Origin of the sequence: Micromonospora sp. NPDC049679, assembly GCF_040659735.1 — a bacterium.
Lineage (GTDB): Bacteria > Actinomycetota > Actinomycetes > Mycobacteriales > Micromonosporaceae > Micromonospora_I.
Genome location: NZ_JBFANZ010000015.1, coordinates 1 through 57,380, shown reverse-complemented (window position 1 = coordinate 57,380; position 57,380 = coordinate 1). Strand labels below are relative to the sequence as shown.

Here is a 57,380-nt window from a genome sequence, read left to right as displayed (position 1 = left end):
ATCACGCCGGTCCGGCCGGTCCCGCCGGGCACCCGGCGCAGCAGCGCCAACGCCCCCTCGGCGAGGTCGACGACGAGCCGGCCGGCGAGCGTGCGTACGGGCGCCCCGGCGTCGATCCCGCGGGTCAGCAGATGGTGTGCGGCTGCCAGACCGGCCTCGAAGTGGGCACGCCGCTGGGCCGGAACGAGTTTGGCGACGTATTCCTCACCGTCGACGGCGACCAGCCAGGTAAGTGACGTCAGGCCGCGGGCGAGGGGCGCGATGCGGTCGGGAACGCAGTGCCACCCGGTGCGGAGCGCCCTGCGGAGCGCATCGTCGTACGCCACTGCGGAATTATCCCTCACGCGGCTCTCCGTGGCGATAATGCAAAAGCTCCGTTTTAGCGGTGATAAGTGGCGACCGGCCGGAGAGAAGCTGATTTCAACGCCTCTCCGGCCGGCCCGGCATCCCCGCGGCCCCGACCCGCCGAGCCCCCGTACGGCCCCCACCCACCGGCGGATCTGAAAGAAGTCTGCCGGGGCACGATGCACAGGACTGTCACAGAAATGATTCCGGGGGTGTACAGCACGCGACAGGCCCGCCATGATCTATGTTGATATCGCTCAACGAGTGGTATCTGCTGTTAGTTCGCCTGCTTCCGGGCGACACGAATTGTCCGGAGCAGGACTGTGGTCCTTACCGGGGAGGGGTTGGACCGTGGAGGTTCGCCTGCCGGATCCCGGTGATGCGCTCACCGGCGTCGAGATGTTCGCTGGTCTCGAGCCCGAGGTGCGTCAACGGGTGATCGCCGCGGCGGTGCCCCGCACCTACCGCAAAGGCCAGTTGCTGTTCGTCGAGAACGACCCCGGCGAATCCCTCATCGTGCTCAAGCGCGGCGCCGTGGCGGTGTTCCGCACCGCGCCGACCGGCGAGCGCGCGGTGCTGTCGGTGATCCGCCCTCCGGACGTGCTCGGCGAAGTCTCGCTGCTGGACGCCTCCACCCGCTCGGCGTCGGCGGAGGCGATCGAGGACTGCACGGCTCTCGCGCTCTCCCGGGGCGCCTTCATGGACCTGGTGCACTCCAACCCGCGCATCCTCGACGCGGTGATGCGCTCGCTCGGCGGGCTGATCCGCCGGCTCACCGAGCAGAACGCCGATCACGTCTTCCTCGACCTGCCCGGTCGGGTCGCCAAGACGCTGGTCCGGCTGGCCGGGGAGAGCCAGGCGCCGATGATCACGATCGAGCTCAACCAGAGTCAGTTGGCCGAGATGGCCGGCGGCTCGCGGCAGAGCGTCAACCAGGCGATCGGCTCGTTCGCCAGCCGGGGCTGGCTGCGTACCGAGGGGCGGCGGATCGTGGTCACGGACGTGTCGGCGCTGCGCCGCCGGGCGGGCATGGCCGACCGCTAGGACGTCAGACGTGGTTCGGGGCGGGACGCCGACGGCGTGCCCGCCCCGCATTCGATCCGGTCGCGTCAGGGGCGGTCGCTGGTCGGCCCGGCCCAGGCCTGCGGGTCGGTGGTCGGCCCCGCCCAGGTGATTCCTTCCTTGCCCCCGGTCGGATTGTCGCCCGTCGGGCCGGCCCAGTTGGTGCCGTCGCTGTGCACGATGCCCTTGGACTCGAGATCGGCCAGGGTCGCCGCATCCACGTCCACCATCTCCCCCGCGGCGTGGCTAACGCCTCCGCCATCGGTCCACTCCGCGTCAAGCCGGACGTAAACCATCGACGTATCTCCCTCTTTAGTGGTGACCAACGGCTGCCCGACTGTAGCCCGCACCACCCTGGACGGGCACTGTCCATTAACCAACAGCCGGGTTCACGACAGAGCGTCCGCCCGCGATACTCGGCACTGGCGGCCCGACGGTCGCCGTGCGCGATCCCGACCGACCGAGACATGCCAGGAGGCCGGCATTCCCGCCCCATGCGCCCGGTGTGGCCGGACCGCTGCCGACGAGGACCGTTTCTGCGGTGGCTGCGGTGCGGAGTTGGCGTCCGCCTGCCAACACTGCGGCCACCCGCTCCCCTCGGACGCCGCCTTCTGCACGTCCTGCGGCGCCCCGGTGGCGGACGGGGCGCGACCGGCCTCGGGCACCCTGGAGGACCGGCGTCGGGTGAGTGTCCTCTTTGTCGATCTCATCGACTTCACCCCCTACGTCGAGCAGTCCGATCCGGAGCTGGTCCGGGCCATGCAGACCGGCTTCTTCTCCGCCGCCCGGCGCGTGGTCGGGCAGTACGGCGGCGTGGTGGAGAAGTACATCGGCGACGCGGTGATGGCGCTCTTCGGCGCCCCGGTCGCCACCGAGACCGACGCGCTGCGGTGCGTACGGGCCGGTTTGGAGCTGCAGCGGGTACTCGCCCGGTTCGCTCCCGCGCAGGACGCCCGGCCGGCCGGACAGCAGCGCGGGGGCGCACGGGCCAGCCTGCGGTTCCGGGTCGGCGTGGCCACCGGCGAGGCGCTCGTCGACGTGGCCGCGGCGCGTGACGGGGGGCAGGCGATCGTCGCCGGCGACGTGGTCAACACCGCCTCGCGGATACAGTCGGTGGCGCCGCCCGGCGGGGTACTGGTCTGCGGCAACAGCTACGCGCTGACCAAGACCGGGATCCAGTACGAGGAGCAGCCGGCCGTCACGCTCCGCGGGCGCTCCTCCCCCACCGAGGTGTGGCTGGCGCTCGCGCCTGTGCAGCGCCAGCAGCCCGACCGCGAGCCCGACGTCACCCCGCTGGTCGACCGCGAACACGAGCTGGGGTTGCTGGTCAACGCGCTGCACCGGTCGATGCGTGATCAGCTGCCGCAGGTGGTGACGCTGCTGGGCCGGGCCGGGATCGGCAAGAGCCGCCTGGTGCGTGAGCTGTTCCGGCACGCGGAGCGGCTCATCGACGAGCCGTTGACCTGGCGCACCGGGCGCTGCCCTCCGTTCGGGGAGAACGTCACGTTCGCCGCGCTCGCCGACATCGTCAAGGCCGAGGCGGGCATTCTCGACACCGACACCGCCGGCTCGGCCGCCCAACGGCTCGAGTCGGCGGTCGCCGAACTGGTCGATCCCCTGGAGGCCGACCGGCTGACCGACGCGCTGCGCCCGCTGGTCGGGCTCTCCGGTCCGAAGCTCCCCGCCGAGGAGACCGAGTCCGCGTGGCGGCGGTTCCTCGTCGCGCTCGCCGCCCGCAAGCCGACCGTGCTGGTCTTCGAGGACCTGCACTGGGCCGACGACACGATGTTGCGCTTCATCGACCTGCTCGGCGGCTCCGCGCGGGACGTGCCGTTGCTGCTGCTCTGCACCGCCCGGCCGGAGCTGGTCGACCGGGATCCGAGCTGGGCGGGGTCGATCGCCGGTTCGCTGACGATCACCCTGCCGCCGCTGCGCAACACCGGCATCGCCTCGCTCTACGCGCACATGTTCGGCCAGGCCGCGTTCTCCGCCGATCTGCTCAGCCCGCTCGTCGAGGTCGCCGACGGCAACCCGCTCTACGCCCACGAATACGTCCGGATGCTCATCGAGCAGGGGGCACTGCAGCAGTCCGGGCGGGGATGGTCGCTGGAGAAGAGCCAGAACCTGCCGATGCCGGACAGCGTCCACGCCGTCATCGCCAACCGGGTCGACCTGCTCGACGCGCAGGACCGTACGGTTCTGCTGGCCGCCTCCGTGGTCGGCATGCAGTTCTGGCCCGGGGCGGTCGCCGCCGCCCTCGGCCGGCCCGTCGAGACGGTCGAACGCGCACTGCGGCGGCTGGAGCAGCGCGACTTCGTGCACGAGCAGCCCACGTCCACCATGGCCGGGCAGTCCGAGCTGCGCTTCCGCCACGTCCTGGTCCGCGACGTCTGTTACCAACGGCTCCCCCGCACCGAGCGGGTGGCCCGGCACGAGCGGACCGCCGACTGGCTCGACGGGCTCTCCCGCACCCGGGACACCGACCTGGCGGAGGTGCTCGCCCACCACCGGTGGGCCGCACACGAGATCGCCCGCACGTTGGGGGTCGACACCGACCGGTACGCCCCGGCGGCGCGCGAAGCGCTGCACCGGGCGGCGCGCCGGGCGTACTCGTTGCACGTGCTGGACGCCGCGGCCAGTCACGCCGGTCGCGCCCTTGCGCTCGCCGACGACACCGACCCGGTCGGCCGGCTTCAGCTTGAGCTGCTCAGCACGGAGATCTCGTTCTACCGGGACGGCACCGGCTTCCTCTCCGGTGGCGGCACCGAGCAGTTGACCGCGCTCGCCGACCGTCTCCACGCCCTCGGCGACCGGGCGTGTGCCGCCCGCGCCTGGACCCTGCTCGGCAAGGCCGCCTGGCTGCGCGCCGACCGGGACGCCGCGCTGTCGTGCCTGGACCGGGCGGTCGCCCTCTTCGAGGCGCTGCCGGACACGGCGGAGAAGGCCGACGCCTACGCCGAACTGGGCCGGCTGCACATGCTCAACTACGAGCGCGACGCGGCGATCAACGCGGCCGGCATCGCCGCGGACATCGCCGAGCGGCTGGGGCTGATCGAGGCGCGCACCAACGCGCGGATCACGATGGCGGCGGCGCGTTACCAGGCCGGCGACCGGGTGGGGCTGGACGAGCTGCACTCCGCCACCGAGTTCTGCCGCCGCCACCAACTGCTCGCGCTGCCCCGCGCGATCCAGAACCTGGCGTACGCGATCCGCGAGGAAGGCGACTGGCTCCGCTCGGACCAGCTGCTGACGGACGGCTCCGACAGCGTCCACGGTGGACATACCTTGGCGACCGGATACTCCGGGGAGGCGATGCGGGCCTACTTCGCCGGCGAGTTCGACAAGCTGCTCACCGCCGCCGACGCCTTCGTCGACACCCCGACCGGGCGCTGGGACATGCAGGTCCGCGGCCTGCGCTCCTGCCTGCGGGTGCTGCGGGGCGAGCCGGTACCGGGCGGGAAGGAGGCGGTCACGCCCTCCGGCGCGGGCCTGCCGCGGCCGCTCTCCGAGCCGGTGGACGCCCCCGGCGACGACGTCACCGACGCGCTCGAAACCGCCCGGCGCAGCGGCTTCCACCGCCTGCACTGGACCACCCTCGGCCTGGGCGCGCTGTGCCGCGCGCTGCAGGGGCGGCACAAGGACGCGACCGAGCTTCTCGACGAGCTGGCCGGGACATGGTCGGCGGTGCCGGCGCTCGCCAGCGGAGAGTGGATCGCCGCGGCCGCGTACGCCGCCGCACTCGCCGGACGGGACGCGGCCGGGCAGGTGCGCGGGATGCTCGACGGGGTCGGCCACCGCACGCCCTGGGCGGAGGCGGCGCTACGGACGGTCAGCGCGGCCGTCGTGGCCGCCGAGGGGGACCACGCGCGGGCCGGGCAGCTCCATCTGGCCGCCGCGGAGATCTACGCCCAGATTCCGGACACCACGGACCGGATGCTGGCGCTGGCGCTGGCGGCGGGCGAGCTGGAACGGGCGGACGACCGGAGCGCGGCGGAGGTGGCGTTGGCGGAGGTCCGCACCTTCGCGCTGCGCAACCAGGCCCCCGGCCTGCTGCTGCTGACCGATCCCCCCGGCACAGCGAATCCCGGAGCCGACTGGTCCCCCACCCTCGCCTCCTGACCCCCGGTCGGCCCTCCTTGATCGACGGGGGCGGGGGTCAGGCTGCGACGCTCTCGCGGGGCTCGGCCTGCGCGGGGACCACCGCCTGCGCCTTCGCCTTCTGGGCGTACATGTCCACGTATTCCCGCCCGGAGAGCTCCATCAGGTCGTACATGATCTCGTCGGTGACCGCCCGCTCGACGAAGCGGTCACCGGACATCCCGGCGTAGCGGGAGAAGTCCAGCGGAGCACCGAAGCGGATCTTCACCCGCTTGATCTTCGGGATGAGCGCGCCGGGCGGCTGGATCTCGTCGGCGTTGAGCATCACCACCGGAATGACCGGGGCGCCGCTCTCCAACGCCAGCCGGGCCACGCCCGTCTTGCCGCGGTAGAGCCGCCCGTCCGGCGAGCGGGTGCCTTCCGGATAGATGCCGGCGAGGTTGCCGCCGCGCAGCACCCGCAGCTGCGTGTCGAGCGCTGCCTGCGCCGCCCGGCCGCCGGAACGGTCCACCGGAATCGTGCCGGTGCCGACGAAGAACTGCTTGATGAGCCAGCCTTTGATCCCCTTGCCGGTGAAGTACTCCGCCTTTGCGACGAAGGTCACCTTTCGCTTCACCATGAGCGGCATGAAGATCGAGTCGGAGAAGGAGAGGTGGTTGCTGGCGAGGATGGCCGGACCCGAATCCGGGACGTGCTCCCTCCCCTCAACCTGCGGTCGAAAGATCAACTTCAGCGCAGGGCCGAGGATGATGTACTTGAGCAGCCAGTACAGCACCGGTGTCCTTTCCGAGATGTTCCGCGCTTCCCCACGTCGGTCGCGTACGCGGAACTGTCGGCAATGAGCCTACGAAGCAGGTACGCCGCGCCACAACGCACTCCCGCAACCAGCGGCCGCCGTGTCACGATTCAGTGCACGGCGCGCGCACCTGGGGACGCGTCGCCGGATCGGGATCGGGCGCTCGGGCGCGCCGGTGAGGAGTGTGTCGGGTGTCAGCGGGCGGCGCACGTCGGGGTCGGCGCGACAACGGCCTCGACGCGAGCGAGTACGCCGTCGTGGGCGACGTAGACCCGCGCGTCGGCGAGCATCTGCTGGATGTCCTCGCCGCCGGTGGCATCGCCGCGTATCTGCAGCCCTCCGCCGATCTCAACCCGATCACCCGTACGACGACGGTGCCGTCCCGACCGGTGGACCGGCTCTTCGTCGACCGCGCCCACCTCGAGACCGCCCGCGGCTACCTGTCGCAGTTGACCGAGGACGAATCCTCCCTTCCCACCGAGCCGACGCGCGAGCCCGACGTCGATGCGGCGTGGGCCAGCATCGTCGCGGGCTACCACGCCCGGGTCGATCCCACGGCGGTCCCGTGGCCCGCCTCGGAGAACCTCCCGGCCACCAACGGTGCCGGCGATCGGGGCGACCTCGATCCGGCGGGCACCGCCACGGAGACCCCCCGGGTGGACGAACCGGGACCGGACCGACCGGCCGCCGATGGCGGCGAGGGTACGGGAGTACGCACGCCAGAGCGGAAAACCGACGTACCGGGCGAGCCGCACCGACTCCCGTACGCGGGCGACATCTCCGGCATCTCCGTCGGCCGTCGCCGTGACGAGCCGTCGCTTCTGGACGGTCTGGACACCTTCGGCGCGGATCTGCCGGACGACGACGAGGGCTACACCCCGCCTCCGCCCCCGCCGCTGCCCAGCGTGTCGAAGTACGCCGCCGTGGGCGTGCTCGGCATCGTCGCGGGCTTCGTGCTCTTCTTCTTCCCCGACCTGCTGCCGGTCGATCGCGGCCTGGTCATTCTGATCGGCTTCGTCAGCGTGCTGGCCGGCTTCGTGACGCTGATCTGGCGGCTCCGTCCCGACAAGGACGACGACTACGACCCGGACGACGGCGCGGTCGTATAGGCGAGTTACATACTGCGCACCACATCAGCATTGAGATATGTGGGCACTCTGCAACGCTCGCGTAACGTGCCGTCAGTAGGAATACTTCTAGTAGGCCATTCCCCCTCACGGACCCGCGATCGCTCGTCGGACGCGGTTGTCGCCTCGCCGAAACGAGGTGCCCGGATGCGACAGAGTTCTCTCGTGGTGGTGGCCAACCGTCTGCCGGTCGACGACAGCGTGGCGCCCGACGGCGCCTGCGAATGGCGTCGCAGCCCGGGCGGTCTGGTCGGCGCCCTGCACCCGATCCTCCAGCAGACGCCCGCGACCTGGGTGGGCTGGACCGGCGACGCCGGTGACGCCCCCACCCTCCCGGACGTCGACGGCGTACGGATGCATGCCGTCGCGCTCTCCGCCGAGGACATCCGCGACCACTACGAGGGCTTCGCCAACGCCACCCTCTGGCCGCTCTACCACGACTCCGTGGAGCACCCGACCTACCACCGTCGGTGGTGGGAGGCGTACCAGCGGGTCAACCAGCGGTTCGCCGACGCGGCGGCGGAGACCGCCGAGCCGGGCGCGCTGGTCTGGGTGCAGGACTACCACCTCCAGCTGGTGCCCGGCATGCTGCGGGCGCTCCGCCCCGACCTGCTCATCGGGTTCTTCCTGCACGTGCCGTTCCCGCCACCGGAGCTGTTCATGCAGCTCCCCCGCCGCGCCGAGCTGCTGCTCGGCATGCTCGGCGCCGACCTGGTGGGCTTCCAGCGGGTGCAGGCCGCGCACAACTTCGCCCAGCTCGCCGCCAAGGTGCTCAAGGTGCCGGCCACCGACCGGCGGATCGCGGTCGAGGGGCGGGTGGTACGTGTCGGCGCGTTCCCGGTCTCCATCGACATGGCGGAGATGGAGGCACTCAGCGCCCGTCCGGACGTGGCGGCCCGGGCCGTACAGCTCCGCGCCGACCTCGGCGACCCGCAGCACGTCATCCTCAGCGTCGACCGGATGGACTACACCAAGGGCATCGAACATCGGCTGCAGGCCTTCAGCGAGCTGATCGCCGAGGGGCACATCAAGGTGCACGACACGGTGATGGTGCAGGTCGCGGTCCCCAGCCGGGAGCGGGTCGCGCAGTACCAGATCCTGCGCGACCGGGTGGAGCGCGAGGTCGGGCGGATCAACGGCGAATTCGGCCGGGTCGGCGAGCCCGCGATCCACTACCTCAACCAGTCCTTCGACCGGTCCGAGCTGGCCGCGCTCTACCGGGTCGCCGACATCATGGCGGTCACCCCGCTGCGCGACGGCATGAACCTGGTCGCGAAGGAGTACGTCGCCGCCCGCGTCGACGACACGGGCGCGCTGCTGCTCAGCGAGTTCGCCGGCGCCGCCGCCGAGTTCCAGCAGGCGTACCTGGTCAATCCGCACGACCTCGACGGCCTCAAGTTGACCCTGCTGCACGCGCTGGACGCCAGCCCCGCCGACATCACCGACCGGATGCGGTCGATGCGCGCCCACCTGCGGGTGCACGACATCCGGGCGTGGGCACGCTCCTACCTGACCGCCCTCGACCGCAGCGGCGCGCTCGCCGCCCGCCTCACACCCTGACCGCCGCGGTCGCGCCCCACCTAGAAGGACGCGCGCTTGTCCAACCAGTCGAGAATCGCGTCGATCGGTTCCCGCCAGCGCGCGTCGAGCATCAGGTCGTGCCCCATGCCGGGAAAGAGCAGCGGGGCGCCGCCGTACCGCCGCGCCGCCCGGTCCAGCGCCGGGGCCGGCACCACACGGTCCTGCGGACTGCCGATCACCAGCATCGGCGGGCCACCGACCGGCGGCTCCGGCGCCCGGTGCGTCAGCACCTGCCATTGCGCGCGCGCCGCGGCCCGCCCGAGTCGACTCACGTACGTGCGGGCCACCGTGTCGGGCAACTCGCGGCTGAACAGCTGCCGCCGGCTGAGTCGCAACTTCCCGCCGACCAGGGCCGGCAGCGTGCCGACCGGGTTGCGGCGCAGCGCCGTCCCGACGGTGGCCAGGCCACCGAGGACCGGAGCGACCAGCACGCCGGCACGGGCGGGATAGCGCGCCAGCGCATGGCTCACCACCAGCGCCCCGGCGCCGTGCCCCACCAGCACCGCCTGGCGCGGCAGACTCGCCGCCACCTGCACCACGTCATGCGCATACGCCCGCAGCGTCGCGTTGGGGGCCGCCGCACTGCCACCGTGGCCGCGCAGGCTCACCGCGTGTGCCGGGAAGCCGCGCGAGGCGGCGTGCTCCAGCCAGTGCTCGCCGAAGATCCAGGCGCCGTGGCCGAAGCCGGGCACGAAGAGTACGGGCGGTTTGTCCTCGTCCACCTCGGGGGTCGCGGCGAGCACCTCGCGGCGGGCCGCTGGCACCGGGCGGGTCCAGTCCCGGGCCCGGATGATCCGTGTTCTCGCCGGCCCCGTCACGCCGCCACCTCCAACTCGTCCAGGGTCTTCTGCAGCGCCCGCAGGTAGTCGACGTGGCTGACCTCGAACCAGTGCCGCGTCGAGTCCTTCACCTTGGCGTCGTGCCAGCGCCGCCCGGCGTCGGACTCGACGCGCGCCTGGAAGCCGCCGGCCCGTTCCGGGGCGGTCTGGCGCAGCCGCAGCCACCGGGCGATCGCCACGGTCTGCCAGTGCACCAGGGTGAAGAGCCCCGAGTCGGGCTGCAGCAGCCCGGCCACCGCGAGGGTGGGATGGCGGCGCGGGAACGCGTTGAGGTAGAGGGTGGGGCGTCCGCTGCCGTCGTCGCCCAACACGTTCGGGTCGAGGAAGTCGAAGCGGGGCAGGTAACCGGTGGCGAAGACGACCAGATCGGGTTCGATCTCCTCCCCGCCGACGAGTTCGACCGAGTTGCGCCGGAACCGGACGATGTCGCGCACCGGGGTGATCGCGCCGTGCCCGACGTAGTAGACGAGTTGGCTGTTGGCGATCGGGTGCGTCTCGTAGACCTTGTGGTCCGGCGCCGGAAGGCCGAACCGGGTCAGGTCACCGACGGTCATCTTCAACATGCGGTGGAAGAGCCACTGCCGCATCCGCAGCGGCAGCCCCATCGCCAGCACGGCGTCGTTGACCTGGTCGGCGGGGCGACCCAGGACGTACTTCGGGGCGTACCAGTAGCCGCGCCGCGTCGAGTGCCAGCAGCGGGCCGCCTGCTGCGCGGCCTCGACGGCGATGTCGCAGCCGGTGTTGCCGGCGCCCACCACCAACACCCGCTTGCCGCGCAGTTGCGCCGGGTCCTTGTACGCCGAGGCGTGCATGACCTGGCCCTTGAACTCCTCCAGCCCTTCGTAGCTCGGGTTCTTGGGCGCCCAGTTGTGCCCGTTGGCGACGACCACGGCCGCGTAGCGCTGGGTGCGCTCCGTGCCGTAGCCGCCGGTGCTGCGGGTGGTCACGTCCCAACGGTCGCCGTCGGCCGGCTCGGCGCGCACCGCCTCGGTCCCGAACCAGATGGCGGGGCGGAGTCCGAAATGGTCGGCGTACCGCTCCAGGTAGGACAGGAGCTGGCTGTGGTGGGGGTAGTCCGGCCACGAGTCCGGCATGGGGAAGTCCGGGTACTGGGTGAACGGCTTCGACGAGATCACGTGGGTGCTCGCGTAGACCGGGCTGCGGTCGTGGCGCCAGTTCCACGCGCCACCGACCCCGGTTTCCCGCTCGTAGCAGTCGACGGCGAAGCCGTGCTCCTTGAGGTTCTTCACCGCGGCCAGGCCGCTGGCCCCCGCGCCGATGACGCAGATCGTTTCGCCGCGGTCGTACACCGGGCGCCCGTCCCGCCAGAGGGTGGCGACCGGCTCGTGGCTGTCGTGGTCGGCGGAGGTGGACACCGAGCAATCTCCTTCTCTGCGGGCTGCGAAATCCTCGCGGCTGCACGGCCCCTTTGTCCAGACCTCGGGCGGACCCATCGCGCGCGGGCCCGGCCCGGCGCCGGACTCAGGCCGAGGAGGGCACGAGCAGATCCGCGAGGACGGGAAAGTGGTCGCTGGCCCGGCGGGCCTGCGGCGTGTCCACCACGTCGTAGTCGAGCACCTTGATGCGACGGTCGACGAAGAGCGCGTCGATCCGGTCGCGGGGATTGGCGCAGGAGAAGGTGAGCCGGTCGGCGCGATCGGCGGCGATCGCGGTGTCGGTGAGCCCGTCGGCGATGGTGCGCCACGCAGCGCCGCCGGAGTTCTCGTTGAGGTCGGCGCCGACGATCAGCGGAACCCGCACCTCGGCCATCGTCTGCTTGAGCAGGGCCGCCTGGGCGGGTCGCTCGGTCGGGTCGGTGCTCAGATGCGAACCGGCCACCACGAAGGCGGCGGGGCCGACGGCGCAGCGCGCGAAGGCGGCGCCCCGCAGGTGCCGGCCGGGGGTGAGCGGATATCGCAGGCACCAGGTGTCGCCGACCCGCACCCGCAGGGTGGTGAGCAGCAGGTTGCCCAGGGAGGGGAGGCCACCAGCGGCGACGACCATCCCGAACGAGTCCGCCAGCGACGCGCACTTCTGCCGCCACCGGAAGCGACGCGGCGCCTCCTGGACGATCATGACGTCGGGCCGGAGGTCCCGGACGACGCCGGCCAGCGCGTCGAGATCGTCGCGGCGGCTGTGCACGTTGTAGGAGAGGACCCGCAGGCGGACGTCCCCGGCCCGTTCTCCCCCGGTCCGATCGTCGGACGCCTGTGCCTGACTCACGTCCCACTCCTCGCTCGTCGCTGCCGTCGCGGGCGCACCCGACCAGGACGGCGCCCGGCCGCGCCGGGCCCGTACGACCACCGGGCCTCGGCGTGCTCGGGCGGGCCTTGTGGGAGGCCTAGCGCCGCCGGGCCAGGTCGGCGGCCCCGACCGTGCCCGCGGTGTTGCCCAACTCGGCCGGGCGGACCTCGGCCACCGGTAGTTTGCCACGCTGCGCCAGCGCGTCCACATAGGAACGCCGGGTCGGTCCGAGGAGCAGGTCTCCCGCCTCGACGACGCCACCGCCGAGAACCAGGATCTCCGGGTCGAGGATCTGCACCATGTCGGCCAGTCCGATGCCCAGCCAGTGCCCGATCTGCGCGAACGCCTGCCGGGAGACCGGATCGCCGGCCTGCGCCGCGGCCGTGACCATGGGACCGGTGATGAGCTCGGCGTCCCCGCCGGCCAGCTCCAGCAGCCCGACGGCGCGGTCCGGTTCCTGGCGCGCGCCGGCCCGGGCGAACCGGACCAGGGCGTGGCCGCTGGCATACTGCTCGATGCAGCCGTGCCGGCCGCAGCCGCACAGATGCCCCTCCGGCACGGCGAGCATGTGCCCGAGTTCCGCGGCGATGCCGTGCGCGCCACGGACGAGTTCGCCGCCGAGCACGATCCCGCCACCGATGCCGGTGCCGACCGTAAACATGATCATGGAGTCGTCGGCGTGCCGCGCGGCGCCGTAGCGGAACTCCCCCCAGGCCGCCACGTTGGCGTCGTTCTCCACGATGACCGGCAGGTTGACCGCCGCGCTGACGTAGTCGCGCAGCGGCTCGTCCCGCCAGGCGATGTTCGGCGCGAAAAGCACGGTGGAGCGGTCCGCGTCGATCCAGCCCGCGGCCCCGATGCCGACGGCCTCGACCGGATGGGCCGCCGCGAGATCCGCGACCACATCGACGATCACATCGCGGGTCTTGGCGACGTCGTCGGCGGGAGTGTCCCGGCGAGTGCGCGCCAGGACGTTGCCGTCCGCATCGACGACACCACCGGCCACCTTCGTGCCACCGATGTCGACTCCGATGGTCAGCGTCACCCCGCCACTCCCCTCTGCTGTGCCCGGCGCCGGATCGAGGATCCGGGGCCCCGCCCCTGAGCTATGCCCGCCACATCGCGGGGTCAGACCCCGTCGCCCGGCCCCACGTCGTCGCCGCGGCCGGCGGCACCGGGATCACGGTCGACCCGCGGGGGCGCCGCCTTCTTCGGCGGCGTGGTCGCCTCTGCCGGCGCGGTGCCCTCCCGCGCCGTCGCGCCGGCGGCCCGCTTGACCGCCTTGCGCGCCATCGGCCTGGCCCCGTCCGGACGCGCGGACGCGGAGCGGTCAGCGGCGTCGGCGGGCGCGGCGGAGCCCTCTCCATCCTCGTCGTATGCCCTCGTCGCGGTCGCCCAGACGTCACGCTGCGCGGGCGGGGGCGAGGTGTCCCGCTGCGCGGGCGCGGACCGGACGTCGTCACCGGAGCGGGTGGCACTGCGCCATACGTCGTCCTGCGCCGCCCCGGGGTGCGACGGCGCGGCATCGGCACGGGCGGAGCCGGGGTGCGCAGGGTGACCGGAGCCACCGGGCCCGGGATGCGGAGCTTCGCCGGCGCTGCCGCTGGCCGCGGCGAACGACCGCATCAGGCTCGCCACCCCGGCGGCGAAGTCGCCGGCGCCGGTCGCGAGCCGCTCGGCGAACTCCGGGCTGGGATCGCGGAGCGCGGCGATGACGCGGCAGAGCGGACACACGCAGCACTCGGCGCTGCCGGTGGCGAAGCTCGCGGTCTCCGCCGCGTCGTCGTCGTGCCGTCCGGGACCCGACCCGGGCCCGAAAACGCCGAAGATCGCGTCACCGAGCGGGCCGAACGGCCCCGGACCCGCCGATCCGCGACCGGCGGCGGCGAGTCTGGCCGCGGCGAGCGCCGTGACCACCAGGCGCTCGGCCTCCTCGCGCGCCGAACCCGGATCGGTGCCCCGCATCGTCGTGCTCCTCCGTCTGCCGTCAGGAACCCTCGCCGGGTCGCTCGACCCGGCGCTTGAGCTGCTTCAACGCGGTATCCATGATCATTTTCTCGGCCTTGCGACGGAACATGCCGAGCATGCCGACGGAGAGCTCCACCTCAAGGGTGTACGTCACCGTGGTCGTGCCGTCGCCGTTGTCGTCGAGGTCGTACGACCCGGTCTGGCGTTTCTGCATCTTCGAGGACCCGACCAGGCGCCACTCGATCCGCGAAATGTCCTCGGCGTACTCGTACGCCAGCGTGTACTCGTCGACCAGCACGCCCGCGTCGAGCACGAACCGCACCTGGCTGGCGTAACCGTCCTCGTACTCCTCGATCACCTCGACGCTCTTGAGCGCCTCGGTCCACTCGGGGTAACGGGCGAAGTCACAGATCGCCGCGGCCACCTGCGGTGGAGGCGCGTCGATGACGATCGACTGAGTGGAGGAGTCCGCCATGGGGGGCAGGCTACCCCGTGCGCGTCCTTGATCCATCGGCCGGCTCGCCCGCCCGCGGCCCGGACGTCAAATGGACCGGTGACGGGGCGAGCGCGCAGCCGCCCCGGGTCGCCGGGTAGGTTTCGTTCCAGCCGGACCGGCCCACCACGGCCCCACCCCGTCCGGCACCCCCCGAAGAGCACGAGGGAGTGCACGTGCGCGAGTTCTCCGTACCCCCGGCCGTCACCATCGGTGACGCGGCGAACCTGACCGATCCGGTCTGGGACAACGCCGAGCTGGCTCCGGACAGCGTGCAGTTCACCCGCCCGACCCCCACGGGCTGGACGGATGTGACCTGCGCGCAGTTCCGCGACGACGTGGTCGCGGTGGCCCGGGGGCTGGTCGCCGCCGGCATCGAGCCCGGCGACCGGGTCGCGCTGATGAGCAAGACGCGGTACGAGTGGACCCTGCTGGACTACGCGATCTGGTCGGTCGGCGCGGTGACCGTGCCGATCTACGAGACCTCCAGCGCCGAGCAGATGGCCTGGATCCTCTCCGACTCGGGCGCGATCGCCTGTTTCGTCGAGACCAGCAACCACGCGCTGGCGGTGGCCGGGGTTCGCGAGCAGCTGCCGGCGCTGCGCGAGGTGTGGCAGATCGACGTCGGCGACATCGACGCCGTGCGCGACCGGGGCGCCTCGGTGGAGGCCACCGAGATCGACGAGCGCCGGCGCGCCGCCACGGCCGACGACATCGCCACGATCATCTACACCAGCGGAACCACCGGGCGGCCCAAGGGCTGCGTGCTGACCCACCGCAACATGCACTCGGACATCTCCAACGCGATCCCGGTGCTGCCGAACCTCTTCCACGAGGGCGCCTCGACGCTGCTGTTCCTGCCACTGGCGCACTCGTTCGCCCGGTTGATCCAGATCGGCATCGTGCAGGCCCGGGCCACCATGCGGCACGCGCCGGACACGAAGAACCTCGTTGCCGAGCTGCAGGACTTCAAGCCGACCTTCGTGCTCTCGGTCCCCCGGGTGTTCGAGAAGGTCTACAACAGCGCCAAGCAGAAGGCCCACGCCGACGGCAAGGGCAAGATCTTCGACAAGGCCGAGCAGGTCGCGATCGCCTACAGCGAGGCGCTGGACACCCCCGGCGGGCCGGGCCTCGGACTGAAGTTCCAGCACAAGGTCTTCGACCGGCTGGTCTACGGCAAGCTCCGGGCGGCGCTCGGTGGCCGCTGCGCGACCGCCATCTCGGGCGGCGCCCCGCTCGGGCCCCGGCTCGCCCACTTCTTCCGCGGCGTCGGCGTCACGATCTACGAGGGTTACGGCCTGACCGAGACCTCCCCGGCGGCGGCCGCCAACCTGCAGAACGCGATCCGGCTCGGCACCGTCGGCCGGCCTCTGCCCGGCGTGTCGATCCGGATCGGCGACGACGGCGAAGTCCTGATCAAGGGCGACCTGGTGTTCCGGGAGTACTGGAACAACCCCGCCGCGACCGCGGAGGCGCTCGACGAGGAGCGCTGGTTCCACACCGGCGACCTCGGCGAGCTCGACGCGGACGGCTTCCTGAAGATCACCGGCCGGAAAAAGGAGATCATCGTCACGGCCGGAGGGAAGAACGTCGCCCCCGCCGTCCTGGAGGACCGGATCCGCGTCCACTCGCTGATCAGCCAGGCCATGGTGGTCGGCGACCGGCAACCGTTCATCGCCGCGCTGATCACCATCGACGAAGAGGCCTGGCCGCAGTGGCTGGCCGAGGCCGGGCTCCCGGCCACCGCCACCGTCGCTGAGCTGTGCGAGGACGACCGGCTCCGGGCCGAGATCCAGACCGCGATCGACGAGGCCAACGCGGCGGTCTCCAAGGCGGAGGCGATCAAGGTGTTCCGCATCCTGCCGCACGACTTCACCGAGGCGACCGGGGAGATGACCCCCTCGCTCAAGATCAAGCGGAACGTCGTGCAGAAGATGTACGCCGACGAAATCGCCACCATCTACGGCAGCTGACTACGATCCGTCACGTGTCCGTATCGCCAGCCGCTCCCGCCCGCCCGCACCCGCTCGCCGCGGCGGCGCGGGTCGTCATGCTCGCGCTGGTCGCGGTCCTGACGCTGATCACCACCCGCGACGTCACCGAACTGCGCTGGATCGGGCTGCTCGCGGTCGCCGGTGTGCCCGCGGTGGTCGCGCCACGGCACCGGGTGCTCGGCCCGCTCGGCCGCTTCGCCGAGGTGGTCATCGTCGCGCTGGCCGCCAGCCAGGTGGCCGCGGCGGCGGCCGTCGGCGGGTCGCTCGGCCCCGGCCTCGGCGCGTCCGCGATGCTGCCCTACCTGTCGGTGCCGCTGACCGTCGCCGCGCTGCAGCGCCGCACCCGCGAGGGCGCGGCCCTGCTCGGCGTGGCGGCGATCACGCTGGTGGCCAGCGGGGTCATCACGCAGAGCGGCGGTGATCCCCAGATCACCCAACTCGGCTACCTGGCCGTCTGCGCCCAGTGGCTGGTCCTGGCCTCGCTCGGCACGGTGGCCGCCGGGACGCTGCAGCGCATCATGCAGGCGCGCGGCGAGAGCAAGCCGCAGCCGTACGCCGAGGCGACCCGGCTCCTGACCCAGCTGCGCAGCGTCGCCCGCCAACTGCCGGGCGCCACGTTGGATCCGGGTGGCATCTCGGAGCACCTGATCGAGGAGCTGCGCACCGTGGCCCGGGCCGACCGGATGGCGGTGCTGTCGGCCAGTGGCGGCGGACGCCTCGTCGTCCTGGCCCAGGCGGGCGTGGAGCGGGTCGACTGGGAGACCACCCTCGACGCCGACTCGGCGATCGCCGACGCGTGGGCCAGCCAGCAGCCGCAGACCGCGTCCCGCTCACAGGCCCGCTCGCACCGCGGCGGCGACGTGTCCGCGCTCGTCGTGCCGCTCGTCGCCGGGGTGCGCACGATCGGTCTGGTCACCCTCGAAGCCGATGCGGCCAACGCCTACCCCGCGTCCGTGGTGACGCTGGTCACCGCGCTCACCCGACCCGCCGCCCTGCGGCTGGAGGCCGCGCTCCTCTTCGACGACGTACGGTCGCTCGCGACCAACGAGGAACGGCAGCGGCTCGCGAGAGAGATTCACGACGGGGTGGCGCAGGAACTCGTCATGGTCGGGTACGGCATCGACAACACCCTCGCCACCCTTCCCGAGGACGCCAAGGAGGCCGCGGAGGAGCTGCGGACCCTGCGCGGCGAGGTCACCCGGGTCATCACCGAACTGCGGCTGAGTCTCTTCGAGCTGCGCAGCGAGGTGGACCGGCACGGCGGGCTCGCGGCCGCGATCGCCGAGTACGCGCGCACCGTCGGCGCGTCGGCGGGGCTGCGCGTGCACCTGTCGCTGGACGAGTCGACCGCCCGGCTTCCCGCCGCCACGGAGGCCGAGTTGCTGCGCATCGCGCAGGAGGCCATCACCAACGCCCGTAAGCACGCCGGGGCGGCGAATCTCTGGGTAACGTGCGCGGTGGACCCGCCGTATGCCCAAATTGAAGTGTCGGATGACGGTCAGGGCATCGCTGACCAGCGCCCCGACGGGAGGTACGGTCTTGCGATCATGGCGGAGAGAGCGGAACGTATCCGGGGCCGGCTGGAGATCAGTCCACGACAGCCCAGCGGGACAACCGTGGCCGTGGTGCTGGGAACCTCGCCTCGGCGCGATAGCGTGCGCGATAGCGTGACAGCACCAGAAGGGGAGTAACCGGAGCATGACCACCAGCCCCACGCCCACGACCCGTACCAAGGTCCTACTTGTCGACGATCACGACTTGATCCGCAAGGGCCTGCGGCACGCGTTCGAGCGGGACCGGCAGTTCGAGGTCGTCGGCGAGGCCGCGACCGCGGCGGAAGGCGTCCGTCAAGCCGGCGCCCTCCAGCCCGACGTTGTGATCATGGACCTGCGCCTCCCCGACGGCAGCGGCCTCGAGGCCACCCGCGCGCTGCGCAAGTCCAGCGCCACCATGGGCATCGTCGTCCTGACGATGTACGCCGGCGACGATCAGCTCTTCGGCGCCCTCGAAGCCGGCGCGAGCGCCTTCGTGCCCAAGACGGCCCCGGCCGACGAGGTCGTCGCCGCGGCGCGGCACGCCGCCTCGTCGCCGAGCGCCTTCACCGCCGCCGACCTCGCCGAGGCGATGAAGCGCCGCCTGGCCCCCTCCGGCCCCCAGCTCTCCCCACGCGAGGGTCAGGTGCTTCGCCTGCTCGCCGACGGCATGAGTGTGGCCGGCATCGCCAAGCAGCTCTTCGTCAGCGAGTCGACGGCGAAGACGCACATCTCGAAGCTCTACGAGAAGCTCGGCGCGGCCAACCGGGCGCAGGCCCTGATGACCGCGCTGCGACTGGGGCTGCTCGAGGCGCCCGACGCGCCGAAGTTCTGATCCGCTCCCGCACTGACGGAGGGGGAGCCGGCGGCAGTCACGCCCGCCGGCTCCCCCACTCCGTGATCACGGCCGGTTCACCGACCGGCCCGACTGCTCACGCCTCGCCCCCGGCGCTGCCGGGGATGCCCTTGCCGGTGGCCGGCACGCGCGCGGCCATCGGACGACCGGTCAGCCGCCGCACCGCCAGATAGCCCTCGCATCCGAGGCAGAGGCCGAAGGCCGAGTTGAGGAAGGCCGCGACCAGTCCCCCGGCGGCCAGCACCATCCCGGCCACCTCGACGCCGGACAGGTAGGCCGCCGCCGCGGCGAGCGCGAAGAACAGCCCCAGCAGTTGGGCGAAGCGCACCGGCGCCGCCGGTTCCAGCTCGGTCGGGCGCCCCAGGCGCGGCGCCACGAGCGCCCGGAAGAGCAGCGCGTACGGTCCCCATCGCGGGTCCACCGCACCGATGGCGAAGACGACCGCCTGGGCGAGCGCGAGCCAGCCGGAGCCGGTGACCAGGACCGCGAAGAATACGACGGATGTGAGCGCCGCGGCGAAACGCGGGCCACGCGGGTCGAGCAGCATGACAACCTCTGTGGGGTACGGGCGGTCGCGCCGCCGAGGGCTGTGCGGGTGGGGCGCGGTCGGTGTCAGCGGCTGGGCGACGGTCGACAGTGGTCGACCGCGCGCCGCCGGATCAGCAGAACCGGGCCGAGGATGTCAGCCGGTCGGGTCGCACCGGCGCGGATCCAGTTGGGTCGCGGGCACATCATGCTGCCGGGTCATGGTCGGACCCCCGTTAACAGGGGCGCCACAGCGGCGATCACCTGCGCCTTCGCCGGTACGCCGGTCGCCCGCTGGACGACCCGACCCCGATGGTCGATCACCAGCACGGTCGGCGTCTTCCACACGTCCAGGGCGCGGACCGCGTCGAGGTGGCTCTCCGCGTCGATCTCGACATGCCGTACGCCGTCGAGCACCCCGCTCACCTCGGTGAGCACGCGACGCGTGGCGCGGCACGGCGCGCAGAACGCCGAGGAGAACTGCAGCAGGGTCACCGGCGCGCCCGGCTCGACCCCGAGCCCCGCGAGCAGGACGGGGTCCACGTGCTGCCCGGTGTCGTGGGCGAGAGTGTCGGAGCTCACCGCCGGGTCGCGATCCGCGGCGGCGGCGACCGGGCGCAGACGGCCGGCACGGCCACGGCGCCACAGGCCGTACGCGGTCGCGCCGGCCAGGACCAGCACTGCGACGAGCAGCCCGGTCAAATCGGAGGTTTGCACGATATACACGGTGCCACGCCGACGGCCCATTGACCATCGCGCGCTCCCATCCACGGGACGGCGACGGCGGACGCCCGTTCGGCAAACTCCCCGGTTGGCTCTGCGGGGCATAGGTACCGCATATCGCGCGGTCTGGATACCCGGGCACGGGCCGGGCACAATACCTACGAGCGTGAGCCGAGCGATGAAACATAGCAATCTCAACAAAAAGGAGCAAGCTATGCCACGGCCCGACTGGGCACCGGAGAGCATCGACATCGAGCGGCCCAGCGTGGCCCGGATGTACGACTACTACCTGGGCGGGTCGCACAACTTCGCCGTCGACCGGGCGGCGGCGCAGGCGATGATCGCCGCGGTGCCGGAGGCGCCGCTCATGGCCCAGGCCAACCGCGCGTTCCTGCGCCGCGCCGTGCAATTCCTGATCGATTCCGGCGTACGGCAGTTCCTGGACATCGGCTCCGGCATCCCCACCGTCGGCAATGTCCACGAGATCGCCCAGCAGGCCGCCCCGGACGCCCGGGTCGTCTACATCGACGTCGACCCGGTCGCCGTCGCGCACAGCCGGCAGATCCTCGCCGGCAACGAACGGGCCACTGTGCTGCAGGAGGATCTCCGCAACCCGGCGCGGATCCTCGACCGTCCGGACGTGCGCAAGCTGCTCGACTTCGACAAGCCGATCGCGGTGATGATCGTGGCGGTGCTGCATTTCGTCCCGGACTCCGACGACCCGTCCGGGATCATCGCGACCCTCCGGGACGCGCTCGCGCCGGGCAGCTACCTCGTCCTCTCCCAGGCCAGCGACGACGGGCGCCGCGCCGACGAGCGCCAGGAGGCCGAGCACGTCTACCAGCGGACCGACAACCCGCTCAACGTCCGCAGCCGCGCCGAGCTCACCCGGCTCTTCGACGGCTTCGAGCTGATCGAACCGGGCCTGGTCTGGGTGCCGCAGTGGCGCCCAGACTCCCCGGAGAGCGCCGAGGACGCCGAGCGGGCGGTCTTCATCGGTGGAGTGGGACGGCTCGGTGGCTGACGAGGGCGACGGCTCCCCAGCGCCGCTGGCGACGATCGGATCCACCGCGACGATCGGGCAATCCCGTACGAGCCGCGGTGAGCGACCCGGCGTGGCGGCCTTCGCCCGGGCCTGGGCCAAGGCGGTGAGCGGCACCAGCTACCTGCCGATGACGCCGGCCCAGTTGGAGGCGTTTCTCGGCGCGCTGACCACGCGCCTCGCCGGGGCGTTGCAGACCGAGCCGTTCAGCCTCCGGGCCGGACAGCAGGTCGGCGCCGACCTGGTCGCGGCCCATATCGCCTCGGCCGAGGGGCTCGGCCGCACGCTCGAGATGATCGACCTGCGACTGCTCCGCGACCTCGACCTGTCCGGCACCGACCTGCCGGACCGGATGGCCCGGCTGCTCGGCGCGGTCGCCGCCGGCTACGCCCGCGCCCTGCGCGACCGCACCCTCGACGAGCAGGAGACCATCCGGCGGGCCGCGATGGTCGCGCGCGAGCAGGCCGAGCTGGCGTTGCGGGAGAGCGAGGCGCGCTTCCGGCATCAGGCCACCCATGATCCGCTGACCGATCTACCCAACCGCACGCTCTTCACCGAACGGCTCAGCGCGGCGCTCGACCGGCCCGGCTCCGAGCCCCGGCGGCTCGGTCTCTGCTTCGTCGACCTCGACGGATTCAAAATGATCAACGACACGCTGGGGCATCAGGTCGGCGACCTGCTGCTCATATCGGTCGCCGACCGGTTGCGGCGCAGCGTGGGCGATCACCTGGTCGCCCGGCTGGGCGGCGACGAGTTCGTGATTCTGATCGAGGAGACCAGCTGCACCGACGACGCGCTCAAGGTCGCCGACGCCGCGCTGGCGGCGATCGGCACCATGGCCGTGGTCGACGGGCACGAGCTCACCGTCTCGGCCAGCATCGGCATCGTCGAACGCGCCGTCATCGGCACGACCCCCAGCGAGCTGATGCGGGCCGCCGACATCACGCTGCACTGGGCGAAGTCGTCCGGCAAGGGGCGGTGGGCGCTGTTCGACCCGGAGCACAACGAACGCGAGCTCACCCGTTACGCGCTCTCCGCCGCCATGCCCGGCGCGCTCGACCGCCGCGAGTTCTATGTGGACTACCAGCCGCTGGTCTCGCTGCAGACCGGCGCCCTGCTCGGCGTCGAGGCGCTGGTCCGGTGGCGCCATCCCGGCCTCGGCGTGCTCGGCCCCGACCAATTCATCGGCCTGGCCGAGGAGACCGGCCTGATCGTCCGGCTCGGCTCCTGGGTGCTCGCCGAGGCGTGCCGCCAGGCGCGGGAGTGGCTCCATCTCAACCCGGACGCCCCCTTCGTCAGCGTCAACCTCGCGGTCCGCCAGGTCCATGACCCCGGCCTGGTCGACGAGGTGACCGCGCTGCTCGAACAGACCGGGCTTCCCCCGCACCGGCTTCAGCTGGAGATCACCGAAAGCGCGCTGATGAGCGCCGCGGACCAACCCGTGTACGCGCTGCGCCGCCTCGCCGACCTCGGCATCCGCATCGCGATCGACGATTTCGGCACCGGCTACTCCAACCTCTCCTACCTGCGCTCGCTGCCGGTCGGCGAGTTGAAGGTCGCCGGGTCGTTCGTGTCCGGGCTGCGGACCGCGTCCGACTCGGCCAGCCGGACCGACGAGCGGATCCTGGCCGCTCTGGTCTCCCTCGCCCACACCCTGGAGCTGACCGTCACGGCGGAAGGGGTCGAGACGGCACGCCAGGCCGAACGGCTACGCGCGATCGGCTGCGAGGCGGCGCAGGGCTGGCACTTCGGCCGCCCCGGACCGTCGGCGCAGATCGCGGCGCTGCTGGGCTAGGGCGTGTCCGCGCCGGCGAGCAGGTGCGTCATCCGGGCGGCCTGGGTCTCCCAGCGCCACTCGCGCTCCACCCAGGCCCGCCCGGCGGCCCCCATCCGTCGGGCCAGCTCCGGGTCGGCCAGCACGGTCGCCACCCGGTCGGCGAGTTGGGCCTCGTCCCGGCCATTGACCACGTAGCCCGTCTCCCCCTCCCGCACCGCGTCCGGCGCGCCCCCGGAGTCGCCCGCCACCACCGGCAGCCCGGTCGCCGACGCCTCCAGGTAGACGATGCCGAGCCCCTCGACATCGAGACCGCGGTTACGGGTGCGGCAGGGCATCGCGTAGACGTCGCCGGCCGCGTAGTGGGCGGGGAGGTCGGCCCACGGCACCGAGCCCGTGAAGATCACGTGGTCGGCCACCCCCGCGTCCCGGGCGAGCCGCTGCAGCGTCGCCCGGTAGGGCCCGCCACCGACGACGAGCAGCGCCGCGTCGGGCACCCGGCGCCGGATCACGGGGAGCGCGCGGATCAGCGCGTCCTGCCCCTTACGCGGCACGAGACGCGAGACGCAGACCACCACGGGCCGGCCGGTGAGGGCGTGCCGCGCCCGCACCTGCGCGCCGTCGATCTCCGGGTGGTAGGCGTCGACATCCACCCCGGGCGCCAGCCGTTGCAGATCGGTCAGTCCGTGCAGCGCGCGATCCAGCCGGCTGCGGGTGTATTCGCCGAGGTACGTGACGACGTCGACGCCGCGCCCGATGCGCCGCAGCGCCGCCCGCGCACCCGGCAGCGCCGCCCACCCCACTTCGTGTCCGTGGGTCTGCGCGACCGCGCGGGTGATGCCGGCCCGCCGGCGCAGCCCGTCGGCGAGCAGCCCCAGCGGAGCGGCCGCGCCGAACCACACCGTGTCGCAGCCATGCTCGCGCGCCAGCCGCGCGGCCCGGCGGGCGACCGCCGGCGTGGGCAGCAGAACCTTCGTGTTCTCCCGGATCACCTCGAAGGGCTGGTCCGCGTCGAACTTCTCCGCGCCCTGCCAGGTCGAGGCGTAGACGACGATCGAGCCGGCCGGCTGGCGTACCGCGAGATTGTGCACGAACGACTGGATCCCGCCCGGACGCGGCGGGAAGTCGTTGGTCACCAACAGGGTGCGGCTCATCGTCCGGTCTCCCGCGCGTAGGCCCGGGCCGCCGCCATCCGTTCCACCGTGGAGGGATGGGTGGCCGAGTAGAGGTATTCCCAGCGGGGCGGGTCGGGGTCGCTGAGGTTGAGCGTGCCGAGCCGGCGCTGCATCTCCTCGAACCCGACCGGGTCGCCGGTCAACGCGAGCGCGTGCGCGTCGGCCCGCGTCTCGACCTGGCGGGAGACGAAGGCCTGCAGCGGCGCCGAGACGAGGCCGGCGACGGTGACCACCGCGACGATCAGAGCGAACGCGCGCGGCTCCGCGATCGATTCGACGCCGGCGGCCCGCAACAGCGCGGTCCAGGAACCGAGCAGATAGAGCGCGACCACCGCCGCGGCGGCGCCGAGCGCCCCCAGCAGCGTGCCGCTGACCACGTCACGGTCCTTGGCGTGCCCCAGCTCGTGCGCGACCACCGCGACCACCTCGGCCGGGGGCGCCTCGCGCAGCAACGTGTCGTAGACGACGATCCGCCGGGTCGGTCCGATCCCGGAGACGTAGGCGTTGACGGCGCGGGTACGCCGGGACGCATCCGCGACGAGCACCGTGCGAACGGGGACGTTGTCGCGCTCCGCGAGCGTCGTCAGCTGCGTGCGCAGCGGCCCCTGCTCCATCGGGGCGAACGTGTTGAAGACCGGTTCGACCAGCACCGGCAGAACGAAGGAGAGAAGGACCACCAGGGTTGCCGCCCCCGCCGCCCCGAACGCCCACCACCAACGCGGGGCCAGCCGGACCACGGCGTAGAAGCCGAACAGCGCGACCGCCCCGATCACGGCGGTGATCGCGTACGACTTGAGCACGTCGGTCGCCCATCCGCCCCAGCCCTGCGTGGAGAGGCCGTAGCGGTCGACGACGGCGTGCCGCCACGCCGCGAACGGCAGCGTCAGGAGGTCGGCGAGGAGCACGACCGCCAGTCCACCGAGGACCGCCTGAGCGATCCAGTGACCGCCGAAGGGGCGGCCGGCGAGCCCGATCAGCTTGGCGCCGAGCGGGGTCAGCCCGAGTGCGAGCGCCACCGCGAGCCCGAGCAGCAGCGCACCGTAGCCGCCGGGGCGCAGCGCGGCGTGGAACGCCCGGCCGCGCGCGACCTCCTGCTGGGGTAGATCCCGCAGGGCGTCGAGCTGGTCGGCGCGGGGCGCGGGGGGCCGGCTCCACGGCACGAGCAGAAGCGCCGCGACCAGCAGCGCCACGACGAGTCCGCCGAGCGCCACGGCCGCCCACGTCCGAGGGGTCATCCGTGCCGCTCCTCCCGCCACCCGTTCGCGCGCCCATCCTATTGCCCGGGCTTCGCCCGCCGTCGGCTGCGCCGCCCCGTCGCTCTCGTCGGGTCGACCGCGGCGGCGTCGACCCGCGCCCGGCGTGGCCGGCGCCCCGTTCCGCGCGTCGGGAGCTAGGCGACGCGCCGACGGCGGCGCGGACGCGGCACGAGCCGCAGCGGCGCGGCCTGCTGCGCGGGGCTCAGCAGTTGCGGCTCCAACCCGGCGCGGGCGAAGACCTCCATCGCGGCCACCTCGTCGGGCGCGAGTTGGGCCACCTCCCGTGGCATATCGATCAGTGTGGTCATCACGCACCCCGCGCAGGCGGCGCCCCGGACGGCACAGCTGTCGCAGTCGATGAGCATCGTCCCTCCTCAGCGGCGCGGCGGACGGGCCACGTCGCGGTCCGACCACCGTCGGTCACATCGACGCTAGGTGACGGGTACGACAAGACCGGGCGCTTCCCCCCGCTACGGTCGATCAAGGACTTCGCCGCCGATCAAGGACGTGTTCACACGATCGGAGATCAATCCATGTGAAGACGCCCTTGATCGACGGGGAAAGCCGTGATCGGCGGCGGCCGAACGAGGGTCAGGAGCGGGCTAGGCGGCGGAGGAGGGAATCCGCGCCCATCGGGTACGCCCCGTGCCGGCGTACCCCGTCGGCGACCTCGCGATCCGACGACACCACCACGATCGGCCGGCCCGACGGCTCGGCCCGGACGAGGCGGCGGATCAGCTCATCCGCGGTCTCCCCCTTGCGCGAGAAGAGCACCCGCACCCCGCGCGGCGCCGGCGGCAGCCCGTGCACCCGCTCCGCGCCATCGAACACGACCGTCACCTCGTCGCCGGTCTGCGCGGCGATCCCGCCCAGTCCGGTGATGAGCCGCTTGCGCTGCTGCTCCAGCGACATCTCCCCGAAGCCACGCTTGGTCACGTTGTAGCCGTCGACGACCAGATGGGCCCGCGGCAGGGCGAGCAGCTCATCCAGGCGTACCGGGTCGTCGGTGTCGCGGCCACGGGCGGCCGTGGCGGAAGCGGGCTGATCGGCGAAGACCTCCGCGACGTAATCGGCGGGGAGCCGGTCGGCGGGATCGAGCGCCAGCTCACGGCGGAGCCCGACCGCCGCCTGGCCGATCGTCTCCAGCAGCAGCCACAACCGCGCGTCGTCGACCGCCCGCGCCTCCTTGGCGCTGTGCCGCACCGTGCCCGCGGCCGCCTCGGCGTCGGCCAGCTTCGCGCGCAGCCGCCGCAGCTCGGCGTCGTGATCGGCCGCCGCCCGGGTCGCCCGCCCCTTCTCGGTGGCGAGCAGTTCGGCGTTGCGCCGTTCCTTGGCCTGGCTCTCCCGCAGCGCCTTGGCGGCCACCCGGCTCTCCTCGCGGAGCTGACCGAGCTCTTCGCGGACGCGCACCAGCTCGTCGCGGAGCTTGTCGGCCTCGACCTTGGCCACCGCCCGGTCGTGCTCGGCCCGGGTGGCCCGCTGCTCGGCGTCCCGGACGAGATCGGCGACGGCGGCGGTGTCCGCTTCCGCCCGGACCGCCGCGCCGGCCGCTTCGACCAGCCCGCGCCAGCCCAGCGGGCGGGCGAGGTAGGCCAGCGCCGCGACGTCGACGGGATCGGCGGCGGCCGGGGAGACGCCCTCGATGATCGCCGAACCGAGGTCGCCGGCTTCGGCGAGCACCCGGCCGCTCACCCGCTGACGGAAGAGGGGATCACCGGCGAGCTGGGTGGCGATCACGGGCGCGCCCAGCCGCGCCCGTCGGTGCGGCGCGAATTTCGCGACGCGCCGCAGCGGCACCGGCAGCTCGTCGAAGGGCAGGCCGGGTAGCGCGGCGGCGGTGAGGGTCACGACGCGCTGCCGGACCGGCTCCGGGAGCGTCGGTTCGGGCTCGATCTCCGGCCCGCCCGGGACCGCGGCGCGCGCGGAGTCGACCGCTTCCTCGGGGAGGCGGTCGTCAAAGGGCTGCGCAGCGGACATGTGCCAAGTCTCCCACCGGGCCGGCCACGATCGCCCGACGGGCGAAATGATCTCTCTAAGTACATCCGATCGTCACGCGTGGTGCGTACGAATGGAGTGTCGTACCCGGCCCCTACCCTGCCCCGCGTGGCACAACCGGAATATGTCCAGGGCACCCTCGACGGCCTGCCGGCCGATGGCGTGGCCGGCACCGCGCTCGGCGCCGACGCGCTGTCGCTGCGGGAGACCACGTTCGTGGTGGTCGACCTGGAGACGACCGGCGGCGCGCCGGACGGCGGCGGCATCACCGAGATCGGCGCGGTCAAGGTCCGCGGCGGCGAGGAGCTGGGCGTGCTCGCCACCCTGGTCAACCCCGGGCAGCCGATCCCGCCGTTCATCACCGTGCTGACCGGCATCACCCAGTCGATGATCGCGCCCGCTCCACCGATCGAGGAGGTGCTCCCCAGCTTCCTGGAGTTCCTCCGGGGGGCGGTGCTCGTCGCGCACAACGCCCCGTACGACGTCGGCTTCCTCAAGGCCGCCTGCGCCCGGCACGGCTACCCGTGGCCCAACCCGCGCGTCCTGGACACGGCCGCGCTGGCACGGCGCGTGCTGACCCGCGACGAGGTGCCCAACCGCAAGCTCGGCACGCTCGCCGCCTTCTTCCGGACCCGCACCCAGCCCACCCACCGCGCGCTCGACGACGCCCGGGCCACCGTCGACGTGCTGCACGGGCTGATCGCCCGGCTCGGCGGGCACAATGTGCAGACCCTCGGCGACGCGATCGAGTTCAGCAAGGCGGTCACCGCCACCCAGCGGCGCAAGCGCCACCTCGCCGAAGGGCTGCCGCACGCGCCCGGCGTCTACATCTTCCGGGCCGCCGACGACCGTCCGCTCTACGTCGGCACGTCGGGCGACATCGCCACCCGGGTGCGCAGCTACTTCACCGCGGCCGAAAAGCGCGCCCGGATGTCGGAGATGCTCGCCGCGGCGGAGCGGGTGGACGCGGTGGAGTGCGCGCACACGCTGGAAGCAGAGGTACGCGAGCTCCGTCTGATCGGCGCCCACGCTCCGCCGTACAACCGCCGGTCCAAGTTCCCGGAGCGGATGGTCTGGCTCAAGCTGACCGCCGAGGCCTATCCCCGGCTCTCCGTGGTCCGCGCCCTCGCCCCGGAGGACCACGGCTATCTCGGGCCGTTCACGTCACGCCGGACGGCCGAGCTCGCCGCAGCCGGTGTTCACGACGCCCTGCCGCTGCGCCAGTGCACGCACCGGCTGTCGACGCGCTCGACGATGCCGGCCTGTTCGCTCGCGGAGCTGGGGCGCTGCCCGGCGCCGTGCGAGCACCGGATCTCGGTCGACGACTACGCGGAGCGCGCGGCGTCGCCGTTCCGCACCGCGACGGTCGGCGATCCGCAGGTGCTGGTCGACGCGCTGCTCGCGCGCATCGAGACGCTCGCCGCGGCGTGCCGGTACGAGGAGGCGGCCACCGTCCGCGGTCGACTCGCCGCCCTGCTCCGCGCGACCCTGCGTATGCAGCGGCTGGCCGCGTTGACCGGGATCGAGGAGTTGGTGGCGGCCCGGCGGGCGGCGGACGGCGGCTGGGAGCTGGCGATCGTCCGGCACGGCCGCCTCGCGGCGGCGGGCACGTCGCCGCCGCGCGTGCATCCCCGCCCGACCCTCGACCTGATCCGGGCGACCGCCGAGACGGTGATCGCGGGCCACGGCCCGGTTCCGAACGCCTCGGCGGAGGAATCCGAGCGCATCCTGTCGTGGCTGGAGCGACCGGAGACGCGACTGGTCGAGGCGTCCTCCGGTTGGGCGTCACCCGTTCGGGGGGCGGCCCGGTTCCGGGATCTGCTGGCCAAGGCGGAGAGGGCACCGTCGGCGTAAGACTCGACCGAACGCCCATGAGCAAGTGACCGATCGGACTACGTCCACTCACTTAGGCTGTTAGGCAAGTCCAGTCCTGACAGCCGGCGCCCTCGCCGCGGCGGTCGTGTCGGGAGGTGTGTCTCCGGCGTCGATCCCCCGCGGTGCCGGAGATGGGTGAGGAGGTGTCTCCGCGTGGATGTCGACGCCGGCCACGGCGCCGCCCTCGGACGTGCCCTGCCGAACCAGCCAACCGACATCCCGCTCGCCACCCGGCTGAGATCGTTCCTGTCGTGGCCGATGTCCGACGACGACCCGGTCACCCGGCTGGCGCGCACCCATCGCAGCATCCACCCCTCCGCCGACACGTCCGTGTTGCGGCGTGGCTACGCGATCGCGGAGAGCATGCACCGCGGGCAGTTCCGCAAGAGCGGCCACCCTTACATCACGCATCCCCTGGCGGTCGCCCAGATCTGCGCCGAGCTGGGCATGGACACCACGACGCTGGTCGCCGCGCTGCTGCACGACACGGTGGAGGACACCCGCTACACGTTGCAGGCGCTCGACGGCGACTTCGGCCCCGAGGTGGCCCACCTGGTCGACGGGGTGACCAAGTTCGACAAGGCGTTCTACGGCAAGGTGGCCGAGGCCGAGACGGTCCGCAAAATGATCATCGCCGCCGGCAAGGACGTCCGGGTGCTGATCATCAAACTGGCCGACCGGCTGCACAACATGCGTACCCTCGACGCCCGCTCCCCCGCGTCCCGCGCGCGGATCGCCGGCGCCACGCTCGAGGTGCTGGTGCCGCTCTGCGACCGGCTGGGCATCCAGGCGCTCAAGCGCGAACTCGACGACGTGGTCCTCTACCACCTGGAGCCCGACGAGTACGCGCGCATCGACGAGCACGTGCATCAGCGGCCACAGTGGGCGGAATACCTGGCCGAGGTGGAGACGCTGGCCAAGCTCGCCCTCAAGCGCGGCAAGGTGGACGCGACGGTCACCTCCCGCCCGCGGCACTACTACTCCATCTGGAAGGACACGGTCGCCGGCGGCTACCGGGTCCCGATCGACCTCCCCCGCATCGCCGTGATCGTCGACGGTCCGGAGACCGACTGTTACGCCGCGCTCGGCGCGATCCACGCGATCTGGCGGCCGGTGCCCGGCCGGTTCAAGGACTTCATCGCCTCCCCGAAGAACAACCTCTACCGGTCGCTGCACACCACCGTCAGCGGTCCCGAGCAGCACTCGGTGGAGGTGCTGATCCGGACCGAGGCGATGCACCACACCGCGGAGTACGGCATCGCCGCCAACTTCCGGTTTCCCAAGCTCGCGGACGCGGAGACGGCGCGCGCCGACCAACTCGCCTGGCTGCGCCGGGTGCTGGACTGGGAGCAGGAGACCTCCGACGCCACCCAGTTCCTGCAGTCGCTGCGCTGCGACCTCGCCGAGACGCAGATCCAGGTCTTCGCCGACGGCCGGCCGGTCGTGCTCCCCGCCGGCTCAACCCCGGTCGACCTGGCCTACGAACTCGGTTCGCAGAAGGGCGACCACTGCCTCGCGGCGAAGATCAACGGTCGGCTGGCGCCGCTCTCCTCGGAGCTCGACGACGGCGACGTCGTGGAGATCTTCACCGAGAACGACGGCCACGCCGAGGTCGACGCGACCACGGCGCCGCCCGGCCCCCGCAAGGAGTGGCTCGGCTTCGTCAAGTCACCGCACGCGCAGATGCAGATCAACCGCTGGTTCTCCGAGCAGCAGGAGCCCGGCATCACCATCACCGACAAGGTACGGCTCGGCCGGGCGACGATCGGGCTGACCCTGCGCAAGCACGACCGTGGGCTCGCCAGCGACGTGCCGCTGCGGCGGCTCGCCGAGGAGATGGGTTATCCGGATCTGGAGACCATGCTCGTCGCGGTCGTTGATCGGACGCTCGAGCCGGACACGGTGGTGGAGCAGCTCATCGCCCTGGTGGACCGACGCGGGTGAGTCGATGGGACGAGGCGTCTGTTCGGGCCGTGCCGCCGACCTCTAGCCTGGTTCTGTGATCACCCGCCGTTCGCCCGTACGCGCGCTGTTCTACGGCCTCTTCTACCGGCTCCCGTTCCCGCTGCGCCGGCGACTGGTCCGGCTGGCCGTCCCCAAGTACGTCGTCGGCGCGGTCGCCCTGGTCCGCGATTCGGAGGCCGAGGGGGCGGGTCGGCTGCTGCTGCTGCGGCAGCCCCCGGCTCGGCGGGGCTGGGGTCTGCCCGCGGGGCTGCTGGAGCGCCGGGAGGCGCCGATCGTCGGGGCGGCGCGGGAGCTCGCCGAGGAGACCGGTATCCGCCTGTCCCCCGATGACCTGCGCCCGGCGGTGCCGAATGCCATCGTGCACCCCCAGGGCTGGGTCGACATGGTGTTCGAGGTGGAGGTGCCGGCGTCGACCACCGAGCTGGTGGTCGACGGCGCCGAGGTGCAGGAGGCGGCCTGGCATCCGATCGATCACCTGCCCCAGCTGACGACGGCCAGCGCCAGGTTGCTGGCGCGCTACGGCATCGGCCCGTTGGCGGGCGGCGCCCACGGCGGAGCGTGATGGGCGTCCGCACGGTCGAAGGCGCGGCCGGGTCGCCGGAGATCTGTGCCGTGGTGCTCGCCGCCGGCGAGGGGCGACGGTTGCGACCGCTGACCGAGCAGCTACCCAAGGCGCTCTGTCCGGTGGGGAACGTACCCCTGCTGGACCGGGCACTGGCCCGGGTGGCCGCGCTCGGCTTCGCCGGTTCGGGTGCGGTGGCGGTCAACGCCTGCTACCTCGGCGATCAGGTGGTGGCGCACGTCGGGGGGCGGGCCCACCTGTCGCTCGAGCCCGGCCAGCCGCTGGGCACGTCGGGCGGGGTGGGCAGGCTGCGCGCGTGGATCGACGGGCGGGGCGTGCTGGTCGGCAACGCCGACGCCTACCTGGCCGACCCGACCGCCGCGCCGGGCGCGGACATCGCGCGCCTGCTGGCCGGCTGGGACGGCGAGACCGTACGCCTGCTCGGTGTGCCGCTCGACCACGACGAGCCGGGCACGTTCAGCGGGCACCGGTTCGCCGGCTTCTCGCTGCTGCCGTGGCGGTACGTCCGCGACCTGCCGGCCGAGCCGGCCGAACTGGTGCGTACGGTGTGGCGACCGGCCGAGGCGGCCGGGGCGCTGGAGGTCGTGCCGTTCAGCGGCACCTTCCTGGACACCGGCACGCCCGCCGACTACCTCACGGCCAACCTGCACGCGGCCGGCGGCGGCAGTCTGATCCATCCGGACGCGACCGTCACCGGCGCGTGCACGCGGGCGGTGGTCGGGGCCGGCGCGGTGGTGCACGGCGCGGTGACCGACGCGGTGGTGTGGCCCGGCGGCGAGGTCGCGCCGGGCGAGCGGGTGACCGCGGCGGTGCGGGTCGGACGGGAGCTGACCGTCGCCGCCGGACCGCGGATAGCATGAGCCACGTCTTCGACGAGAGGAGCCATAGGTGATCACCGCGATCGTGCTGATCGACTGCGCCACCGACTCGATCCCCGAGGTGGCCGAGGCGCTGGCCAACCTTCCCGGCGTGAGCGAGGTCTACTCGGTGGCCGGCCACGTCGACCTGATCGCGATGGTCCGGGTGCGCGAGTTCGACCAGATCGCCGAGGTGATCGCGGGGCACATCTCGAAGGTCCCCGGCGTGATCAACACGGAGTCGCACATCGCGTTCCGGGCCTACTCGCAGCACGACCTCGAGGAGGCGTTCGCGATCGGTCTCTCCAACGCGGACTGAGCAACTTACCGACCGGTAACATCTGGGTGTGAGTTCAACACCCGAATACCTGCAGGAGTACGTCGACCGCGGCAGCGACCAGGTCGGACTCCAGATCTACCCCGAGCCGGAGGACGTCACCGACGCCCCCGTCGTGGTGATCTGCCCCGCGATGGGGGTCCCCGCCCGCTACTACCGCCCCTTCGCGGCCGCCCTACGCGCGGCGGGGCTCGCCGTCGTCGTCGCCGACCTCCGTGGCACCGGCGCCAGCACGCCCGCACCAAGCCGGCTCTCCGGATACGGCTACGCCGAACTCGTCGCCGACGTCGGCGCGGTGCTCGACGCCGTCAAACCACAGCGGGACGGCCGCCGCACGCTGCTGCTCGGACACTCGCTCGGCGGGCAGGCAGCCGCACTGCACCTGGCGCTCACCGGCGACCGCACCGTCGACGGACTGGTGCTCGTCGCGTCCGGCGTCCCCTACTGGCGCGCCTTCCCCGGACCGCGCGGCTACGGCGTGCTGCCGTACACCCAGGGCATCGCGGCGACGGCCGCGCTGCTGCGGGTCTGGCCGGGCTGGGGCTTCGGCGGCCGGCAGGCGCGCGGGGTGATCCGCGACTGGGCCTACGCCGCGCGCACCGGCCGTTTCCCGGCCATTGACGGGGTGGACGCCGAGGCCGCCCTGGCGACCGTGCTGACCCCGGTCTTCGCGGTCAGCGTCGACGACGATCAGTACACGCCGCCCCGGACGCTTGATCACCTCTGCGCGAAGCTCGCCGCCGCGCCGGTACGGCGCGAGCACTACACCACGGCGCAGGCCGGCGCGCCCACGGACCACTTCACCTGGGTACGGGCCTCCGTGCCGCTCGCCGCCCGGATCGCCGACTTCGCCGCCGGTCTGGCGCGCTGACCCCGCTCACCACCGATCGCGCTACTACGGAGCGGTCCGACAGTCCGTCCCGCGAGGACAGACCAGGACGGTCGCGGGACGCGTCAGCCGTCCGACGCGGCGAGCGCCGAGTCCGCGTCGGACGGTCGCCGCGTATTCCGGTCGGACCCCTATTCGGCGGCCTTGGCCGTGCGGGCCAACTCCACCCAGCGCTCCAGCAGCCGCGCCGCCGCACCGGAGTCGATCGCCTCGGCCGCGCGCTCCATCCCGGCGCCCATCGAGGCGAGCAGGTCGCCGCCGAGACCGCCGTGCGCGGCGAGCGCGGCGCCCGCGTTGACCAGCACCGCATCGCGGATCGGGCCGGTCTCCCCGGCGAAGAGCCGCCGCGCCGCGTCGGCGTTGAACGCCGCGTCCCCGCCGCGCAGGTCACCCGGCTGCGAGCGGGGCACCCCCAGGTCGGCGGCGTCCACGACCGATTCGCGCACCGTGCCCTCGTGAACCGTCCAGACCCGCGTCGGCGCCGCGGTGCTGAACTCGTCGAGGCCGTCCTCGCCCCGCATCACCAGCACCGAGTCGCCGCGCGCCGCGAACACCTGCGCCATCACCGGCGCCATCCGGGTGTCGAAGCAGCCGACCGCGGCGGCGCGGGGACGCGCCGGGTTGGTCAGCGGACCGAGGAAGTTGAACGCGGTGGGTACGCCGATCTCGCGCCGCGGCACGGCGGCGTGCCGCATGCCGGGGTGGAAGCGGGCCGCGAAGCAGAACCCGATCCCCACCTCGCTGACACAGCGGACCACGCCCTCGGGGCCGAGATCGAGCGGGATGCCGAAGAACTCCAGCAGGTCCGCCGCGCCGCAGGAGGAGGAGGCGGCGCGGTTACCGTGTTTGACCACCCGCACTCCCGCGCCGGCCAGCACGATCGCGGTCATGGTGGAGATGTTGACGGTGTGCGCCCGGTCGCCGCCGGTGCCGACCACGTCGACCGCGTCGGCGCGGAGCGGGTCGGGCAGCCCGACCGGGACCGCCCGGGCCAACATCGCCTCGACGAAGCCGGCGAGCTCAGCGGGGGTCTCGCCCTTGGCGCGCAGCGCCATGGCGAAGCCGGCGATCTGGGCCGGGGTCGCAGAGCCAGACATGATCTCGCCCATCGCCCACGCGGTGTCGGCGGTGGAGAGTTCCTGCGCCCGCACCAGCGCGGTGAGCAGGTTGGGCCAGGTCCGTTCGCCCATGGTGGGCCTCCCGAGGGGGGTGAGTGCGGTGTCCGAGGGCCCCCGTCGATCTGCCACGCCGGCTACGCCGCCGGCACCGCCCCACCGGCGTGGGCGCGCAGCAGGCCGGCGACGGTCTGACCGGTGGTCACCGGGTCGAGGGGGTGCATGAGCGTGGCGTCGACCTGTGCGTACGCGGCGAGCCACCGGTCGGCGGCCCGGGCGATCACGACACAGGTCGGCGGGGCGTCGTCGCGGTCGTCCTTGATCTGCCGGGCGATGCCGATGCCGCCGGCCGGGGCCGCCTCACCATCGAGCAGCACCAGGTCGATCTCGTATTCGTCGATCAGCCGGACGCACTGGCCGTAGTCGTCGGAGTCCATGAACTCGACCACGATGTCAGTCGCGGGTCGGGTGCCGACGGCGAGCCGCATCCGGTCCCGGACCTGCGGGTCGTCGCTGTAGAGCAGGACGGTGTAAACACGATCGGTCATCGTCGGAAGACTCCCACGTCGTAGCTGCTCGCTGATCGTACCGGTCGGTCGCCGGGACTCCCGCTCCGGCCGGATTCCGGGGGTGGCGTCGCCCGCATGGCGGGAACAACCGGTCGGCGACCAGGCGGTCAGGACGGCGCCCGGGCCGTCCGCTCCCGCGCCTCCTGCCGGTCCAGGTCGCGGTCGACCCGGCGGGCCTCCCGCTCGGACTGCCGCATCCACTGCAGAACCAGCACCCCGAGCATCGTCACGCTGACGAACTCCCCGCCGGCCCAGAGGATGCCGCCGGCGACCTCCTGGTCGACCCACGGGTCGGCCCAGCCGAGCCGCAACGACGGATACCAGTCGCCGCCGAAGAGCGTCGTGCTCTGCATGACGGTGAGGCCGAGCACGGTGTGGAACGGCACTGAGAGCACCATCAGCAGCGCCCGGGCCGGGTACGGCCAGCGACCGGGCAGCGGGTCCAGCCCGACCAGCGGCCAGAAGAACAGGCAGCCGGTGAGGATGAAGTGCGCGTGGATCATCTCGTGCGCGAACGCGTTCTCCAGCGTCAACCGGTAGAGATCGGTGAAGTAGAGAACGAACGGATTGATCACGAAGATGGTGAAGGCCACCAGCGGGAACGCCAGCACCTTGGCGAACCTGCTGTGCACGACGGCGAGCAGCCGCTGTCGTGGCACACCGGTGAGCGTGCGGAGCGCGAGGGTCACCGGCGCGCCCAGGGCGAGGAAGATCGGGGCGACCATCGACAGCACCATGTGCTGGACCATGTGAACCGAGAGCAGCGCGGTGTCGTAGGCGTGCAGGCCGGTGACGGTCACCGCGGCGATCCCGCCCAGACCGGGTCCGAGGAACAGCACGGTGCGGGAGACGGGCCAGTGGTCGCCGCGGAGCCGCAGCCGGTGCACGCCGTAGAGGTAGATCGCGGCGGCCAGCACCAACATCACCGCGAGCCAATTGTCCAGGCGGGTCTCGGTGAGGATCGCGGAGACGGTGAACGGCCGCGGTACGGAGTCCCCGCCGGCCGCCAACGCCAGCGTCGGCGGCGAGGTGACGGTGAAGATCGGATCGACGTGGGACACGGCTTCGAGGCTATGACAGTCGAACTGGTCGAAGTCAGGCGGGCCGCGACACGACGAGGTTGGCCACCCCGACGACCGGTGGCCGTGATCGGGGGCAATAATGACGGCGTGACTGCGGCCCCAGCCATTGACAAGAGCCGGATCCACTCGCTGACGCGACCGAACATGGTCAGCGTCGGGACGATCGTATGGCTCTCCAGCGAACTGATGTTCTTCGCGGCGTTGTTCGCGATGTACTTCTCGATCCGCGCGGCGGACTACAGCCAGTGGGAGAAACACACCCCTGTGCTGAATATCCCGTACGCGACCACGTTCACCGTGATCCTGGTGTTGTCCTCGGTGACGTGCCAGCTCGGCGTGTTCGCGGCGGAGAAGGGTGACGTGCACGCGCTGCGGCGCTGGTTCACGATCACGTTCGTGATGGGCCTGATCTTCGTGCTCGGGCAGCTGAACGAATACCGCGAGCTGGTCCACCACGGTGTGAAGATCAACGCCGACGGATACGGGTCGGTGTTCTACCTGACCACCGGCTTCCACGCGCTGCACGTGACCGGCGGTCTGATCGCGTTCATCATCTTCATGATCCGTACGACCATGGGTCGGTTCACCCCTGCCCAGGCCACCTCGGCGATCGTCGTGTCCTACTACTGGCACTTCGTCGACGTCGTGTGGGTCGGGCTGTACCTCATGATCTACTGGCTCCGGTGACCATCGCGCCGTCCGTTTCGCGCCGATACCCCGCTCTGAAACAGGTCCAGAAACCGTTTAAGGACAGGCCATGACTTCTGACACCCCCGCCGACCGGCGAGGCGGCCGCACACGCGGCCTGCTCTCGCGGCTCCGCAGCGGGCGGTCCGGCCCGCGCAGCCGGGGTCGACGGCGCCTGGGCGCCGCGGCACGGCTGCTCGCCGCGCTGACCCTGGCCGGCGGCGCCTACACCGTCTTCGCGCCGGGTCTGCAGGCGCAGGACACCCCGCAGCTGTCCATCGCGGGCCAGGAGGGCAAGCTGCTGTACGACCAGAGCTGTGTCACCTGCCATGGCCGCAACGCCCAGGGTGTCCAGGACCGCGGCCCGAGCCTGATCGGCGTCGGCGCGGCGTCCGTAGAGTTCCAGGTGAGCTCCGGACGCATGCCGATGGCCCGCCAGGAGGCGCAGGCGGAGCGGAAGCCCCCGGTCTTCAACGACGAGCAGACCCGTCAGCTGGCCCAGTACGTCCAGGAGCTCGGCGGCGGCCCGCAGCTGCCCGACGGCCGGGACCTGAAGCAGGGCGCCGACCCCGCCCGGGGCGGACAGCTCTACCGGGTCAACTGCTCCTCCTGCCACGCCTTCGGCGGCAGCGGCGGCGCGCTCTCCTCCGGCAAGTACGCGCCGAGCCTGCGCCCCGCCAGCGACCGCCAGATCTACGCCGCCATGCTCACCGGGCCGCAGAACATGCCGGTCTTCGGCGACAACCAGCTGACACCGGAGCAGAAGCGCGACATCATCGCGTACGTCCAGGAGACGCTGAAGGGCGACAAGGACTCGGGCGGGTTCAACCTCGGCCGCTACGGCCCGGTCACCGAGGGCCTGGCGATTTTCCTGGTCGGCATCACGGCGCTGGTCTTCGCCAGCCTCTGGATTGCGGGGAAGTCATGAGTACCACGACGGCTCACGGAGCCGGGCAGGAGCCGGTCGACCTCAACGACCCCACCCTCAAGCGGTTCGACATCGTCCTCGAGGGCGCGCGGCAGGACGGCATCGAGATCGTCCACTACGAACCGCAGTTCGAGCCGGGCAGCAAGGCCGAGCGCCGGATGGCCCGGACGATCGCGCTGTTCTTCCTGCTCACCGGCCTCGCCGGGACCGCCTTCCTGGTGATCTACATCGCCTGGCCATGGGGCTACGAGTTCGGGGCCGGTCCCGACAAGCTCTACACCCCGCTGCTCGGCCTCACCCTCGGGGTGGCCCTGCTCGGCGTCGGCTTCGGCATCCTGACCTGGGGCAAGAAGCTGCTGCCGCGCGAGGTCTCCATCCAGGACCGGCACGACGGCCCGTCGAGCGACGAGGACCAGAAGGTCGTCGCCAACACGATGGCCTACATGGCCGACGAGCTGGGTGTGAAGCGTCGTCCACTGCTCGGTATCTCGCTGCTGGCCGGGCTCGCCCCGATCGGCGCGGCCGCGGCCGCGCCGCTGGTCGGCGGCTTGATCTCCCAGCCGCACAAGAACAACCAGATGTTCACGACGGCCTGGGCGCCGGCGAAGCAGGAGGGCGGCGGGCAGAAGCTGATCCGCCTCACCCGCGAGGACGGCACGCCGATCCGCCCGGACGACGTCAGCACCGGCGGTCAGATGACGGTCTTCCCCGGCGTCCCCGGCGGCGCGACCAACAAGCACGCCGACTCCCCCACGCTCCTCATCCACCTCCGACCGGAGGACGCGGAGAAGGCGCGGCAGGCCAACGCCCGCGAGAAGAACGCCGGCTACATGTACGGCGACTACATCGCGTACTCGAAGATCTGCACCCACGCCGGTTGCCCGGCGAGCCTCTTCGAGCAGCAGACCAACCGCCTGCTCTGCCCGTGCCACCAGTCGCAGTTCCAAATCACCGACAACGCCCGGCCGATCTTCGGCCCCGCCAGCCGTCGACTGCCCCAGTTGCCCATCACGGTGGACGACGAGGGCTTCTTCGTGGCGCGCTCCGATTACACGGAGACCGTCGGGCCAGACTTCTGGGAGCGGCCGTGAAGCGCCGGAAATTTGACCTCAAGTCGGTGCCCGCCGCCACGGCGAAGGGGGTCGACGAGCGGTTCCAGGTCGCGACGCCCCTCCGGGCGCTGCTCAACAAGGTCTTCCCGGACCACTGGTCGTTCCTGCTCGGCGAGATCGCGCTCTTCTCATTCATCGTCCTGCTGCTGACCGGCACCTTCCTGACGATCTTCTTCGAGCCGTCGATGAAGGAGACGACGTACGAGGGCAGCTACGCCCCGCTGCGGGGCGTCCACATGTCCGCGGCGTACGCGTCCAGCCTGGACCTGTCGTTCGACATCCGCGGCGGCCTCATCATGCGGCAGATGCACCACTGGGCGGCGCTGCTGTTCATGGCGTCGATCGTCTGCCACATGTTGCGGGTCTTCTTCACCGGCGCGTTCCGCAAGCCGCGTGAGACCAACTGGATCATCGGCTCGCTGCTGTTCTGGGTCGGCTTCCTCGCCGGCTTCACCGGCTACTCGCTCCCGGACGACGGTCTCTCCGGCACCGGACTGCGGATCGCCTCGGCGATCATGCTCTCCATCCCGGTGATCGGGTCCTGGGTGACCTCGTCGATCTTCGGTGGCGAGTTCCCCGGCGACATCATCATCTCGCGCTTCTTCATCGCGCACGTGATGCTGATCCCCGCCGCCCTGCTCGCGTTGATCGGCGCGCACCTGGGTCTGGTCTTCAAACAGAAGCACACCCAGTGGCCCGGCCCCGGCCGGACCAACGACAACGTCGTGGGCGAGCGGATGTTCCCGCGGTACGCGATCAAGCAGGGCGGTTACTTCATGATCGTCTTCGGCGTGATCGCACTGCTCGGCGGCCTGTTCCAGATCAACCCGATCTGGCTCTTCGGCCCGTACGAGGCGGCCGTGGTCTCCGCGGCGAGCCAGCCCGACTGGTACGTGATGTTCCTCGACGGCTCGACCCGACTCATGCCCGGCTGGGAACTGCACATCCCGATCGGGAACGGCTACGTCATCCCGCCGATCTTCTGGCCGACCGTGGTGCTCCCCGGCATCCTCGTCGGGATGTCGCTCGGGTACCCGTTCGTCGAGGCGCGCATGAACAAGGACAAGGAGAGCCACAACCTCCTGCAGCGCCCCCGCGACGTGCCCGAGCGCACGGCCCTGGGCGCGATGGCCGTCTCGTTCTACGTGGTGCTGACCTTCTCGGGCGGCAACGACGTGATCGCCGACAAGATGCGGATCAGCCTCAACGCGATGACCTGGGCCGGTCGAATCGGCCTGATCATCATTCCGCCGCTGGCCTACTACATCACCCACCGCATCTGCCTCGGTCTGCAGCAGCACGACCGTGAAGTGCTGGCACACGGCGTGGAGACCGGCATCATCCGCCGGCTGCCGAACGGTCGCTTCGAAGAGGTGCACCAGCCGCTCGGCCGGGTCGACGAACACGGCCACGACGGCCTGCCGTACATCGGCTGGACCGTACCGAAGAAGATGAACCGGCTCGGCGCTCTCGGCCCGGCCATCAAGGGCTTCTTCTACCCGATCGAGAAGCCGGCCGACTCGCCGGTCTCGCCGGGGCACCCGCCCGTATCGTCGGGTCAGGAGCGCGAGGAGATCGGCAGCGGACACCGCTGACCAGCAGTTCTGCCCTGACGTGGCGCCCGCCGATTTCGGCGGGCGCCACGCTCTTTTCACGAGGTCCTTCTCTCAGCGCCACACGGAGGCCACCTCCGACAGCGTGCGCGGAGCGCGTGGCAGCATGAGAATTACAACGGGGTAATTCCAGCTTCCACGAAGAGGAGACACCCGTGCGAGACCGTGAGCTGCACTGCGCGGCCTGCGAGACCGAGATGCTCTTCGAGGCGCCGCCCTGCGAGGACGGGCACGACGACGAAGACTGCCCCGAACTCGCCTGCACCGGCTGCGGGAGCGCCATCATGACCGGCCCGGTCGCCGCACGGGTCCGGTTGCGGCGGCGCGGCCCCCGCGTCGCACCCCGGCACCGCCGTGCCGCCTGACCCCGCCCTCCACGATCCGCGTCATCAGGAAGTACGTCCGGCGCGCGCGGCGCGTCGGAGGTGACAACCCCTGATCGCGCGGATCTTCGCATCGCGGTCCGTGCGGGAGCGGTTCGCCGACGACGGGGACGCCCCGCGGTCGGTCCGACCGACCGGCGGTGACGCCGCGCGGCCGGTCCGCTCCCGCCGGCGGTGACGCCGTCCGGCGACTCCGACCCTGCGCCAACGCGGCGGGACGCGGCGCCACACGGTGGACACCTGCGCCGTTGCGCGCCGCAGCGGCCCTGCCTGACCGGCGACCGCCTCAGAGCGGCTCTGCGCGCCCATGACCCCGCTTCCCGGCTTGAGAGTCGCGGCCCCCGCCCAGCCGCGCTACGGCAGCCGTAGGCCGCCACACGGACAGCTTGCGTGGCCCTCGGGGAAATCCGCCGCGACGGAAAAGCCCGCCGATCAAGGACGTATTCACACGATCGGAGATCCAACCGTGCGCATATGTCCTTGATCGACGGGCGAGGTGCTTACGCGCGAAACAGAGCGGTGAAGCGGAGCGGCGGAGCCGACCGGATCAGTGCTCGGCGGTCCGGCGGGTGCCGGAGTAGTACTCGAAGAGCATGGCGGAGGACGAGGCGATAACCGCGATAATGCCGAGGCCGACCAGCCACATCTGCCAGAACACCAGGCCGAGCCCCACGATCGTCGCGGCGAGCGCGATGCCGAACGGCCAGTAGCTGCCCGGGCTGAAGAAGCCGATCTCGCCGGCGCCCTCCGCGATCTCGGCGTCCGGCCGGTCCTCCGGCCGCGGGTCGATACGGCGCGACACGAACCAGAAGAACCCGGCGCACATCGCGCACAGCAGACACGACAGCAGCAGTGCCATGGTGCCGACCCAGTCGATGTTGTGGAAGAACATCTCGTTCCACACCGTGTAGACGATGCTGATCCCAAACAGGAAGGCTGCGACGACGGCGAACAAGCGCCATTCAGTCTTCATGACCCGTCCTCACCTTCCGGTTCCGGCGCCGGTGGCGCTTTCATTGCCGAAGTTCTGCAGGTCGCGCTTGGTCGCGAACGGCGTGGTCGTGGTGGCCAGCGGGTCCTCCCCGATCGCCTTCAGCGCGTCCTGCGTCGACTTGCCCGCCTGCTTGGCGGCGAGGAACTGGTCGTACTTCTCCGGCGACACGGCACGCATCTCGAAGTTCATCATCGAGTGGTAGGTGCCGCAGAGCTCGGCGCAGCGCCCCACGTACCGGCCGGGGCTGGTGATGGTGACCTCGAAGACGTTCCGCGTCTTGCCGGGGAACACATCGCGCTTGAAGAGCAGCTCCGGCACCCAGAACGAATGGATGACGTCGCGGCTGATCTCCTCGAACCGGACCTTCTTACCGGTCGGCACGACCAGGATCGGGATGACGTCGGAGGAACCGAGCGTCGAGGCGATGTTCTTGGCGTCCGGGCCCTTGCCGTCGCGGTAGTTGAACTGCCAGTTCCACTTGAACGCGACGACCTCGACGGTGACGTCCGGGTTCTTGCTGAGCCGGTCGACATCGGTCTGCACGATCGCCGTGTAGTAGAAGAGCACGGCGACGACCAGGATCGGCGCGATGGTGTAGAGGAACTCCATCGGCATGTTGAACCGGGTCTGCACGGGCAACTCGTCGCCGCGCCGCCGGTAGCGGATGATGCACCAGAAGATCAGACCCCACACGAAGACGCCGACCGCGAGCGCCGCGATCGTCGACCCGATCCACAGGTCGTACATCCTCTCGGACTGCTGCGAGATGCCGTGCTCCGGCCAGCCGAAGCCGCGGAACGTGCTACCGACATCGCATCCGGCGAGCAGGGCCAGCAGCACCGCTCCACCGACACCGAGCCCGGCCAGCCGTCCGGCACGGCGCCGCTGGCTGTGCCTACCGGCCGTGGGCCGTACCTCCGAACCCCTTGCGACCACCTGGTCCTGCCTCCCTGCAGCGCCGCTGGTGTCTGATTCGTCAGCACCGGCGGCAAAGGCGTCACCGACGGTCGCAGATTACTCGACCATCTCCGCCCGGACCGTCTTGGGGTCGGCGTGTCAACCCGGTCTGATCATGCTCAATGAGCCACGCGATACCGTCTCATTCGTGAGCGTGACAGGCGCGTACTTCGACGCGGCCACCGCGATGCCGCTGCATCCGGTGGCGCGGCAGGCGTTGCTCGCGGCCCTGGAGGACGGCTGGGCCGACCCGGGCCGGCTCTACACGCAGGCCCGCCGCGCACGCCAGCTGCTCGACGCGGCGCGGGCCGTGACCGCCGAGCTTCTCGGGGTACGGCCGGACGAGCTCTCCTTCACCGCCAGCGGTACGGCCTCCGCGCACGCCGCCGTGCTGGGCGGCCTGGCCGGGCGCCGGCGGGCGGGACGGGTGTTCGTGCACTCCGCGATCGAGCACTCGGCCGTGCTGCACGCGGGCGAGCGGCACGTGGCGGCCGGTGGCGACCTCGTCTCGGTGCCGGTCGACCGGCTCGGTCGCCTCGACGCGGATGCCTGGGCGGCGGCGGTGACAGCCCCCGGGGTCGCGCTGGCCGCGTTGATCAGCGCCAGCCACGAGGTCGGTACGGTGCAGCCGGTCGCGGCGGCCGCCGAGGCGTGCGCGGCGGCGGGAGTGCCGCTCTACGTCGACGCCGCGCAGTCGGTCGGACGGGCTCCGGTGCCGGACGGCTGGTCGCTGCTGTCGGCGAGCGCCCACAAGTGGGGCGGTCCGCCGGGCGTCGGCGTGCTCGTCGTCCGCAAAGGCACGCGGTGGGAGTCTCCCTATCCCGCGGACGAGCGCGAGTCCGGCCGTACCCCGGGTGTTCTTGATCTCCCCGCGGTGGTGGCGGCGGCCGCCGCCCTGCGCGCCGTGACCGCCGACGCGGCGGCCGAGGCGACGCGATTGGCCGCGCTCGTCGACCGGATCCGGGCGACCGTCGCCGCGACCGTTCCCGATGTCGAGGTGGTGGGTCACCCCACCGACCGCCTCCCCCACCTGGTGACGTTCTCGTGCCTGTACGTCGATGGCGAGGCGCTGCTGCACGCGCTCGACCGCCGCGGCTTCGCGGTCTCGTCCGGCTCGTCGTGCACCGCGTCGACGCTGCGCCCCAGCCACGTGCTGGAGGCGATGGGGGTGTTGTCGCACGGCAACGTACGGGTCTCGTTGCACCGGGACACGACGCCCGCGGAGGTGGACCGCTTCCTCGCCGAACTGCCGCAGGTCGTCGCGGACCTGCGGGCCGAGGCGGGCGTGGTGGGGCTGTGACGGGGCCGGCGGAGGTGCTCGACTGTCTCGGTCAGCGCTGCCCGCTGCCGGTCATCGCGCTCGCGCGGCGCCTGCCCGACCTGCCCGCCGGCGCGGTGCTCCGGGTACTCGCCGACGACCCCGCCGCGGCCGTCGACATCCCGGCCTGGTGCCGGATGCGCGGTCAGGAGTTCGTGGGACGCCCCTCCCCCACGGCCTTCGACGTCCGCCGCGCCCACCCCTGACCCGACCCTCCACCACGGACGCGCTCCCTCCCCGTCGATCAAGGACGTATGCGCACGGTTTGATCTTCGATCACGTGAATACGTCCTTGATCGGCAGGGAAAGCGGGTCGCGCGCCGTGGCTGTTTAGGCGGGGAGGTGGCGGGCGACCTCGGCGGCCGCGGTGTCGCCGTAGGACTCCGCCAGGCGCTTGACGAAGATGTCCGGGCGCACGGTGTACTCCTGGGTGCCGACGGTCTCCAGGACCAGGGTCGCCAGCAGGGAGCCGACCTGGGCGGCGCGTTCCAGCCCGAGGCCCCAGGACAGGGCCGCGAAGAAGCCCGCCCGGAAGCCGTCGCCGACCCCGGTGGGGTCGTACGCCTCGATCTCACGCGCGATCGGCACGTGGATGCGCTCCATGTCACGACCGGTGATCTCCACGCCGTGCTTGCCGAGCGTGGTGACCCGGACCTTCACCCGATCGAGCACCTCGGCGTCGGTCAGTCCGGCCTTGCTCTCCAGCAGCGACTTCTCGTAGTCGTTGGTGAGCAGGTAGTCGGCGCCCTCGATGAGCTTCGCCACGTCGCCGCCGTCCATCCGGGCGAGCTGCTGCGACGGGTCCGCCGCGAAGGCGTAGCCGCGGGTGCGGCACTCCTCGGAGTGGCGGATCATCGCCTCGGGGTCGTCGGCGCTGACCAGCACGAGGTCGAGCCCGCCGGCGCGGGCGGCGACCGGGGCGAGCTCGATGTTGCGGGCCTCGCTCATCGCTCCCGCGTAGAACGAGGCGATCTGGCACATGTCGAGGTCCGTGGTGCAGACGAACCTGGCCGTGTGGGCAACCTCGCTGACGTGCACCGAGTCACAGTCCACGCCGTGCCGTTCCAGCCAGGACCGGTAGTCGGCGAAGTCGGCGCCGACGGCGCCGAGCAGGATCGGACGCAGTCCGAGCTGCGCCATGCCGAAGGCGATGTTGGCGGCTACCCCGCCACGCCGCACCACGAGATCGTCGACGAGGAACGAGAGCGACACCTTGTGGAGCTGGTCGGCGATGAACTGATCAGCGAACCGGCCCGGAAAGTGCATCAGGTGGTCGGTCGCGATCGAGCCGCTGACGGCGATCTTCATGTCGGCCTTCGGGTAGAGGTGGGATTCCGCGGCGGTCAGCCTACCGGGCGGTGCGTGGTGTCCCGCCCCGCCGGTTCGGTGGGCGCCGCCGGGAACGCGGAACGGGGCCGCGCGCGGCGCCTGTGCCGATCCATCGCACCGCGCGAACGGCGCGACGGATCGGTAGGCGCCGCACAGGCGGCCCCGTAAAGCGGTTGGGCTCGGCTCAGTGGAACGAGTCGCCGCACGCGCAGGAGTTCTGCGCGTTGGGGTTGTCGATGGTGAAGCCCTGCGCGTCGATCCGGTCGGCGAAGTCGATGCTGGCGCCGGCCAGGTAAGGAGCGCTCATGCGGTCGACGACAACCTCGACACCGTCGAAGTCGGTCACGACGTCGCCGTCGAGCGAACGCTCGTCGAAGAAGAGCTGATACCGCATGCCGGAGCAGCCACCCGGCTGCACGGCGACACGGAGCCGCAGGTCATCGCGGCCTTCCTGCTCGATCAGGGCCTTAACCTTCTGCGCCGCGATGTCGGTGAGGGCGATGGTGGTCGGCGCCTCGGCCTTGATCGACTCGGGCTGCGCTGAAGTGGTCACGATGAGGGTCTCCCTGCGCCGGTGCGGTCTTGTCCGTACTGGCCAACGCTAGCCCGCTGGCCGGTGATTCCCAATCCGGGTACCCATGTTACTTCGGTGAGGCGCAGCTCACGGCGGTCACGCGGTGGCGTCACCGGCTCCACTGGCCGGCGAGGCGCGTCGCGATGGCGCGCAGGCCCTCGGCCGGCTCGCGCATCGCCCGCTCCACGTCATCGCCGAAGTGCTCGACCAGGGAGTACGCCTCGGTGATCCCGGCGGCGGCCGACTCGCGCCGCCCCGCGCTGATCCGACCGGCGAGCACCACGCAGGGCAGGCCGCGGTCACGGGCCGCGCCGGCCACTCCGGCGACCACCTTGCCGCGCAGCGACTGGTGGTCGAACGACCCCTCACCGGTGATCACCAGATCCACCCGGTCGAGCGCCTCGTCGAGACCGATCAGCCGGGTGACCAGGGCGATCCCCGATTCGCACCGGCCGCCGAGAGCGAGGATGGCGGCGCCCAGGCCACCGGCCGCGCCGGCGCCGGGAAGCGCGGCCAGCCCGGGCGGACAGCCGGGAAGATCCCGTTCGAGTACGGCGGCGAAGCGCTCGATCGCCGCGTCCAGCAGCAGCACGTCCTCCCGGGTGGCGCCCTTCTGCGGCCCGTACACGTTGGAGGCGCCGTGCAGTCCGGTGAGCGGGTTGTCCACGTCCGTGGCGGCGACCAGTTCGACGTCGCGGAGCCGGGCCACCCCGTCGAGGGACGCGACCGCGGCGAGCGCGGCCCCGCCGTACGGCAGCGCCCGGCCGGTCTCGTCGAGCGGCGTCGCGCCAAGCGCGGCGAGCATGCCGGCCCCGGCGTCGTTGGTGGCCGATCCGCCGAGCCCGACGACGATCCGTCGGGCGCCGGTCTCGACGGCGGCGGCGATGAGCAGTCCGAGCCCGTACGAGGTGGTCCGCTTCGGGTCCCGTTCCTCGGCGCTGAGCAGGTGCAGCCCGCACGCCTGGGCGCTTTCGACGTACGCGGTGACCCCGGTGGCAGCGATTCCGGTGGAAGCGTCCCCCGCCAGCAGTATCTCGCCGGCGGCCGGGCGGCCCAGTGGGTCGACGGTCGCCACCGGCAGGCGCCGGCCGTCGACGGCGCTCGCCAGCACCTCGACGAAGCCCGGTCCACCGTCGGCGAGCGGCCGCAGGAGCGTCTCGTCGGCCGGCGCGTGTTCGTGCCAGCCGGCGGCGACCGCGGCGGCGACCTCCGGCGCAGAGAGCGTGCCGGCGAATTTGTCCGGACAGATCAGTACCCGCATGAACGGCAGTGTGGCAGGCCACACCGTGATCGGAGACGCCCGACCCGGGCTGTGGGACGATGTCGGACGTGACTTCGACCTGGGTTGAACCATCCAGCACCGCCACGGCCCTGCTGCTGCTGGGCCGGGGCAGCGACCCCTCCACGGAGCGCGGCGTGGAGTGTCCGGGTGAGTTGCCCGCGCCGAGCGACCCCGATCTGGTGGCGCGGGCGACCGCGGCGAAGGCCGAGTTGGGCGACCGGGTCTTCGTGCTGGGCCACCACTACCAGCGCGACGAGGTGATCCAGTTCGCCGACGTGACGGGCGACTCGTTCAAGCTGGCGCGTGAGGCGGCGGCCCGCCCGGACGCCGAGTACATCGTCTTCTGCGGCGTGCACTTCATGGCGGAGAGCGCGGACATCCTGACCGGCGACGCGCAGAAGGTCGTTCTCCCCGATCTGGCCGCCGGCTGCTCGATGGCGGACATGGCGGTGCTGTCGCAGGTCGAGGCGGCCTGGGAGGTGCTCGCCGACGCCGGCGTGGCCGGGTCGACCGTGCCGGTGACCTACATGAACTCCTCGGCCGACATCAAGGGCTTCGTCGGCCGCAACGGCGGGGTCGTCTGCACCTCCTCCAACGCGGAGCGGGCGCTGGCCTGGGCGTTCGAGCGTGGCGAGCGGGTGCTCTTCCTGCCGGATCAGCATCTCGGTCGCAACACGGCGGTGCTGGAGATGGGCTTCGGCCTCGACGACTGCGTGCTCTACGACCCGCACAAGCCGGGCGGCGGGCTCACCCCGGAGCAGCTCCGCGACGCGAAGATGATCCTGTGGCGCGGGCACTGCTCGGTGCACGGCCGGTTCACGCTGGAGAGCGTCAACGAGGTGCGGGCCCGGGTGCCCGGGGTCACCGTGCTGGTCCACCCGGAGTGCCGGCACGAGGTGGTCACGGCCGCCGACCAGGTCGGCTCGACCGAGTACATCATCAGGGCGATCGAAGCCGCGCCGGCCGGTTCGGCGTGGGCGATCGGCACCGAGCTCAATCTGGTACGCCGGCTGGCGGACGCGCACCCCGACAAGCAGATCATGTTCCTGGACCGGGCCGTCTGCTACTGCTCCACGATGAACCGGATCGATCTACCGCACCTGGTGTGGGCGCTCGAAGAGCTCGTCGCCGGGCGGGTGCCGAACCAGATCACGGTCGACCCGCAGACCGCTCGTCACGCTCGTACGGCGCTCGATCAGATGCTCGCCCTGCCGTGACGTTCAGTCACCAACCGTGACGGTCGGTGTGGGAAATTGCGCCACTTCCCCGATTAATGCCAAGCCGGGCCATCCTGCGGCCCTTCCGCCGTCACGGAGCGCTATGCTCCCCCAGGCACCAATCCGGGCAAAGTGGATCATGGCCGCCACGATTCTTTGACAGCAGCACCACGACGCGCTGGAGGTTGCGTTGACCGATGACGTCCTGATCGTGCACGGCAATACCCCGCTGCACGGGCAGATCCGGGTTCGCGGCGCCAAGAACCTCGTGTCGAAGGCCATGGTCGCGGCGCTGCTCGGCGACGAGCCGAGCCGGCTCTTCGACGTGCCGCAGATCCGCGACGTCGAGGTCGTCCGCGGCCTGCTGGAGCTGCACGGCGTCAAGGTCAGTGACGGCGACGAGGACGGCGAGCTGGTCTTCGACCCCGCCAACGTCGAGCGCGCCTCCACCGACCAGATCAACGTGCACGCCGGGTCGAGCCGCATCCCGATCCTGTTCTGCGGCCCGCTCCTGCACCGCCTGGGCCACGCGTTCATCCCCGACCTGGGCGGGTGCCACATCGGCCCGAGGCCGATCGACTTCCACATGCAGGCGCTCCGGGAGTTCGGCGCGGTCGTGGAGAAGCGGCCGGAAGGGCTGCACCTGACCGCCCCCAACGGGCTGCACGGCACCAAGTTCGAGCTGCCCTACCCGAGCGTCGGCGCCACCGAGCAGGTGCTGCTCACCGCGGTGATGGCCGAGGGCGTCACCGAGCTGCGCAACGCGGCGGTGGAGCCGGAGATCGTCGACCTGATCTGCATCCTGCAGAAGATGGGCGCCATCATCAAGGTCCACACCGACCGGGTGATCGAGATCCAGGGTGTGTCCCGACTCGGCGGCTACTCGCACCGCCCGATCCCCGACCGGATCGAGGCGGCGAGCTGGGCGGCGGCGGCCCTCGCCACGGGCGGTGACGTCGAGGTGCTCGGCGCGGAGCAGGTCGACATGATGACATTCCTCAACGTGTTCCGCGCGGTCGGCGGGGCGTACGAGGTGACGGACGCGCGGGCGCCGCGGGCCGGTTCGACCGGCCAGGAGGGGGGCATCCGCTTCTGGCACCCGGGTGGGGAGCTGCGCGCGGTGGCGTTGGAGACCGACGTGCACCCCGGCTTCATGACCGACTGGCAGCAGCCGCTGGTGGTCGCGCTGACCCAGGCGCGGGGCCTGTCGATCGTCCACGAGACCGTCTACGAGCAGCGGCTGGGCTACACCGACGCGCTCAACAAGATGGGCGCGACGATCCAGGTCTACCGCGACTGCCTGGGCGGCACGCCGTGCCGGTTCGGCCGGCGCAACTTCAAGCACTCGGCGGTGATCGCCGGCCCCAGCAAGCTGCACGCCGCCGATCTGGTCATCCCCGACCTGCGGGCCGGATTCAGCCACCTGATCGCCGCGCTCGCGGCCGACGGCACGTCGCGGGTCTACGGCGTCGACCTGATCAACCGAGGCTACGAGGACTTCGAGGGAAAGCTCTCCGCGCTCGGCGCCCACGTCGAACGCCCATAACCCACGGTGATGTGCGCCCGCTCCCCCGGGCCGGCTACCCTTCACCCCGTGCCGTCGCTGTTTCGCCGCAAGTCAACCGACCTCGTCGAGGAGGCCGTCGCCTCGTCGACGACCGTCGCCGACCCCGCGTCCGCCCGCCCGAAGGGTTACACGCCGAGCAAGAAAGAGCTCGGCAAGCAGACACCGAAGCGGCCCGGTGCGGGTCGGCGCGTTGTCGCCGAGACCGTGCCCGCCACCAAGCAGGAGGCGCGCGAACGTCGCCGGGCCCAGCGGGCCGAGGCCGCGGCGGAGTTCCGCCGCGAGGGTGGCCCGCGTGACCGGGGCCCCGAGCGGGCGCTCGCCCGTGACGTCGTCGACTCCCGGCGTACGGTCGGCACCTGGTTCTTCGGCGGCGCCCTGATCGTGCTGATCGGGTCGGCCCAGACCATGCCGCCGATCGTGCGGCTCATCTCCAACGTGCTCTGGGCGGCGCTGGCGCTCGGCGTGGTGGTCGACTCGGTCCTGATCTCGCGTCGGATCAAGAAGCTGGTCCAGGAGCGCTTCCCCAAGACCGAGCAGCGGATGGGTTCGCTCTACCTCTACGCGATCATGCGCTCGATCACCTTCCGCCGCATGCGGGCGCCCGCGCCGCGGGTGAACCTCGGCGACAAGATCTAGCTCAACCTGCCCCTCGACCCTGACCGCTGCCCCGGTGCTGTCGCGCCGGGGCAGCGGTCGTTTTCCGCCTCAGTTGATGCCGAGCAGCCGGAGCACCGCGGCCGTTCCGGCGGCCGCGACGACCACCGCGACGAACGGCGCCCGACGCCAGGCCAGCACCGCGCCGACCAGCACGCCGGCCGGCCGCGCGACCCCGGCGAAACGCCCCGCCTCGGTCAACGCCGCCGTCGCGGCCAGGGCCGCGAGCAGCACGGCGGCCGCGACCGGCAACAGCGTCTGGAGCCGCTCGGGCAGGTCGAGCCGGTCGCGCAGGACGACGCCGGCCAACCGGAAGGCGTACGTCCCGATGGCGAGCGCCAGGATGACGGCGATCAGCACGGCTGCTTCCCCTTCGAGACGGGCAGGAACAGGACGACGAGCGCCGTGAGCGCCATCAGCACGGGGAGCCCGGCGGGGAGCAGCGGTGTGGTGAGCACGGCGATCCCGGCGCCGACCAGCGCCACGGCCCGGGTCCGCTGATCGCGTAGCGCGGGCATCAGCAGCGCCAGCAGGCCGGCGGGGAACGCCGCGTCCAGCCCGAGCGTCGAAGGATCTCCGGCGGTACCGCCGAGCAGCACCCCGAGCAGGGTCCCACTGTTCCAGGCGAGGAAGAGCACGACGCCGGCCAGCCAGAATGCCCGTCGCCGCTCGGCGCCCTCGGGTTGCGCCAGCGCGAAGGCCGTCGCCTCGTCGGTCATGAGGTGGCTGCCGAGCAACTTGTCGCGCCACCGCGTGCCGAGCGTGTCGCCGAGCGCCAGCCCGAACGGCAGGTGACGGGCGTTGATCAGCAGGCCAGCGAAGATCGCGGCGAAGGGGCTCCCCGCGGCGATCAGCCCGACCGCCATGAACTGCGCGCCGCCGGCGTAGAGCACGGCCGACATCGCGACCACGGCCCAGAGCGGCAGGTCGGCGGCGGTCGCGATCGCCCCGAACGACGCCCCCACGGCGATCATGGCCGAGGCGATCGCGGCCACGTCGCGAATCAGGGCCCGTTCGGGTGTTCGTTCTGCCGTACGCACAGTCCATAATATTGAACGCGACCCGAGTGTTCGTCAACGCGAACAGAGCGACCGACGGAGCGAACATTGTCACAGAGCGCTGCACCACTGGCCACGATCGCGGCCGCGCTTCGCCGCGAACGGGAACGGGCGGGCATCTCCCTCACCGAACTCGCCCGCCGCGCCGGCATCGCCAAGTCCACCCTCAGCCAGTTGGAATCCGGCGCCGGCAACCCCAGCGTCGAGACGCTCTGGTCGCTCGGGGTCGCGCTCGGCGTGCCGTTCAGCCGGCTCGTCGAGCCGGTCACCCCGCCGGTACGGGTGATCCGGGCCGGCGAGGGACCACGCGTCCAGGCCGAGCACGCGGACTTCACCGGCACGCTGCTCTCGGCCGGCTCACCGCACGCGCGGCGCGACATCTACCTGCTGACCATGGAGCCGGGCGCCGGGCGCGACGCCGAGCCGCACCTGCCCGGCAGCGTCGAGCACCTGATCGTCACCGCCGGCCGGCTGCGCACCGGCCCGGTCAGCGACCCCGTCGAACTCGGGCCGGGCGACTACGCGGTGTTCGACGGCGACGTCCCGCACCGCTACGACGCGCTCGCGCCCGGCACGGTCGCCGTCCTGGTGATGGAACACCCCTGATCAACCGCGTCGAGGGCCGGAGCCGTGACGTGCGCGGGCGAGGCGTAGAGCCGAGCCACCACATCCTCGATGTCGGGCTCAACGATCGAGACGTCACGCAGAGCGGTCAGCGCGGCCAGCCGCGCGAGCACCTCCCCCGCGGTCGCCGCCTCCAGCGCGAACACCAGGCGACGTCCGTCGGCGCCGACGGACTGCACGGGCGCGCCCGGCACTGACGGCGGTTCCACCAGCGGCTCGTCCAAATCGACCACGACCAGCCGGCGCGACCCGTACCGGGCGTGCAGCGCCTCGATCGAGCCGTCGTGCACCACCCGACCGTGGTCGATCACCACCAGCCGCCGGCAGAGCCGCTCGATGTCGGCGAGGTCGTGCGTCGTGAGCACCATGGTCGTGTCACCCCCCTGCCCGAGCTCAGCGAGGAACGCCCGCACCGCCTGCTTGCTCACCACGTCGAGGCCGATCGTCGGCTCGTCGAGAAAGAGCACCTCGGGCCCGTGCAGCAGCGCCGCGGTCAACTCACCCCGCATGCGCTGCCCCAGCGACAACTGCCGCACCGGGGTGTCGAGGAAGCTGTCGAGGTCGAGCAGCCCGCGGCAGCGGCGCAGCCGGGCGGCATGATCCGCGGCCGGGACCCGGTAGACGTGGCGCAGCAGATCGAACGAGTCGCCCAGCGGCAGATCCCACCAGAGCTGCGACCGCTGACCGAAGACCACCCCGATGCGCAACGCCAACCGGGTGCGCTGCGGCACCGGCGCCAACCCGCACACCCGCACCTGCCCCGCGGAGGGCGTGAGCACGCCGGTCAGCATTTTCAGGGTCGTCGACTTGCCCGCGCCGTTGGGTCCGATGTAGCCGAGCATCTCGCCCCGCTCCACCGTCAGATCGACCCCGTCGACCGCGGCCACCACCCGCTTCTCCCGCCGCAACCGACCCTTGCGCACCCGTACCGTGAAGTCCTTGCGCAGCGCGCGCGCTTCGATGACGTTCGTTCGCGACTGCGGGGCTCGCACGCTCACTCCTCGCTCCTCACGGGTCATGAGCCCGTACTCCGGTAGTGCCGGATGCCGACCCGCCACGCGGCGGCGGCCGCGAACGCCGCGGCGAGCGCGACGCCGGGCGCGAGCCACCCCATCCAGGACGGCCGGCCGAGCGGATCGGGGCGGCCCAGCAGCGCCAGCGCGGGGTAGTAGGCGACGAAGGCGAACCCCAGCCCGTACGCGAAGAGCCGGCGGAACCAGCCGCTGTAGACAGTCATGGGGTAGGACGTGACATCACGGCCACCGTAGGTGAACGCGGCACCGACCTCCCCGGACTCGATCCACCAGAACGCCAGGCTGGCGCTCGCCACGAATATCGAGCCGAAGAAGAGCACCCCGGCGAGGGGGGCCACCACGGCCAGCGCCAGCCGGGCGGGGGTCCACGCGATGTCGGCTCGGGCCAACGCCACCACCAGAACGGCGACGCCGAACAACGCACGGGACAGCTTGCGCAGCGGCAGGTCCATCAGCAGCAGCTGCGGAAGGGCGCCGAGCGGGCGGACCAACACCGCGTCGAGCAGACCGGTCCGCACGTACTGCTTGAGCCGGTCGATGTTGCCGAACGACAGGTCAGCGGCGGCGAACGCGCACGCGGACATCCCGACGATGACCATCGCCTCGCGCAGCGCGAAGCCGCCCAGCGTGCGGGTCACCTGGAAGAGGACCACGACGGTGAGCACGTCGAAGACGGTCGCCCCGACGTTGCCGACCAGTTCGACCACGAACGACGTGCGGTAGGAGGCCTGGGCGCGGGCCTGCCCGCGCAGCAGCGCGACATAGGCCCGTACGGCGCCGGTCGGCGCCGCATCAGCCACCCTGCACCACCAGCCGCCGCTCCGCCCGCCGCTGCACCGAACGGCACGTCGCCAGCACCAGCCCGGCCCAGGCCACCTGACCGGCGACGAGACCGACCTGCAGCGGCCACGGATCGCGCTCAACCAGCACGTCGAGCGGGGTCTGCAGCAAGCTCGGGAACGGCGTCGCGACCCACAGCAGGACGCAGAGCCAGTCCGGCAGGAAGCGCAGCGGGAAGTAGAGTCCGGCCAGGATGCCGGAGCCGAACGTCCAGAGGATCATCGGACCGCGTACGTCGTGCAGCCAGTACGCCGCGGCGTTGACCAGATAGCGGCAGCCGAAACAGATCACGACCGCCAGCAGCGTGGAGAGCGCGAAGAGCGGTCCGGTGAACCAACGAGCCGGCAGGTAGACGTCGAAGAAGAGTGCCCCGATCAGCACCGGCGGGACGAAGCGGGTGAGCAACGCGTAGCCGGACCGGCCCAGGTCGGTGGCGAGGTAACTGACCACCGGGGACACCGGGCGGAGCAGGTCGGCCGCGATGTCGCCGGTGCGGATCCGGTCGGCGAGATCGGTCCACCCCCAGAGCAGCACGACCGCGAGCAACCCCTGTCCTGTCCAGACGAAGGTGACCAGCTGCGCCCGGTCGTACCCGGCGGCGAGTCCGCCGGCGCCGGCCGCGACGGCCAGCAGGACGTAGCAGCGCAGAAATCCGAAGACGGTGTTGGTGAACGCGCCGGCGAGGGTCGCCTGCCGATAGGTCGAGTAGCGACGGCAGCCTGATACCGTTATCGCGGTAAATGTCCGGAACCAGGGTATAAAGTTTCTGGCGAGGTGCGGTGGCGCAGTGGCGGTGACCGAGCCCACGCCGCTACCCTCCTTCCGCAACCACGCTGCACCGATGCGGGGGGAAACTCTATCCGGTGCGTGCGGGTGGTCAGCGAAACATTTTCGATGAGGTGACATCGCCGTGAGCGAGCGACGCGGGCCCGTTGTCGGGTCACGCCGCGCGCGGCACGGCGGTCACCACCTGGGGGAAGCGGCTCACGGCGAGGTGGCGGTGTGACGGAGGACCACCGGCGCCGGCCGGGCGAGCCATCGTGGGTCGGCGAACCCACCTCCGAGTGGACACCCAGGCCCGGCCAGCGCTACCCCGGAGACCCCGGCCCCGAGCGCCGCCAGCCACCCCCCGCATCCGGCCGCGCCGGCGTCTACCAGTCCGGCGGCCAACCACCCCGCCCCACCAGCCCCGCGCCCGCCGCGAGCGGTCCATGGGGTGAGCGTCCCCCCGCGCCCGACGGCTGGGCCGCCCGCACCGACCGACGAGACGAGCCGCGCGCCGCACGACCGATGGACGGCCGAGACGGTCGCTGGCCCGGGCCGCCGCAGCGGGAGCCCGGGGGCTACCCCGGACGGCGCGAACCGGACGACTACGACCCGTACCCGCCGGGTCCCGGCATGCCGCCGGGCCGCGCGCGCCCGGCGCACGACTACCGCTCCGGCCACGCGCCGGAGCCCCCACCCGGTGCGCCGCAGCCGGGCCGGTCCGGCATACCCGCCGGCGGATACCCGCCGCCGGCACGCCCCGGCTCCGGCATACCCCCCGGGTACGACCAACCCGGCCCGCGCCGCGGACCGGAGATGCCACCCGGCCGCGACTATCCCGCTGGCCAGGGGCCGCGTCGTCCCGTCGAACAGCCGGAGTACGGCCCCGCCCGCCGCCCCGCGCCGGGCCCCGTGCCGCCCCCGCATCCCGCCCCCCGACCGGGACCCGCTCAGGGCTATCCCGGCGCGCCCCGTCCCGCTGCCCACCCCCACCCGGGTGATGCCCCCCGTCCCGCCGCCCAGCCCCGGCCGGGCGAGGGCTGGGGGCCGCAGCGGTCTCAGGTCGGGCAGCCGCCCGCCCGGCCGTTGGCCGGGCCACCGCCCGCACCTCCGGTTCACCGCCCGTCCCGGCCAACCGCGCCGGTCGACGAGCCGCGTACCCCGGTCTCCGGGCCACCGGCCGTCCGGCTCCGCCTCGAGTTCCTGCCGGCGCCGGGTGGCCCGCCGCCGGCGCCGCCCGCTGGTGCCGCGCCCGCCACTCCGGCTTCCGGCCCGCCACGTCCCGTGCCCGCGCCACCGACCCCGGTCTCCGCACCGCCCGCTCCCGTGTCCGGACCGCCGGCTCCCGTGTCCGGACCGCCGGCTCCCGTCTCCGCGCCACCTGCTCCGGTGTCCGGACCGCCAGCTCCCGTGCCCGCGCCGCCACGGGTCGCGCCCGCGTCCGACACCGCGCCGGTCGCGGGACGACGCGCGGCTCAGCGGCCGTCGTCGCCGGTTCCACCCGACGCCGCGCCGCAATCCCGCGCATCGGCCGCTGCTCCCGTCTCTGGGGCACCGGCCTCGGTCTCCGCGCCGCCCGCGCCCGTCTCGGGACCACCGGCCTCGGTCTCCGCGCCGCCCGCGCCCGTCTCGGGACCACCGGCCTCGGTCTCCGCGCGACCGGGCAACCCTGACCTACGTGCCGGAGGCGAAGGCGTGACTCTGACAACTGAGCGTCCGGGGACGGGCGAGTCCCGCCCCTACCGCT

54 protein-coding genes (1 of these 54 running past the window's edge) are annotated in these 57,380 nt (G+C 72.1%); 26 read left to right on the top strand and 28 right to left on the bottom strand.

Going from position 1 to position 57,380, the window contains the following annotated elements; genetic code table 11:
* Positions 1–326, bottom strand: partial view of a phosphotransferase gene (locus tag AB0J06_RS12425; protein WP_357427638.1) — the 5' portion only. 307 nt of this gene lie to the left of the window's left edge; 326 of the gene's 633 nt are visible here — the first part of the coding sequence; it begins with the start codon at positions 324–326; the stop codon falls past the left edge of the window.
* Positions 327–696: 370 nt separating this feature from the next.
* On the opposite strand from AB0J06_RS12425, the gene AB0J06_RS12420 reads away from it, so the two are divergent.
* Positions 697–1,389: a Crp/Fnr family transcriptional regulator gene (locus tag AB0J06_RS12420; RefSeq protein WP_357427636.1), complete on the top strand. Its 693-nt coding sequence runs from the start codon at positions 697–699 to the stop codon at positions 1,387–1,389.
* 65 nt (positions 1,390–1,454) lie between these two features.
* Here AB0J06_RS12420 and AB0J06_RS12415 read toward each other — a convergent pair whose 3' ends face one another.
* Positions 1,455–1,703 (bottom strand): hypothetical protein, encoded by a 249-nt coding sequence (locus tag AB0J06_RS12415; protein ID WP_357427634.1) that lies wholly within the window; start codon positions 1,701–1,703, stop codon positions 1,455–1,457.
* Positions 1,704–1,890: 187 nt separating this feature from the next.
* Here AB0J06_RS12415 and AB0J06_RS12410 point away from each other — a divergent pair, with 187 nt between their 5' ends.
* A complete protein-coding gene (locus AB0J06_RS12410; RefSeq protein ID WP_357427775.1) occupies positions 1,891–5,526 on the top strand; it encodes an adenylate/guanylate cyclase domain-containing protein in 3,636 nt (1,211 codons plus the stop codon).
* Positions 5,527–5,563: 37 nt separating this feature from the next.
* Here AB0J06_RS12410 and AB0J06_RS12405 read toward each other — a convergent pair whose 3' ends face one another.
* On the bottom strand, positions 5,564–6,280 hold the full coding sequence (locus AB0J06_RS12405) for a lysophospholipid acyltransferase family protein (protein ID WP_357427632.1): 717 nt from the start codon (positions 6,278–6,280) through the stop codon (positions 5,564–5,566).
* Positions 6,281–6,492: 212 nt separating this feature from the next.
* Between AB0J06_RS12405 and AB0J06_RS12400 the strand changes: the two genes are divergently transcribed.
* A complete protein-coding gene (locus AB0J06_RS12400; protein WP_357427630.1) occupies positions 6,493–7,410 on the top strand; it encodes a DUF308 domain-containing protein in 918 nt (305 codons plus the stop codon).
* 165 nt (positions 7,411–7,575) lie between these two features.
* On the top strand, positions 7,576–8,988 hold the full coding sequence (locus AB0J06_RS12395) for a trehalose-6-phosphate synthase (RefSeq protein ID WP_357427628.1): 1,413 nt from the start codon (positions 7,576–7,578) through the stop codon (positions 8,986–8,988).
* A 20-nt stretch (positions 8,989–9,008) separates the two neighbouring features.
* On the opposite strand, the gene AB0J06_RS12390 is transcribed toward AB0J06_RS12395, so the two are convergent.
* From AB0J06_RS12390 to AB0J06_RS12365, 6 genes are all read right to left on the bottom strand, one after another.
* A complete protein-coding gene (locus AB0J06_RS12390; protein WP_357427626.1) occupies positions 9,009–9,827 on the bottom strand; it encodes an alpha/beta fold hydrolase in 819 nt (272 codons plus the stop codon).
* Positions 9,824–11,224: an NAD(P)-binding domain-containing protein gene (locus AB0J06_RS12385; RefSeq protein WP_357427624.1), complete on the bottom strand. Its 1,401-nt coding sequence runs from the start codon at positions 11,222–11,224 to the stop codon at positions 9,824–9,826. Before AB0J06_RS12385 ends, AB0J06_RS12390 begins: the two co-directional genes overlap by 4 nt.
* A gap of 106 nt (positions 11,225–11,330) precedes the next feature.
* On the bottom strand, positions 11,331–12,071 hold the full coding sequence (locus AB0J06_RS12380; protein ID WP_357427622.1) for an endonuclease/exonuclease/phosphatase family protein: 741 nt from the start codon (positions 12,069–12,071) through the stop codon (positions 11,331–11,333).
* A 118-nt stretch (positions 12,072–12,189) separates the two neighbouring features.
* Positions 12,190–13,137, bottom strand: a complete 948-nt coding sequence (locus AB0J06_RS12375) for an ROK family glucokinase (RefSeq protein WP_357427620.1) — start codon at positions 13,135–13,137, stop codon at positions 12,190–12,192.
* Between the two features lie 83 nt (positions 13,138–13,220).
* Complete coding sequence (locus AB0J06_RS12370; RefSeq protein ID WP_357427618.1) at positions 13,221–14,057, bottom strand: hypothetical protein; 837 nt, start codon at positions 14,055–14,057, stop codon at positions 13,221–13,223.
* A 22-nt stretch (positions 14,058–14,079) separates the two neighbouring features.
* Positions 14,080–14,535, bottom strand: a complete 456-nt coding sequence (locus AB0J06_RS12365) for an SRPBCC family protein (RefSeq protein ID WP_357427616.1) — start codon at positions 14,533–14,535, stop codon at positions 14,080–14,082.
* A gap of 194 nt (positions 14,536–14,729) precedes the next feature.
* Between AB0J06_RS12365 and AB0J06_RS12360 the strand changes: the two genes are divergently transcribed.
* The 3 genes from AB0J06_RS12360 to AB0J06_RS12350 all read left to right on the top strand — a co-directional run bounded on the left by AB0J06_RS12360 (position 14,730) and on the right by AB0J06_RS12350 (position 18,914).
* Positions 14,730–16,526 carry a long-chain fatty acid--CoA ligase gene (locus AB0J06_RS12360; protein WP_357427614.1) on the top strand — a complete coding sequence of 599 codons (1,797 nt, stop codon included), beginning with the start codon at positions 14,730–14,732 and terminating at the stop codon, positions 16,524–16,526.
* Positions 16,527–16,603: 77 nt separating this feature from the next.
* Complete coding sequence (locus AB0J06_RS12355) at positions 16,604–18,238, top strand: GAF domain-containing sensor histidine kinase (RefSeq protein WP_357427773.1); 1,635 nt, start codon at positions 16,604–16,606, stop codon at positions 18,236–18,238.
* A 7-nt stretch (positions 18,239–18,245) separates the two neighbouring features.
* The gene (locus tag AB0J06_RS12350; RefSeq protein WP_130460771.1) at positions 18,246–18,914 is read left to right on the top strand and encodes a response regulator transcription factor; all 669 of its coding nucleotides are present in this window, start codon (positions 18,246–18,248) and stop codon (positions 18,912–18,914) included.
* 97 nt (positions 18,915–19,011) lie between these two features.
* On the opposite strand, the gene AB0J06_RS12345 is transcribed toward AB0J06_RS12350, so the two are convergent.
* Complete coding sequence (locus AB0J06_RS12345; protein ID WP_357427611.1) at positions 19,012–19,482, bottom strand: DUF4395 domain-containing protein; 471 nt, start codon at positions 19,480–19,482, stop codon at positions 19,012–19,014.
* 197 nt (positions 19,483–19,679) lie between these two features.
* Positions 19,680–20,177 (bottom strand): thioredoxin family protein, encoded by a 498-nt coding sequence (locus tag AB0J06_RS12340; RefSeq protein WP_357427609.1) that lies wholly within the window; start codon positions 20,175–20,177, stop codon positions 19,680–19,682.
* A 220-nt stretch (positions 20,178–20,397) separates the two neighbouring features.
* Here AB0J06_RS12340 and AB0J06_RS12335 point away from each other — a divergent pair, with 220 nt between their 5' ends.
* Together AB0J06_RS12335 and AB0J06_RS12330 are read left to right on the top strand one after the other, a co-directional pair.
* Positions 20,398–21,207: an SAM-dependent methyltransferase gene (locus AB0J06_RS12335; RefSeq protein WP_357427607.1), complete on the top strand. Its 810-nt coding sequence runs from the start codon at positions 20,398–20,400 to the stop codon at positions 21,205–21,207.
* A 148-nt stretch (positions 21,208–21,355) separates the two neighbouring features.
* Complete coding sequence (locus AB0J06_RS12330; protein ID WP_357427771.1) at positions 21,356–23,020, top strand: bifunctional diguanylate cyclase/phosphodiesterase; 1,665 nt, start codon at positions 21,356–21,358, stop codon at positions 23,018–23,020.
* Here AB0J06_RS12330 and AB0J06_RS12325 read toward each other — a convergent pair.
* The 4 genes from AB0J06_RS12325 to AB0J06_RS12310 form a co-directional block, all read right to left on the bottom strand.
* On the bottom strand, positions 23,017–24,153 hold the full coding sequence (locus AB0J06_RS12325) for a glycosyltransferase family 4 protein (protein ID WP_357427605.1): 1,137 nt from the start codon (positions 24,151–24,153) through the stop codon (positions 23,017–23,019). The genes AB0J06_RS12330 and AB0J06_RS12325 overlap by 4 nt on opposite strands.
* Positions 24,150–25,409 carry a M48 family metallopeptidase gene (locus AB0J06_RS12320; protein WP_357427603.1) on the bottom strand — a complete coding sequence of 420 codons (1,260 nt, stop codon included), beginning with the start codon at positions 25,407–25,409 and terminating at the stop codon, positions 24,150–24,152. The genes AB0J06_RS12325 and AB0J06_RS12320 overlap by 4 nt, the downstream gene beginning before the upstream one ends.
* 155 nt (positions 25,410–25,564) lie before the next feature.
* Positions 25,565–25,795, bottom strand: coding sequence for a hypothetical protein (locus tag AB0J06_RS12315; RefSeq protein ID WP_357427601.1), 231 nt, complete (start codon positions 25,793–25,795; stop codon positions 25,565–25,567).
* Between the two features lie 226 nt (positions 25,796–26,021).
* Complete coding sequence (locus AB0J06_RS12310) at positions 26,022–27,407, bottom strand: NYN domain-containing protein (protein WP_357427599.1); 1,386 nt, start codon at positions 27,405–27,407, stop codon at positions 26,022–26,024.
* A 126-nt stretch (positions 27,408–27,533) separates the two neighbouring features.
* Between AB0J06_RS12310 and AB0J06_RS12305 the strand changes: the two genes are divergently transcribed.
* From AB0J06_RS12305 to AB0J06_RS12280, 6 genes are all read left to right on the top strand, one after another.
* Positions 27,534–29,279 (top strand): DEDD exonuclease domain-containing protein, encoded by a 1,746-nt coding sequence (locus AB0J06_RS12305; RefSeq protein ID WP_357427598.1) that lies wholly within the window; start codon positions 27,534–27,536, stop codon positions 29,277–29,279.
* A gap of 174 nt (positions 29,280–29,453) precedes the next feature.
* Positions 29,454–31,244, top strand: coding sequence for an HD domain-containing protein (locus AB0J06_RS12300; protein WP_357427596.1), 1,791 nt, complete (start codon positions 29,454–29,456; stop codon positions 31,242–31,244).
* Between the two features lie 58 nt (positions 31,245–31,302).
* The gene (locus AB0J06_RS12295) at positions 31,303–31,827 is read left to right on the top strand and encodes an NUDIX hydrolase (RefSeq protein WP_357427769.1); all 525 of its coding nucleotides are present in this window, start codon (positions 31,303–31,305) and stop codon (positions 31,825–31,827) included.
* Positions 31,827–32,708 carry an NTP transferase domain-containing protein gene (locus AB0J06_RS12290; protein WP_357427594.1) on the top strand — a complete coding sequence of 294 codons (882 nt, stop codon included), beginning with the start codon at positions 31,827–31,829 and terminating at the stop codon, positions 32,706–32,708. Before AB0J06_RS12295 ends, AB0J06_RS12290 begins: the two co-directional genes overlap by 1 nt.
* 28 nt (positions 32,709–32,736) lie before the next feature.
* The gene (locus AB0J06_RS12285) at positions 32,737–33,024 is read left to right on the top strand and encodes an Lrp/AsnC ligand binding domain-containing protein (RefSeq protein ID WP_357427592.1); all 288 of its coding nucleotides are present in this window, start codon (positions 32,737–32,739) and stop codon (positions 33,022–33,024) included.
* A gap of 28 nt (positions 33,025–33,052) precedes the next feature.
* Entirely contained in the window at positions 33,053–33,913 is an 861-nt protein-coding gene (locus tag AB0J06_RS12280; protein WP_357427590.1) for an alpha/beta fold hydrolase, read from the top strand.
* Between the two features lie 149 nt (positions 33,914–34,062).
* Here the strand turns inward: AB0J06_RS12280 and trpD are convergent, their stop codons facing one another.
* The 3 genes from trpD to AB0J06_RS12265 form a co-directional block, all read right to left on the bottom strand.
* Entirely contained in the window at positions 34,063–35,121 is a 1,059-nt protein-coding gene (trpD, locus tag AB0J06_RS12275; protein WP_357427588.1) for an anthranilate phosphoribosyltransferase, read from the bottom strand.
* Positions 35,122–35,183: 62 nt separating this feature from the next.
* The gene (locus tag AB0J06_RS12270; protein ID WP_357427587.1) at positions 35,184–35,594 is read right to left on the bottom strand and encodes a hypothetical protein; all 411 of its coding nucleotides are present in this window, start codon (positions 35,592–35,594) and stop codon (positions 35,184–35,186) included.
* A 128-nt stretch (positions 35,595–35,722) separates the two neighbouring features.
* On the bottom strand, positions 35,723–36,658 hold the full coding sequence (locus AB0J06_RS12265) for a cytochrome c oxidase assembly protein (RefSeq protein WP_357427767.1): 936 nt from the start codon (positions 36,656–36,658) through the stop codon (positions 35,723–35,725).
* Between the two features lie 126 nt (positions 36,659–36,784).
* Between AB0J06_RS12265 and AB0J06_RS12260 the strand changes: the two genes are divergently transcribed.
* From AB0J06_RS12260 to AB0J06_RS12240, 5 genes are all read left to right on the top strand, one after another.
* On the top strand, positions 36,785–37,384 hold the full coding sequence (locus AB0J06_RS12260) for a heme-copper oxidase subunit III (protein WP_357427585.1): 600 nt from the start codon (positions 36,785–36,787) through the stop codon (positions 37,382–37,384).
* A 70-nt stretch (positions 37,385–37,454) separates the two neighbouring features.
* Positions 37,455–38,312, top strand: coding sequence for a cytochrome c (locus AB0J06_RS12255; RefSeq protein ID WP_357427583.1), 858 nt, complete (start codon positions 37,455–37,457; stop codon positions 38,310–38,312).
* Positions 38,309–39,403 (top strand): Rieske 2Fe-2S domain-containing protein, encoded by a 1,095-nt coding sequence (locus tag AB0J06_RS12250; protein ID WP_357427581.1) that lies wholly within the window; start codon positions 38,309–38,311, stop codon positions 39,401–39,403. The genes AB0J06_RS12255 and AB0J06_RS12250 overlap by 4 nt, the downstream gene beginning before the upstream one ends.
* Positions 39,400–41,019, top strand: coding sequence for a ubiquinol-cytochrome c reductase cytochrome b subunit (locus AB0J06_RS12245; RefSeq protein ID WP_357427579.1), 1,620 nt, complete (start codon positions 39,400–39,402; stop codon positions 41,017–41,019). The genes AB0J06_RS12250 and AB0J06_RS12245 overlap by 4 nt, the downstream gene beginning before the upstream one ends.
* 173 nt (positions 41,020–41,192) lie before the next feature.
* Positions 41,193–41,402 carry a hypothetical protein gene (locus AB0J06_RS12240; protein WP_357427577.1) on the top strand — a complete coding sequence of 70 codons (210 nt, stop codon included), beginning with the start codon at positions 41,193–41,195 and terminating at the stop codon, positions 41,400–41,402.
* Between the two features lie 565 nt (positions 41,403–41,967).
* Here AB0J06_RS12240 and AB0J06_RS12235 read toward each other — a convergent pair.
* Positions 41,968–42,393, bottom strand: coding sequence for a cytochrome c oxidase subunit 4 (locus AB0J06_RS12235; protein WP_357427575.1), 426 nt, complete (start codon positions 42,391–42,393; stop codon positions 41,968–41,970).
* Positions 42,394–42,402: 9 nt separating this feature from the next.
* Positions 42,403–43,350 carry a cytochrome c oxidase subunit II gene (gene coxB, locus AB0J06_RS12230; protein ID WP_357427573.1) on the bottom strand — a complete coding sequence of 316 codons (948 nt, stop codon included), beginning with the start codon at positions 43,348–43,350 and terminating at the stop codon, positions 42,403–42,405.
* A gap of 169 nt (positions 43,351–43,519) precedes the next feature.
* On the opposite strand from coxB, the gene AB0J06_RS12225 reads away from it, so the two are divergent.
* Both AB0J06_RS12225 and AB0J06_RS12220 read left to right on the top strand, forming a co-directional pair.
* Positions 43,520–44,671: an aminotransferase class V-fold PLP-dependent enzyme gene (locus AB0J06_RS12225; RefSeq protein ID WP_357427571.1), complete on the top strand. Its 1,152-nt coding sequence runs from the start codon at positions 43,520–43,522 to the stop codon at positions 44,669–44,671.
* A complete protein-coding gene (locus AB0J06_RS12220) occupies positions 44,668–44,895 on the top strand; it encodes a sulfurtransferase TusA family protein (protein ID WP_357427569.1) in 228 nt (75 codons plus the stop codon). The genes AB0J06_RS12225 and AB0J06_RS12220 overlap by 4 nt, the downstream gene beginning before the upstream one ends.
* A 124-nt stretch (positions 44,896–45,019) precedes the next feature.
* Here the strand turns inward: AB0J06_RS12220 and AB0J06_RS12215 are convergent, their stop codons facing one another.
* The 3 genes from AB0J06_RS12215 to AB0J06_RS12205 all read right to left on the bottom strand — a co-directional run bounded on the left by AB0J06_RS12215 (position 45,020) and on the right by AB0J06_RS12205 (position 47,853).
* The gene (locus AB0J06_RS12215) at positions 45,020–45,997 is read right to left on the bottom strand and encodes a carbohydrate kinase family protein (protein ID WP_357427567.1); all 978 of its coding nucleotides are present in this window, start codon (positions 45,995–45,997) and stop codon (positions 45,020–45,022) included.
* Between the two features lie 205 nt (positions 45,998–46,202).
* Positions 46,203–46,571 carry an iron-sulfur cluster insertion protein ErpA gene (gene erpA / locus AB0J06_RS12210; RefSeq protein WP_357427565.1) on the bottom strand — a complete coding sequence of 123 codons (369 nt, stop codon included), beginning with the start codon at positions 46,569–46,571 and terminating at the stop codon, positions 46,203–46,205.
* 130 nt (positions 46,572–46,701) lie between these two features.
* A complete protein-coding gene (locus tag AB0J06_RS12205) occupies positions 46,702–47,853 on the bottom strand; it encodes a glycerate kinase (protein ID WP_357427563.1) in 1,152 nt (383 codons plus the stop codon).
* 68 nt (positions 47,854–47,921) lie between these two features.
* Here AB0J06_RS12205 and nadA point away from each other — a divergent pair, with 68 nt between their 5' ends.
* The 3 genes from nadA to AB0J06_RS12190 all read left to right on the top strand — a co-directional run bounded on the left by nadA (position 47,922) and on the right by AB0J06_RS12190 (position 51,294).
* A complete protein-coding gene (nadA, locus tag AB0J06_RS12200) occupies positions 47,922–49,091 on the top strand; it encodes a quinolinate synthase NadA (RefSeq protein WP_357427561.1) in 1,170 nt (389 codons plus the stop codon).
* 190 nt (positions 49,092–49,281) lie between these two features.
* The gene (gene murA / locus AB0J06_RS12195; RefSeq protein ID WP_357427559.1) at positions 49,282–50,637 is read left to right on the top strand and encodes a UDP-N-acetylglucosamine 1-carboxyvinyltransferase; all 1,356 of its coding nucleotides are present in this window, start codon (positions 49,282–49,284) and stop codon (positions 50,635–50,637) included.
* A 48-nt stretch (positions 50,638–50,685) separates the two neighbouring features.
* Positions 50,686–51,294 carry a DUF3043 domain-containing protein gene (locus tag AB0J06_RS12190; RefSeq protein ID WP_357427556.1) on the top strand — a complete coding sequence of 203 codons (609 nt, stop codon included), beginning with the start codon at positions 50,686–50,688 and terminating at the stop codon, positions 51,292–51,294.
* 69 nt (positions 51,295–51,363) lie between these two features.
* On the opposite strand, the gene AB0J06_RS12185 is transcribed toward AB0J06_RS12190, so the two are convergent.
* Both AB0J06_RS12185 and AB0J06_RS12180 read right to left on the bottom strand, forming a co-directional pair.
* Positions 51,364–51,672, bottom strand: a complete 309-nt coding sequence (locus AB0J06_RS12185) for an AzlD domain-containing protein (protein WP_357427554.1) — start codon at positions 51,670–51,672, stop codon at positions 51,364–51,366.
* Positions 51,666–52,307, bottom strand: a complete 642-nt coding sequence (locus tag AB0J06_RS12180; protein ID WP_357427553.1) for an AzlC family ABC transporter permease — start codon at positions 52,305–52,307, stop codon at positions 51,666–51,668. The genes AB0J06_RS12185 and AB0J06_RS12180 overlap by 7 nt, the downstream gene beginning before the upstream one ends.
* A gap of 111 nt (positions 52,308–52,418) precedes the next feature.
* Between AB0J06_RS12180 and AB0J06_RS12175 the strand changes: the two genes are divergently transcribed.
* Complete coding sequence (locus tag AB0J06_RS12175) at positions 52,419–52,976, top strand: XRE family transcriptional regulator (protein WP_357427551.1); 558 nt, start codon at positions 52,419–52,421, stop codon at positions 52,974–52,976.
* Here the strand turns inward: AB0J06_RS12175 and AB0J06_RS12170 are convergent.
* Genes AB0J06_RS12170 through AB0J06_RS12160 form a run of 3 tightly spaced genes read right to left on the bottom strand, consistent with a single transcriptional unit; the run spans position 52,922 to position 55,675 of the window.
* Entirely contained in the window at positions 52,922–53,992 is a 1,071-nt protein-coding gene (locus AB0J06_RS12170) for an ATP-binding cassette domain-containing protein (RefSeq protein WP_357427549.1), read from the bottom strand. The genes AB0J06_RS12175 and AB0J06_RS12170 overlap by 55 nt on opposite strands.
* 17 nt (positions 53,993–54,009) lie before the next feature.
* Positions 54,010–54,828, bottom strand: coding sequence for an ABC-2 family transporter protein (locus AB0J06_RS12165; protein ID WP_357427547.1), 819 nt, complete (start codon positions 54,826–54,828; stop codon positions 54,010–54,012).
* On the bottom strand, positions 54,821–55,675 hold the full coding sequence (locus tag AB0J06_RS12160; protein ID WP_357427545.1) for an ABC-2 family transporter protein: 855 nt from the start codon (positions 55,673–55,675) through the stop codon (positions 54,821–54,823). Before AB0J06_RS12160 ends, AB0J06_RS12165 begins: the two co-directional genes overlap by 8 nt.
* Positions 55,676–57,380 lie beyond the last annotated feature (1,705 nt).

What these genes read in the sequence shown, in the direction of transcription:
- AB0J06_RS12270 (WP_357427587.1), bottom strand. Translation starts at nt 35,594, where the DNA reads ATGACCGATCGTGTTTACACCGTCCTGCTCTACAGCGACGACCCGCAG.
- AB0J06_RS12330 (WP_357427771.1), top strand. Translation starts at nt 21,356, where the DNA reads ATGACGCCGGCCCAGTTGGAGGCGTTTCTCGGCGCGCTGACCACGCGC.
- AB0J06_RS12335 (WP_357427607.1), top strand. Translation starts at nt 20,398, where the DNA reads ATGCCACGGCCCGACTGGGCACCGGAGAGCATCGACATCGAGCGGCCC.
- AB0J06_RS12290 (WP_357427594.1), top strand. Translation starts at nt 31,827, where the DNA reads ATGGGCGTCCGCACGGTCGAAGGCGCGGCCGGGTCGCCGGAGATCTGT.
- AB0J06_RS12395 (WP_357427628.1), top strand. Translation starts at nt 7,576, where the DNA reads ATGCGACAGAGTTCTCTCGTGGTGGTGGCCAACCGTCTGCCGGTCGAC.
- AB0J06_RS12255 (WP_357427583.1), top strand. Translation starts at nt 37,455, where the DNA reads ATGACTTCTGACACCCCCGCCGACCGGCGAGGCGGCCGCACACGCGGC.
- AB0J06_RS12320 (WP_357427603.1), bottom strand. Translation starts at nt 25,409, where the DNA reads ATGACCCCTCGGACGTGGGCGGCCGTGGCGCTCGGCGGACTCGTCGTG.
- AB0J06_RS12370 (WP_357427618.1), bottom strand. Translation starts at nt 14,057, where the DNA reads ATGCGGGGCACCGATCCGGGTTCGGCGCGCGAGGAGGCCGAGCGCCTG.
- AB0J06_RS12235 (WP_357427575.1), bottom strand. Translation starts at nt 42,393, where the DNA reads ATGAAGACTGAATGGCGCTTGTTCGCCGTCGTCGCAGCCTTCCTGTTT.
- AB0J06_RS12355 (WP_357427773.1), top strand. Translation starts at nt 16,604, where the DNA reads ATGCTCGCGCTGGTCGCGGTCCTGACGCTGATCACCACCCGCGACGTC.
- AB0J06_RS12345 (WP_357427611.1), bottom strand. Translation starts at nt 19,482, where the DNA reads ATGCTGCTCGACCCGCGTGGCCCGCGTTTCGCCGCGGCGCTCACATCC.
- AB0J06_RS12205 (WP_357427563.1), bottom strand. Translation starts at nt 47,853, where the DNA reads ATGCGGGTACTGATCTGTCCGGACAAATTCGCCGGCACGCTCTCTGCG.
- AB0J06_RS12215 (WP_357427567.1), bottom strand. Translation starts at nt 45,997, where the DNA reads ATGAAGATCGCCGTCAGCGGCTCGATCGCGACCGACCACCTGATGCAC.
- AB0J06_RS12365 (WP_357427616.1), bottom strand. Translation starts at nt 14,535, where the DNA reads ATGGCGGACTCCTCCACTCAGTCGATCGTCATCGACGCGCCTCCACCG.
- AB0J06_RS12315 (WP_357427601.1), bottom strand. Translation starts at nt 25,795, where the DNA reads ATGCTCATCGACTGCGACAGCTGTGCCGTCCGGGGCGCCGCCTGCGCG.
- AB0J06_RS12250 (WP_357427581.1), top strand. Translation starts at nt 38,309, where the DNA reads ATGAGTACCACGACGGCTCACGGAGCCGGGCAGGAGCCGGTCGACCTC.
- AB0J06_RS12325 (WP_357427605.1), bottom strand. Translation starts at nt 24,153, where the DNA reads ATGAGCCGCACCCTGTTGGTGACCAACGACTTCCCGCCGCGTCCGGGC.
- AB0J06_RS12310 (WP_357427599.1), bottom strand. Translation starts at nt 27,407, where the DNA reads ATGTCCGCTGCGCAGCCCTTTGACGACCGCCTCCCCGAGGAAGCGGTC.
- AB0J06_RS12415 (WP_357427634.1), bottom strand. Translation starts at nt 1,703, where the DNA reads ATGGTTTACGTCCGGCTTGACGCGGAGTGGACCGATGGCGGAGGCGTT.
- AB0J06_RS12350 (WP_130460771.1), top strand. Translation starts at nt 18,246, where the DNA reads ATGACCACCAGCCCCACGCCCACGACCCGTACCAAGGTCCTACTTGTC.
- trpD (WP_357427588.1), bottom strand. Translation starts at nt 35,121, where the DNA reads ATGGGCGAACGGACCTGGCCCAACCTGCTCACCGCGCTGGTGCGGGCG.